The sequence below is a fragment of the Bradyrhizobium sp. CSA112 genome, from assembly GCF_029051645.1.
In the GTDB taxonomy this organism is placed as follows: domain Bacteria; phylum Pseudomonadota; class Alphaproteobacteria; order Rhizobiales; family Xanthobacteraceae; genus Bradyrhizobium.
On the sequence record NZ_JAACFS010000021.1, the window covers coordinates 57,672 to 114,681 of the forward strand.

The 57,010-nt window shown below is 62.7% G+C and carries 52 protein-coding genes (2 of these 52 only partly in view); 34 read left to right on the forward strand and 18 right to left on the reverse strand.

Annotated elements, in window-relative coordinates:
- The 3 genes from GWE18_RS27530 to GWE18_RS27540 form a co-directional block, all read right to left on the reverse strand.
- Nucleotides 1–164 carry the start of an NAD(P)-dependent oxidoreductase gene (locus tag GWE18_RS27530; RefSeq protein WP_342804301.1) on the reverse strand. The gene continues 874 nt to the left of window position 1, outside the view, so the window shows 164 of its 1,038 coding nt (coding positions 1–164); it begins with the start codon at nt 162–164; its stop codon lies off the left edge, out of view.
- Nucleotides 165–178: 14 nt separating this feature from the next.
- The gene (locus tag GWE18_RS27535) at nt 179–949 is read right to left on the reverse strand and encodes an ABC transporter permease (RefSeq protein ID WP_275188825.1); all 771 of its coding nucleotides are present in this window, start codon (nt 947–949) and stop codon (nt 179–181) included.
- 89 nt (nt 950–1,038) lie between these two features.
- Nucleotides 1,039–1,686, reverse strand: coding sequence for a TetR/AcrR family transcriptional regulator (locus tag GWE18_RS27540; RefSeq protein WP_275188826.1), 648 nt, complete (start codon nt 1,684–1,686; stop codon nt 1,039–1,041).
- A gap of 97 nt (nt 1,687–1,783) precedes the next feature.
- Between GWE18_RS27540 and GWE18_RS27545 the strand changes: the two genes are divergently transcribed.
- The gene (locus GWE18_RS27545; protein WP_275188827.1) at nt 1,784–2,788 is read left to right on the forward strand and encodes an ABC transporter substrate-binding protein; all 1,005 of its coding nucleotides are present in this window, start codon (nt 1,784–1,786) and stop codon (nt 2,786–2,788) included.
- Nucleotides 2,789–2,953: 165 nt separating this feature from the next.
- Here the strand turns inward: GWE18_RS27545 and GWE18_RS27550 are convergent, their stop codons facing one another.
- The gene (locus tag GWE18_RS27550; protein WP_275188828.1) at nt 2,954–3,181 is read right to left on the reverse strand and encodes a hypothetical protein; all 228 of its coding nucleotides are present in this window, start codon (nt 3,179–3,181) and stop codon (nt 2,954–2,956) included.
- Between the two features lie 36 nt (nt 3,182–3,217).
- On the opposite strand from GWE18_RS27550, the gene GWE18_RS27555 reads away from it, so the two are divergent.
- From GWE18_RS27555 to GWE18_RS27565, 3 genes are all read left to right on the forward strand, one after another.
- Entirely contained in the window at nt 3,218–3,646 is a 429-nt protein-coding gene (locus GWE18_RS27555; RefSeq protein ID WP_275188829.1) for a DUF1772 domain-containing protein, read from the forward strand.
- A gap of 104 nt (nt 3,647–3,750) precedes the next feature.
- A complete protein-coding gene (locus tag GWE18_RS27560; protein ID WP_275188830.1) occupies nt 3,751–3,918 on the forward strand; it encodes a hypothetical protein in 168 nt (55 codons plus the stop codon).
- Nucleotides 3,919–3,971: 53 nt separating this feature from the next.
- A complete protein-coding gene (locus GWE18_RS27565) occupies nt 3,972–5,918 on the forward strand; it encodes an alkyl sulfatase dimerization domain-containing protein (RefSeq protein WP_275188831.1) in 1,947 nt (648 codons plus the stop codon).
- 149 nt (nt 5,919–6,067) lie between these two features.
- Here the strand turns inward: GWE18_RS27565 and GWE18_RS27570 are convergent, their stop codons facing one another.
- Nucleotides 6,068–7,138, reverse strand: a complete 1,071-nt coding sequence (locus GWE18_RS27570; RefSeq protein ID WP_275188832.1) for a glycosyltransferase family 4 protein — start codon at nt 7,136–7,138, stop codon at nt 6,068–6,070.
- Nucleotides 7,139–7,444: 306 nt separating this feature from the next.
- Here GWE18_RS27570 and GWE18_RS27575 point away from each other — a divergent pair, with 306 nt between their 5' ends.
- The 4 genes from GWE18_RS27575 (at nt 7,445) to GWE18_RS27590 (ending at nt 13,408) form a co-directional block, all read left to right on the forward strand.
- Nucleotides 7,445–9,208, forward strand: a complete 1,764-nt coding sequence (locus GWE18_RS27575) for an ABC transporter ATP-binding protein (protein ID WP_275188833.1) — start codon at nt 7,445–7,447, stop codon at nt 9,206–9,208.
- 66 nt (nt 9,209–9,274) lie between these two features.
- Nucleotides 9,275–11,473, forward strand: coding sequence for an amylo-alpha-1,6-glucosidase (locus tag GWE18_RS27580; protein ID WP_275188834.1), 2,199 nt, complete (start codon nt 9,275–9,277; stop codon nt 11,471–11,473).
- Between the two features lie 42 nt (nt 11,474–11,515).
- On the forward strand, nt 11,516–12,001 hold the full coding sequence (locus GWE18_RS27585; RefSeq protein ID WP_275188835.1) for a PRC-barrel domain-containing protein: 486 nt from the start codon (nt 11,516–11,518) through the stop codon (nt 11,999–12,001).
- A gap of 81 nt (nt 12,002–12,082) precedes the next feature.
- Complete coding sequence (locus GWE18_RS27590) at nt 12,083–13,408, forward strand: MFS transporter (RefSeq protein ID WP_275188836.1); 1,326 nt, start codon at nt 12,083–12,085, stop codon at nt 13,406–13,408.
- Here GWE18_RS27590 and GWE18_RS27595 read toward each other — a convergent pair.
- The 4 genes from GWE18_RS27595 to GWE18_RS27610 form a co-directional block, all read right to left on the reverse strand.
- Nucleotides 13,371–14,600, reverse strand: a complete 1,230-nt coding sequence (locus GWE18_RS27595; protein ID WP_275188837.1) for an MFS transporter — start codon at nt 14,598–14,600, stop codon at nt 13,371–13,373. The genes GWE18_RS27590 and GWE18_RS27595 overlap by 38 nt on opposite strands.
- Before the next feature lie 109 nt (nt 14,601–14,709).
- Nucleotides 14,710–15,201, reverse strand: coding sequence for a cupin domain-containing protein (locus tag GWE18_RS27600; protein WP_275188838.1), 492 nt, complete (start codon nt 15,199–15,201; stop codon nt 14,710–14,712).
- Nucleotides 15,202–15,333: 132 nt separating this feature from the next.
- Nucleotides 15,334–16,695: an NAD(P)/FAD-dependent oxidoreductase gene (locus GWE18_RS27605; RefSeq protein ID WP_275188839.1), complete on the reverse strand. Its 1,362-nt coding sequence runs from the start codon at nt 16,693–16,695 to the stop codon at nt 15,334–15,336.
- A 91-nt stretch (nt 16,696–16,786) separates the two neighbouring features.
- The gene (locus GWE18_RS27610) at nt 16,787–17,278 is read right to left on the reverse strand and encodes a DUF302 domain-containing protein (RefSeq protein ID WP_275188840.1); all 492 of its coding nucleotides are present in this window, start codon (nt 17,276–17,278) and stop codon (nt 16,787–16,789) included.
- A 240-nt stretch (nt 17,279–17,518) separates the two neighbouring features.
- On the opposite strand from GWE18_RS27610, the gene GWE18_RS27615 reads away from it, so the two are divergent.
- Complete coding sequence (locus GWE18_RS27615) at nt 17,519–17,803, forward strand: hypothetical protein (protein ID WP_275188841.1); 285 nt, start codon at nt 17,519–17,521, stop codon at nt 17,801–17,803.
- 79 nt (nt 17,804–17,882) lie between these two features.
- Nucleotides 17,883–18,602 carry a peroxiredoxin-like family protein gene (locus tag GWE18_RS27620; protein ID WP_275188842.1) on the forward strand — a complete coding sequence of 240 codons (720 nt, stop codon included), beginning with the start codon at nt 17,883–17,885 and terminating at the stop codon, nt 18,600–18,602.
- Nucleotides 18,603–18,641: 39 nt separating this feature from the next.
- On the opposite strand, the gene GWE18_RS27625 is transcribed toward GWE18_RS27620, so the two are convergent.
- Both GWE18_RS27625 and GWE18_RS27630 read right to left on the reverse strand, forming a co-directional pair.
- Nucleotides 18,642–19,361, reverse strand: coding sequence for a DUF899 family protein (locus tag GWE18_RS27625; RefSeq protein WP_275188843.1), 720 nt, complete (start codon nt 19,359–19,361; stop codon nt 18,642–18,644).
- 170 nt (nt 19,362–19,531) lie between these two features.
- Nucleotides 19,532–20,434: a LysR family transcriptional regulator gene (locus GWE18_RS27630; RefSeq protein WP_275188844.1), complete on the reverse strand. Its 903-nt coding sequence runs from the start codon at nt 20,432–20,434 to the stop codon at nt 19,532–19,534.
- 187 nt (nt 20,435–20,621) lie between these two features.
- Between GWE18_RS27630 and GWE18_RS27635 the strand changes: the two genes are divergently transcribed.
- Together GWE18_RS27635 and GWE18_RS27640 are read left to right on the forward strand one after the other, a co-directional pair.
- Nucleotides 20,622–21,446 carry a 3-hydroxybutyrate dehydrogenase gene (locus GWE18_RS27635; RefSeq protein WP_275188845.1) on the forward strand — a complete coding sequence of 275 codons (825 nt, stop codon included), beginning with the start codon at nt 20,622–20,624 and terminating at the stop codon, nt 21,444–21,446.
- Nucleotides 21,447–21,472: 26 nt separating this feature from the next.
- On the forward strand, nt 21,473–22,636 hold the full coding sequence (locus GWE18_RS27640) for a patatin-like phospholipase family protein (RefSeq protein ID WP_275188846.1): 1,164 nt from the start codon (nt 21,473–21,475) through the stop codon (nt 22,634–22,636).
- 6 nt (nt 22,637–22,642) lie between these two features.
- Here the strand turns inward: GWE18_RS27640 and glgA are convergent, their stop codons facing one another.
- Nucleotides 22,643–24,070, reverse strand: coding sequence for a glycogen synthase GlgA (gene glgA, locus GWE18_RS27645; RefSeq protein WP_275188847.1), 1,428 nt, complete (start codon nt 24,068–24,070; stop codon nt 22,643–22,645).
- Between the two features lie 186 nt (nt 24,071–24,256).
- Here glgA and GWE18_RS27650 point away from each other — a divergent pair, with 186 nt between their 5' ends.
- The 8 genes from GWE18_RS27650 (at nt 24,257) to GWE18_RS27685 (ending at nt 33,299) form a co-directional block, all read left to right on the forward strand.
- On the forward strand, nt 24,257–25,462 hold the full coding sequence (locus tag GWE18_RS27650; RefSeq protein ID WP_275188848.1) for a CoA transferase: 1,206 nt from the start codon (nt 24,257–24,259) through the stop codon (nt 25,460–25,462).
- A gap of 148 nt (nt 25,463–25,610) precedes the next feature.
- A complete protein-coding gene (locus GWE18_RS27655) occupies nt 25,611–27,155 on the forward strand; it encodes an ABC transporter substrate-binding protein (protein ID WP_275188849.1) in 1,545 nt (514 codons plus the stop codon).
- 6 nt (nt 27,156–27,161) lie between these two features.
- Nucleotides 27,162–28,112, forward strand: a complete 951-nt coding sequence (locus tag GWE18_RS27660; RefSeq protein WP_275188850.1) for an ABC transporter permease — start codon at nt 27,162–27,164, stop codon at nt 28,110–28,112.
- Nucleotides 28,099–28,971 carry an ABC transporter permease gene (locus GWE18_RS27665; protein WP_275188851.1) on the forward strand — a complete coding sequence of 291 codons (873 nt, stop codon included), beginning with the start codon at nt 28,099–28,101 and terminating at the stop codon, nt 28,969–28,971. Before GWE18_RS27660 ends, GWE18_RS27665 begins: the two co-directional genes overlap by 14 nt.
- 11 nt (nt 28,972–28,982) lie before the next feature.
- Nucleotides 28,983–29,963, forward strand: coding sequence for an ABC transporter ATP-binding protein (locus tag GWE18_RS27670; protein ID WP_275188852.1), 981 nt, complete (start codon nt 28,983–28,985; stop codon nt 29,961–29,963).
- The gene (locus tag GWE18_RS27675; RefSeq protein WP_342804302.1) at nt 29,963–30,940 is read left to right on the forward strand and encodes an oligopeptide/dipeptide ABC transporter ATP-binding protein; all 978 of its coding nucleotides are present in this window, start codon (nt 29,963–29,965) and stop codon (nt 30,938–30,940) included. The genes GWE18_RS27670 and GWE18_RS27675 overlap by 1 nt, the downstream gene beginning before the upstream one ends.
- A gap of 99 nt (nt 30,941–31,039) precedes the next feature.
- Entirely contained in the window at nt 31,040–32,110 is a 1,071-nt protein-coding gene (locus GWE18_RS27680) for an alcohol dehydrogenase (protein WP_275188854.1), read from the forward strand.
- A gap of 106 nt (nt 32,111–32,216) precedes the next feature.
- A complete protein-coding gene (locus GWE18_RS27685; protein WP_275188855.1) occupies nt 32,217–33,299 on the forward strand; it encodes an isocitrate/isopropylmalate dehydrogenase family protein in 1,083 nt (360 codons plus the stop codon).
- Nucleotides 33,300–33,453: 154 nt separating this feature from the next.
- Here the strand turns inward: GWE18_RS27685 and GWE18_RS27690 are convergent, their stop codons facing one another.
- Nucleotides 33,454–34,275, reverse strand: coding sequence for an enoyl-CoA hydratase (locus tag GWE18_RS27690; protein ID WP_275188856.1), 822 nt, complete (start codon nt 34,273–34,275; stop codon nt 33,454–33,456).
- 367 nt (nt 34,276–34,642) lie between these two features.
- The gene (locus GWE18_RS27695) at nt 34,643–35,041 is read right to left on the reverse strand and encodes a helix-turn-helix transcriptional regulator (protein WP_141686906.1); all 399 of its coding nucleotides are present in this window, start codon (nt 35,039–35,041) and stop codon (nt 34,643–34,645) included.
- 915 nt (nt 35,042–35,956) lie between these two features.
- On the opposite strand from GWE18_RS27695, the gene GWE18_RS27700 reads away from it, so the two are divergent.
- The 3 genes from GWE18_RS27700 to GWE18_RS27710 all read left to right on the forward strand — a co-directional run bounded on the left by GWE18_RS27700 (nt 35,957) and on the right by GWE18_RS27710 (nt 38,869).
- Complete coding sequence (locus GWE18_RS27700; protein WP_275188857.1) at nt 35,957–36,955, forward strand: TRAP transporter substrate-binding protein; 999 nt, start codon at nt 35,957–35,959, stop codon at nt 36,953–36,955.
- Nucleotides 36,956–37,037: 82 nt separating this feature from the next.
- On the forward strand, nt 37,038–37,553 hold the full coding sequence (locus GWE18_RS27705) for a TRAP transporter small permease (protein ID WP_275188858.1): 516 nt from the start codon (nt 37,038–37,040) through the stop codon (nt 37,551–37,553).
- Nucleotides 37,550–38,869, forward strand: coding sequence for a TRAP transporter large permease (locus GWE18_RS27710; protein WP_275188859.1), 1,320 nt, complete (start codon nt 37,550–37,552; stop codon nt 38,867–38,869). Before GWE18_RS27705 ends, GWE18_RS27710 begins: the two co-directional genes overlap by 4 nt.
- A gap of 42 nt (nt 38,870–38,911) precedes the next feature.
- Here GWE18_RS27710 and GWE18_RS27715 read toward each other — a convergent pair whose 3' ends face one another.
- A complete protein-coding gene (locus GWE18_RS27715; RefSeq protein ID WP_275188879.1) occupies nt 38,912–40,420 on the reverse strand; it encodes a sensor histidine kinase in 1,509 nt (502 codons plus the stop codon).
- A 200-nt stretch (nt 40,421–40,620) separates the two neighbouring features.
- Nucleotides 40,621–41,889 carry a serine hydrolase domain-containing protein gene (locus GWE18_RS27720; protein ID WP_275188860.1) on the reverse strand — a complete coding sequence of 423 codons (1,269 nt, stop codon included), beginning with the start codon at nt 41,887–41,889 and terminating at the stop codon, nt 40,621–40,623.
- A 136-nt stretch (nt 41,890–42,025) separates the two neighbouring features.
- Here GWE18_RS27720 and GWE18_RS27725 point away from each other — a divergent pair, with 136 nt between their 5' ends.
- From GWE18_RS27725 to GWE18_RS27745, 5 genes are all read left to right on the forward strand, one after another.
- Entirely contained in the window at nt 42,026–42,940 is a 915-nt protein-coding gene (locus GWE18_RS27725; RefSeq protein ID WP_275188861.1) for an intradiol ring-cleavage dioxygenase, read from the forward strand.
- A 349-nt stretch (nt 42,941–43,289) separates the two neighbouring features.
- Nucleotides 43,290–44,609, forward strand: coding sequence for a CmpA/NrtA family ABC transporter substrate-binding protein (locus GWE18_RS27730; RefSeq protein ID WP_275188862.1), 1,320 nt, complete (start codon nt 43,290–43,292; stop codon nt 44,607–44,609).
- A gap of 63 nt (nt 44,610–44,672) precedes the next feature.
- Nucleotides 44,673–45,581 (forward strand): nitrate ABC transporter permease, encoded by a 909-nt coding sequence (gene ntrB / locus GWE18_RS27735; protein WP_275188863.1) that lies wholly within the window; start codon nt 44,673–44,675, stop codon nt 45,579–45,581.
- A gap of 11 nt (nt 45,582–45,592) precedes the next feature.
- A complete protein-coding gene (locus GWE18_RS27740; RefSeq protein ID WP_275188864.1) occupies nt 45,593–46,387 on the forward strand; it encodes an ABC transporter ATP-binding protein in 795 nt (264 codons plus the stop codon).
- 85 nt (nt 46,388–46,472) lie between these two features.
- Entirely contained in the window at nt 46,473–46,898 is a 426-nt protein-coding gene (locus GWE18_RS27745) for a globin family protein (RefSeq protein ID WP_275188865.1), read from the forward strand.
- A gap of 39 nt (nt 46,899–46,937) precedes the next feature.
- Here GWE18_RS27745 and GWE18_RS27750 read toward each other — a convergent pair whose 3' ends face one another.
- Both GWE18_RS27750 and GWE18_RS27755 read right to left on the reverse strand, forming a co-directional pair.
- Nucleotides 46,938–47,867 (reverse strand): response regulator transcription factor, encoded by a 930-nt coding sequence (locus GWE18_RS27750; protein ID WP_275188866.1) that lies wholly within the window; start codon nt 47,865–47,867, stop codon nt 46,938–46,940.
- Entirely contained in the window at nt 47,857–51,228 is a 3,372-nt protein-coding gene (locus GWE18_RS27755; protein ID WP_275188867.1) for an ATP-binding protein, read from the reverse strand. The genes GWE18_RS27750 and GWE18_RS27755 overlap by 11 nt, the downstream gene beginning before the upstream one ends.
- A gap of 171 nt (nt 51,229–51,399) precedes the next feature.
- Between GWE18_RS27755 and urtA the strand changes: the two genes are divergently transcribed.
- The 6 genes from urtA to fmdA all read left to right on the forward strand — a co-directional run.
- Nucleotides 51,400–52,659 (forward strand): urea ABC transporter substrate-binding protein, encoded by a 1,260-nt coding sequence (urtA, locus tag GWE18_RS27760; RefSeq protein ID WP_275188868.1) that lies wholly within the window; start codon nt 51,400–51,402, stop codon nt 52,657–52,659.
- A gap of 127 nt (nt 52,660–52,786) precedes the next feature.
- A complete protein-coding gene (gene urtB / locus GWE18_RS27765) occupies nt 52,787–53,713 on the forward strand; it encodes an urea ABC transporter permease subunit UrtB (RefSeq protein ID WP_275188869.1) in 927 nt (308 codons plus the stop codon).
- Nucleotides 53,714–53,730: 17 nt separating this feature from the next.
- On the forward strand, nt 53,731–54,876 hold the full coding sequence (urtC, locus tag GWE18_RS27770) for an urea ABC transporter permease subunit UrtC (protein WP_275188870.1): 1,146 nt from the start codon (nt 53,731–53,733) through the stop codon (nt 54,874–54,876).
- 124 nt (nt 54,877–55,000) lie between these two features.
- Nucleotides 55,001–55,756 (forward strand): urea ABC transporter ATP-binding protein UrtD, encoded by a 756-nt coding sequence (gene urtD / locus GWE18_RS27775; RefSeq protein ID WP_065730776.1) that lies wholly within the window; start codon nt 55,001–55,003, stop codon nt 55,754–55,756.
- A gap of 12 nt (nt 55,757–55,768) precedes the next feature.
- Nucleotides 55,769–56,458: an urea ABC transporter ATP-binding subunit UrtE gene (gene urtE, locus GWE18_RS27780; RefSeq protein ID WP_275188871.1), complete on the forward strand. Its 690-nt coding sequence runs from the start codon at nt 55,769–55,771 to the stop codon at nt 56,456–56,458.
- 33 nt (nt 56,459–56,491) lie between these two features.
- On the forward strand, nt 56,492–57,010 hold the beginning of the coding sequence (gene fmdA / locus GWE18_RS27785; RefSeq protein WP_275188872.1) for a formamidase. The gene runs 711 nt beyond the window's last position; only the first 519 of its 1,230 coding nucleotides appear in the window; its start codon is at nt 56,492–56,494; the stop codon falls past the right edge of the window.

The window sequence follows — 57,010 nt, forward strand, 5'->3', positions numbered from 1 at the left end:
CCCGCCAGCGTCGGCCCCATCTTGCCGGCGACGCCCAAAATCATAATGTCGCCGTCGACCTTGCGAAGATCGTCGATCAGCGCCTGGCTCGGGCGGCACAGCAGTTCGTCGAGCGCAGCGATATCGCTAATCGTCTGCGGCAGGTTTTCGCGCGTCAGCAGCATGTTCATTCCCTGTCTCATTGCAGCCGGATGTCCCGGACGACGAACATCCGCTCCAAGCCCAGCACGAGCCCGTACAGCGCCACGCCCAGCAATGTCAGGAGCACGACCGCCATCACCATCGCCGGCGTATCGAGCGAGGACTGCACCTGGATCATGAGGTAGCCGAGCCCTCGTTCGGAGGCGATGAACTCGCCGACGATGGCGCCGGCCACGGCCAGGATCGCGCCGACCTTCATCCCGGAAAACACGTAAGGCAGCGCGCCCGGCAACTGGATTTTCCGGAACAGCGTCCAGCGCGAGCCGCGCAGCGATTTTACCAGATCGAGCAGATCCGGCTCGACCTCGCTCAACCCGCGCGCAGTGGTGAGCAGGATCGGAAAGAAGCAGATGGAAAACGCGATCAGGATGTTCGGAAAGATGCCGTAGGAGAACCAGACGATGAACAGCGGGCCCAGCGCCACTTTCGGAATCATGTTCAGCGTCACGAACAGCGGCAGCAGCAACAGGCTGATCAGCGGCGACCAGGTGAACATCACCGCCAGCATGATGCCGACCACCGCGCCGAGGCAGAACCCGCCGAGAATTTCGATGGCCGTCACCGCGAGATTGGAGAGCCACGCATAGCTCGGCGAGCCCAGCGTCGCGACGGTCGCGAGCGGCGAGGGCAGGATGAATTTCGGAACCTGGAAGGCGTCGACCAAAACCTGCCAGAGGACGATCACGGCCAGGTGCACGATCAGGATGATCGCGAAAGACCGTATCGATCGTCCGTCATCGCTGAACACTGCGCACTCCCCTGGGTCCCGCGTCCGGTTCCCGGGCGCATGGCGGCAATCCTATCGCGGCCTCTTCAGGTAATCAACCATCTGGTTGATTAGGGGCGCAGTGAATGCATCACCAGATCGACGACGTGCTTGCGGCGGGCCTGCCGCGCGGCCCGGCTCGACAGATCCTTGCCGAAGATGGCCGATAGGGTCGGGGTATTCGAGAAGAAGAAGTAGCTGAGCCCGGCGATCGAGATGTAAAGGTGCACCGGGTTGATACCCTTGCGGAATATGCCGGCCTTTACGCCTTCGCCGAGAATGGTCGAGACCAGGCTGACCAGCGGCGAATGCATCGCTTCCAGTTTGCGCGAGTTCCGTACGTGACGGGCGCCGCCGCGGTTTTCGTCGTTCAGCAGCACGATGAAGTCGGGGTGCGCGGCGAGGTGGTCGAAGGAACTTTCGATCAGCTTCTTGATGGCCAGTTCGGGCGGCAATCCCTCGAGATTGAGCTTGCGCTCCTGGGCGCGGATTTCTTCGTATACCCATTCGAGCACCGCCAAATACAGCGCATCCTTGTCGCCGAAATAGTGGTAGACGAGCTGCTTGTTGACGCCCGCCCGCGCGGCGATCTCGTCGACCCGGGCGCCAGCGAGGCCGCTACTGGCGAACTCGCGCCGCGCCGCCGTCAGCAGTTTCTTGCGGGTGGCGGCCGGATCGCGCCGCTGCGGCCTGGTGATGTCAGAACGTTTTTTGGGCATTTCCAACCAAATAGTTGACAACTCGTCTCGTCCCTAGTTGCATTGGTAGCGTCACCGGCGCGCGGCGACAAGATCGGTTGCAAACGAGGAGGTTGCCATGAAGGGGTTGCGAATTGCGGGACTGGCGCTTGCGCTTGCCGTACCGGCTGTGCCCTGTGTGGCCGCCGAGTCCGTCAACCTGATCCTGAACTGGACGCCGACGGCGGATCATTCGCCGTTCTATTACGCCAAGTCGCAAGGCTGGTACGAAAAGGCCGGCATCGACCTGACGATCGAGGTCGGCAAGGGATCCGGCGTTTCCTCGCTGAAGGTCGGCTCCGGCGGCTCGCCGTTCGGTATCGCCGATCTCGCAACCATGCTGGTGGCGAAGAGCAAGGGCGCCGACGTGGTGGCGCTGATGAGCATCTACGCCAATACCGGCCAGACCTTCTACTGGCTGAAGAGCTATGGCGTGAACGGGCCCAAGGATTTCCCGAACCACAAGATCGGCAATCCGCCGGGCGATGCCTCGCGGGTGATGTGGCCGGCCTTTGCCAAGGCGGCCGGCATCGCACCTGACTCCGTGAATTTCGTCAATGTCGGACCGACCGCCAAGATCGCGGCGCTGAAAAGCCACACCGTCGATATCATCAGCGATTTCTACAATGAACACGATCTAAAGGTGATCGAATTCGGCGCCGATCTCGGCTACGTCAACTGGAAGGATATTGGGCTCAATCCGTACGGCAATTCGCTGATCGTCAACGGCGCTTACCTCGCGAAGAATCCGAAGCTGGTCGAGGAATTCGTCAAAATCAGCCAGAAGGCGTACGCCGCCTGCGTCGCCGAGGTCGCGCCCTGCCTCAAAGCGCTGCTCGACCAGGCTTCCGGTCTCGACAAGGAAAACCAGCAGCGCCAGTGGGAGCGCATCAAGTTCCTGATGACAGACGAGTTTACGACGACCAAGGCGCTGGGCTGGATCGACGCCGAGCGGATGAAGAAGGACTACGAGCTAGTGCAGACCTATCTCGGCATGGAAAAGCCGTTTGACGTGAACACCGCATTTTCGGTCAAGATGCTGGATACGTCGATCAAGATGGATGCCAGCAAGGTGAAGAAGTAGGGCGATAGCTTCCTCCACCGTCATTGCAAGGAGCGAAGCGAGGAAGCAATCCATCTTCCCGCGCGGAGAGATGGATTGCTTCGCGGGAGCCTGTCATCCGGCGGCGCTACGCGCCGACCGGGTGGCTCGCAATGACGGTGAGGCGAGGTCTGTGCCATTACCGACTCAATCGTCGTCGCGGCTCTTGCCTAATTCCTGATCGAGCCGTTCGGATAACGTCGCGAGCAGGCGGCGCGTCTTTGCGAACTCTTTGGCGTCGATACCCTTCGCCAGCGCGTTCGCCCACGGCGCCTGTAATTGGCCGGCGGAGGCAAAGGCTTCCTCTCCCCGTTTCGTCAGCGCGACGAGATGCGCGCGGATGGTGCGGATTGGGGCGCAACTCGACAAGGCCATCTTCCCGCATCTCGTTGACGATAAGTGGAGTGAATCATGTTTGCAGGACAGCTTGCGACGATTGTCGCCGCCGCGTTCGCCGGGGCCGCGTTCTACATCAATCTCGCCGAGCAGCCGGCGCGTCTCGGTCTCGATGACCGAGCCCTCTTGAAGCAGTGGAAGCCAAGCTACGACCGCGGCCTTGCGATGCAGGCGAGTGGCGCGGTCATTTCGGGCGTGCTTGGCCTGATCGCCGCCTGGGCGACTGGGGATTGGCGCTGGATTGTCGGCGCGGTGCTTATTCTCGCCAACTGGCCGTATACGCTGCTTGGCATCATGCCGACCAACCGCGCGTTGAAAGCGATTGCCGAGAACGACGCCGGGGCGCAATCACGCGCGCTGATCGTGAAATGGGGAGGCCTGCACGCGGTCAGAACGGGCCTCGGGATCGCAGCGACGCTGGCCTATCTCTGGGCACTCAATTAGCGTACGAGAGGCGGTGCTCGCGGGCGAACGGTTTCAAGGAGATCGAAGTCACCAGAGAAGGCGAGGATCGCTGGGTCGAGCTGCTGCTGACGGGCGCTGGCCGCATGATCGGCTCACCTGACTGCACGCCCGGCTACTACAACAACGAAGGACGCGAGCCGGGGCCGGCGGCCAAGCTCAATGTCGGCCATCCCGCAGGCCCGATGGCCTATTTCAAATATATCGACGGCTGGCGCAGCAGCGGCCAGTTCGAGGGGCTGCAGTTTCGCTGACACCGTTCGATTTCTCGATCTCGGCTTTTTACTGCGCAAGGGAGTACACAACAATGAGCCAACCAGCCACGATCGAACCATCGAGGGAATCCCCGAAGGAAGCTTCCGCGCCGGTCATCGCGCAGCACGCGGCGACGCTGACGGCGCTGCCGTTTTCCGATACGCGCGATTTCGATGACGCCGCGCGCGGCTTTCTCGGCACGGTGGAGAATGCGAAGATTGTTTCGCCGCAGGGCAGGGTAGTCTGGAGCCTCGAACCCTACGGCTTTCTGTCCGCGGAACAAGCGCCGCCGACCGTCGATCCCAGCCTGTGGCGGCAGTCGCGGCTCAACATGCATCACGGCCTGTTCGAGGTGCTGCCCGGCGTCTACCAGGTACGCGGGCTCGACATCGCCAACGTGACCCTGATCGAGGGCGAGAGCGGTGTCATCGTGGTGGATACGCTGACCTCGATCGAGGCCGCGCGGGCCGCCATGGAGCTCTACTTCCAGCACCGCGGCAAACGGCCGGTCGCCGCCGTCATCTTCACCCATACCCACACCGACCATTGGGGCGGCGCGCACGGCGTGCTCGACGACGAAACGCTCGCCAGCGGCCGCGTGCCGATCATCGCGCCGAATCTATTCATGGAACACGCCGTTTCGGAAAACATCATCGCCGGTCCCGCGATGCTGCGCCGCGCGCAATATCAGTTCGGGCCGTTCCTCGCCAAGGGCGTGCGCGGGCAGGTCGATTGCGGGCTTGGCAAGACCATGTCGGCGGGGGCAGTGGCGCTCGTGCGCCCGACCGATCTCATCATCGCGACCGGCGACAAGCGGACCATCGACGGGGTCGAATTCGAATTCCAGATGGCGCCGAACAGTGAGGCGCCGGCGGAAATGCATTTCTACGTCGCCCGCTACAGGCTCCTCAATCTCGCAGAAAACTGCACGCATAATTTCCACAATCTGCTGCCGTTCCGCGGCGCCGACGTGCGCGATGCGCTAGCGTGGTCGAAATATCTCGGCGAAGCCCTGCAGATGTGGGGCGGCAAGGCCGATGCGATGTGCGGCCAGCATCATTGGCCAGTCTGGGGACAGGAGCGGATCGACACCATGATCCGCCAGCAACGCGACCTCTACAAATTCGCGCATGACCAGACCATCCGCCTGATGAACCACGGGCTCACCGCGACCGAAATTGCGGAAACCATCCGCTTGCCGGCGAGCCTCGAGGGCGCCTGGCATGGCCGCGGGTACTATGGCCACATCAGGCACAATGTGAAGGCGATCTACCAAAAGTATCTCGGCTGGTACGACGCCAACCCCGTCAATCTCGATCCCCTGCCGCCGGTCGAGTCGGGCAAAAAATATGTCGAATATATGGGCGGTGCGGACGCGATCCTCGCGCGTGCACGAGAAGATTTTGCCAAGGGCGAATTCCGCTTTGTCGCGCAGGCGGTGAGCCACCTGGTGTTCGCCGATCCCGATAACCAGTCGGCGCGCGCGATGCTGGCGGACACCTTCGAGCAGCTCGGCTATGCCTCGGAGAGTTCGACGTGGCGTAACGCCTATCTGTTTGGCGCACAGGAACTTCGGCAGGGCATGCCCAAGGTGCCGCCGCGCTGGGCGATGCCGCGCGAAACGCTGGCTGCGCTGCGCACCGAACAGCTATGGGACGTGCTCGGCGTTCGCCTCAACGGTCCCAAGGCCGAAGGCAAGCGCATCGTGCTGAACTGGGGTTTCACCGATACTGGTGAGACGTTCATTCTCAACCTGGAGAACTCCGCACTGACCTATACGGCCAATGCGCAGGCCGCCGATGCCGACGCCAGCTTCACGCTGCCGCGCGGCGTGCTCGACGAAGTGATCGCCAAGCTGACGACATTCCAGGATGCGGTCGGCTCCGGCAAGATCAAGGTCAGCGGCAACCCGGTGCGGCTCGGCGAGCTGATGGCGCTGATGGACGAGTTTCCGCGGATGTTCGAGATCGTCGAGCCGAAGCGGGTGGTCGTGAGTTGAGGGAGTGCAGGGTGGGCAAAGCGCAGCGTGCCCACCATTGTTTCGCGTCGAGTGTAGACGTCGAGTGTAAACGGTGGGCACGGCGCAGATGCGCCTTTGCCCACCCTACGGTCGTCGCGCAATGACGACGGCGTGAAGCCGCGGAAATGCTACTCCGCGCTGCTGACGAGCTTGATCCGCGGCTCCGCTTCCTCCATCAGGCCGCGATAGGCGGCAAGATAATCGAGCGCCATGCGACGCGCGGTGAAGCGGGTTTCGAACCGCTTGCGGATCGCAGCCCGGTCCAGCGCGGCAAGGCGGTCGACCACGCCGACGGCACTGGTTTCGTCTTCGACAACGAAACCGGTCAAGCCGGCATCGATGATCTCCGGGACCGAACCGCGATTATAGGCGATTACGGGGGTCCCGCAGGCCATGGCCTCGATCATGACGAGCCCGAACGGCTCCGGCCAGTCGATCGGAACCAGCAGGCCGATCGCGCCGCTGAGGAAGTCGGATTTCTCGCGGTCACTGATCTCGCCGATATATTCTACCAGCGGATTGGCCTTGATGAGCGGGGAGATCAACTCGTCGTAATATTCCTGGTCGGCGCGATCGACCTTCGCCGCGATCTTGAGCGGAATGCCGCAACGGGTAGCTATCCGGATAGCGCGATCCACGCCCTTTTCCGGCGCGATCCGCCCGAGTACCGCAAGATAAGACGGCCTCACCTGCTGCGGCGTCAGCAAGTTCTCCGGCAGTCCGTGGTGAATGGTGCGCACCCAGTTGGCCTGCGGCACCGGCCGCCGCTGCGCGTTGGAAATCGATATCACCGGAATCTTGGAGAAGGTGGTGAACACCGGCTGATGCTCGGGCAGGTCGAGCCTGCCGTGCAGCGTCGTCAGGAACGGCGTCGGCTGCCGGTCGAATAGCGAGAATGGATAGTAGTCGAGATGAAAGTGGAGAAAATCGAACTCTTCATCATCGCATTTCTGCCGTACGCGCTCCAGCATCACCATATGCAGTGCGTTGGGGTCGCGGACCGAGCCGTCGAGGCGCAACGCCTTCGGCCATGCCGCGTCGAGTCTCGCCGAGGTGCGGGAATCGCCGCTGGCGAATAATGTGACGTCGTGTCCTAACACCACCAGTTCTTCGGTCAGCCAATGCACCACCCGCTCGGTGCCGCCGTACAGTTTGGGGGGGACAGCCTCCGTCAGCGGGGCGACCTGCGCGATGCGCATCTTTGCGTCTCCTGTCTGGAATGGTGGTTGAGTAGTGAAGCCCTCTGCCCGCAATCGGCACCGTCGTGCCGAAAGGTGGAACGTTCTTGCATCTGTGAAGTTCCAATGTTCAGCACATCTTGCTTCTTCCACACGGCTGTCTTGCTGATGCCATCTGACACAAACAGAGTTAGGGCTGCCTCGATGCTGCAAAATTGTTGCGCGGTGATGGCCAAGCGCGCGGAAACCCGAAGCGGCATTCTTCACGTCCTCGTGTGCGAAACGCATTAGGGATTCTCGTTCACTCTCAACAGGTTTGCGGAACTCATGGACAATCTTTCAGGATATGTGCGACGGCCGTTTCCATTTGTGCTGCGCTATTTGCGCCGGCGTCGCGCGGCCCATGTGGTCATCGTGTCTGCCGTCATTGCAGCGGTTGCCTGCTCGGTGGGCACGCAGTACGGCGTGAAGAATCTGGTCGACAGCCTGACGGCCGGTTCGTCGCACGCGAGTAGCGTATGGCTGGCATTCGCTTTTCTCATGTCGCTGATCGCCGCCGACAATCTCTTGTGGCGGGTGGCAAGCTGGACGGCGAGCTTCACCTTCGTGGGCGTCACCGGCGATCTCCGCCGCGACATGTTCCGTCATCTGACCGGTCACGCACCCAGCTATTTTTCCGACCGGCTGCCGGGCATGCTGACCAGCCGTATCACCGCGACTTCCAACGCGGTGTTCACCGTTGAAAACATGTTTGTCTGGAACGTCTTGCCGCCGTGCATCGCGACGGTTTCGGCAATACTCCTGATAGGGACCGTCAGCCTGGCGATGTCTGCCGGGCTGATCGTCATTGCAGGTATCATGCTGATGGCGATGTTCCACCTCGCCGCGGCAGGCAAGCCGCTGCATGACGATTTCGCCGACAAGGCGGCTGCGGTGGACGGCGAGATGGTCGACGTCATCAGCAATCTGCCGCTGGTCCGCGCATTCTGCGGCCTCAGCTACGAACACGACCGCTTCGACGCCACCGTCGAGCGGGAACTCGACGCCCGCGGGCGTAGCCTCCGTTATCTCGAGAAGCTGCGGCTCCTTCACGCCGTCGTGACAATCGCACTGACGATCGCCCTGCTGGCGTGGGTCATCACGCTCTGGCAGAACGGCGCGGCCACCACCGGCGACGTCGTGTTGGTTTGTACGCTGGGGCTTTCGATCCTGAGCGCGACGCGCGATCTTGCGGTGGCGCTGGTCGATGTGACCCAGCACGTCGCCCGTCTGACCGAAGCGATTGCGACCTTGTTGCTGCCGCACGAGTTGAAGGATCATCCCGAGGCCGAGCCGCTGATCCGCAGCGGCGCCGCCGTCGCCTTCAACAACGTCGCGTTCCACTATCCCGGCGGCGTTCAGGTGTTCGAGAAGTTCAACTTGCGCATTCAACCGGGACAGCGGCTCGGACTGGTCGGCCATTCCGGCGGTGGAAAATCCAGCCTGTTCGCGCTGCTGCAGCGGTTCTACGACATCCAGCGCGGCAGCATCACGATCGACGGCCAGGACATCGCGCGGGTGACGCAGCAAAGCCTGCGCGAGGCGATCTCGGTGGTGCCGCAGGACATCTCGCTGTTCCACCGCTCGATCATGGAAAACATCCGCTACGGACGGCCGAACGCGACCGACGACGAGGTGCTGCGCGCGGCGATTGCGGCGCGTTGCGATTTCATCGAAAATCTCCCCGAGGGCATGGCGACCATGGTCGGCGATCGCGGTATCAAGGTCTCCGGCGGACAGCGGCAGCGGATCGCCATCGCGCGCGCCTTCCTGAAGGACGCGCCGATCCTGTTGCTGGATGAAGCGACCGCCGCGCTCGACAGCGAATCCGAAGAGGCGATCCGCGAGGCATTGTCGCGGCTGATGCGCGGGCGTACTGTGATTGCCATCGCCCATCGTCTCGCCACCTTGCGCAATTTCGACCGCGTGGTGGTGCTGCAGGGCGGGCGGATCATCGAAGATGGACCGCCGGATATTCTCGTGCAGGGAAGGGGCCCTTACCGCGAGCTGGTGGCGCGCGAACTCGGCCGTCTCGCCACCCATGCGGCCTGATCTGCGGCAGTAGCGTTTGCGTACCGATGCGTCCATCACAACGCAAGGAAATCGCTTGAGGTCCAGATGACAGCCGAAGTCACCCAACTGGTCAGCATCGAGGCTGCCGAACACGTCGCGGAATCGTCATTCTACATCCCGATGACGGGACCGGCGACGCGGCCGCGCTGCACACTCAAGCACGACGACACCTTCATCGTGCTGGACAGCCATGGCGATATCGGCGCCTCTGCCGGCGGACCCGACGGCCTGTTCAACGCCGATACGCGTTATCTCGCCCGGCTGGAGATGGTGCTCGACGAAGTCCAGCCGCTGCTGCTCGGCACCAATCTGCGCGACGACAATTCGGCGTTGACCGTCGATCTCACCAATTCCGACGTTTACCGCAACGGCCGGCTGGCGTTGCAGAAGGACACGCTGCACATCGTGCGCTCGATTTTCCTGTGGCGCGGCACCGCCTACCAGCGCATCGCCCTGCAAAATCACGGCGACCGGCCGGCGAGCTTCGACCTGACGCTGCTGTTCGACAATGATTTCGCCGATTTGTTCGAGGTGCGCGGTGAGCGCCGGCCGCGCCGGGGAATAGGCTCCAGCCGGTTGCTCGGCCCCGCCGATGTCGTGCTGGAGTATAACGGGCTCGACGGCCAGACCCGCATTACCGCCTTGCATTTCGAGCCGCGGCCGACACGGCTCGCCGTCAACTCGGCGACCTATCATTTCGAGCTGGCGCCCAGGGAAGTGATCGCATTGTTCGTCGCGGTATCCTGCAACAAGCCGATCATGCAGAAGCCGATACCGTTCTACCGCGGTCTGTTGGCACACCGTCGCGAGATGCGGCGCTTGACGAGCGACGCGGCCAGCATCGAGACGTCGAACGATATCTTCAACGAGGTGCTGTGCCAGGCAATGGCTGACCTCAACATGCTGATGACCGAAACGCCGCAGGGGCGGTATCCCTATGCGGGCATTCCCTGGTATTCGACCACGTTCGGCCGCGACGGGTTGATCACCGCGCTGCAGATGCTGTGGGTCGATCCGCGCATTGCCCAGGGCGTGCTGCGGCGACTCGCTTTCTTCCAGGCCAAGACCACCGATCCGCTGGCCGACGCCGAGCCCGGCAAGATCCTGCACGAGATGCGCGGCGGCGAGATGGCCGCGCTACGCGAGGTGCCGTTCGCGCAGTATTACGGCAGCGTCGATTCGACCTCGCTGTTCGTTCTGCTGGCTGGTCTTTATGTCGAACGCACTGGCGACGAGGCGACGCTGGCCGAGTTGTGGCCGGCGATCGAAGCGGCGTTGCAATGGATCGACGGCCCCGGCGATCCCGACAAGGACGGATTCGTCGAATACCAGCGCGCCACCGAGCAGGGGCTTGCCAACCAGGGCTGGAAGGATTCCTTCGACGCGATCTTTCATGCCGATGGGCAACTCGCCGAAGGCTATATCGCGCTGGCGGAGGTTCAGGGATATGTCTTTGCCGGCAAGCGGCTGGCGGCGCGGTGCGCCCGGCGGCTGGGATTGATCGATCAGGCGGCGAAGCTCGAATCCGAAGCCCTGCTCCTTGCCGAGCGCTTCGAAGCGGCGTTCTGGTGCGAGGAACTCGGCACCTATGCGGTGGCGCTCGACGGCGCCAAGCGGCCGTGCCAGGTGCGAACCTCGAATGCCGGCCAGCTTCTCTTCACCGGCATCGTTCGAACCGATCGTGCGCGGCGGGTCGCGGCCGATCTGATGAGCCACAAATTCTTTTCGGGATGGGGCATCCGCACCGTTGCGCGCGGCGAAGTCCGTTACAACCCGATGTCCTATCACGATGGATCGATCTGGCCGCACGACAATGCGCTGATCGCGCTCGGTTTCGCGCGCTATGGCCTGAAGCATTCAGTGGCGCATCTGTTCAAGGCCCTGTTCGACGCTGCGAGCTACATGGACCTGCGGCGGCTGCCGGAATTGTTCTGCGGATTCCGACGCGAGAGGCGGCGCGGACCGGTGCTCTATCCGGTCGCCTGCGCGCCGCAGGCCTGGGCCAGTGCGACGCCCTTCACCCTGCTGGAAGCGGCGCTCGGTCTTGAGTTCGATGGCGCGCGCGGCGAGATCAGGCTTCGCGATCCGCGCCTGCCGGAATTCCTAAATGAGGTGCTGTTGCGCGATCTGCGGCTCGGGCCTTCCAGCGTCGACTTGAGGGTTCGCCGTCACGGCGATGAAGTATCGCTCGAGGTCGTGCGAACCCGCGGCCATATTCAGGTGTCGATCGTATTGACGCATTAGGAGCCATGTGCGGCTCATACGACTGAAAGTCAGGAGGGCCATATGCGCATCGGTATTCTCATTTTGTTTCTGGTCGCCGGACTTGCCGGCGGCCCGGCCGCGTATTCGGCGGAGGACACCGGCACGACGCAGGGTAGCCCCACCGCGCCGCAGGATGCCGCAAAAGAGCCCCCGCCGCCGCCGTCGGTCACGGTGATCGGCGCCAGGGATGCCCACGGCATTCTCGGCCGCGAAGTTCGCAGCGCGGCGAACGAAGGTATGGGGCGCATCGTCGATGTGATCGTGGACCGCGAGGGCACCGTGCGTGCCGCGGTAATCGATTTCGGCGGTTTTCTCGGCGTCGGCAGCCGGAAGATCGTCGTCGACTGGAGGGCGCTGCGTTTCTGGGGCGTTGCCAACAAGCGTGACAGCATCACGCTTGAGCTGACCAAGGCTCAGGTGGCGGCGGCGCCCGAATACAAGGAGGACGCGCCGGTCATCGTTCTCGGTGCCGCCGGCCGTTTGCAGCCGTGGGATTTCGATCACTAGAGCAAGATCCGGAAAGTGGGTACCGGCTTTCCTCGGGACAAACACGAGCGTTTGCCCGGAGATCATGCTCAAATAAGGAGGATGAGCAGCCTGGTCGCGCGTCCATCCCAATCGTTCGATCGAATCGACGGCGATCGCCACGGGCGATCCGCCGGTGAGGGCAATGTCGTGCCGCTTCCGCCGTCGTCCGGTACCAGGCAGAAGCCGTCGCGCGAAAGCCAGCGCGGTCTCGACTGGTTCATCTTCTTTCTCGCCGACGTTCAGACCGGCTTCGGTCCGTTCGTTGCGGTCTATCTGACCACGCAGAAATGGACGCAGGTCGAGATCGGCTTCGTGCTGTCGATCGGCGGCATCATCGGTCTGCTCGGGCAGATGCCGGGCGGCGCCATCGTCGATGCCGCGCGCTCCGAGCGCCTGGTAGCGGGTCTGGCGGTCGCCACCATCGGCTGCGCCGCGCTGGCCTATGCGTTATGGCCGATCTTTCCGGTGGTGACTGCAGCGGCGACGCTGCATGCGCTGGCGAGCTGCGTGCTGGGTCCGGCGATTGCGGCGATCAGTCTTGGCCTGGTCGGGCCGTTCGCAATCGGGGAGCGGCTCGGACGCAACGCCCGCTTCGCATCGCTCGGCAACGGCTCGGCGGCGGCGCTGATGGGCGCCGTCGGTTACCTGTTGTCGAGCCAGGCGGTGTTCCTCGTGACCTTCCTTCTGGCAATCCCCACATTGCTGGCGCTGTCGCGCATCCGCGGGCAGGAGATCGACGTAGCTCAAAGCCACGGCGCCGTCGTGCGCGAGGTTCCTGATAAAGAGGCCACCAGCGTTTTCCATCTGCTGCGGCAACGGCCGCTGCTGATCTTCGCCGGCGGCGTGCTGCTGTTTCAGCTCGCGAATGCGGCGATGCTGCCGCTGATGGCCGGCGTCGTCACGACGCGGTCGAGCCAATGGGCGCCGGTGCTGATTGCGGCCTGCATCATCGTGCCGCAAGCCATCGTCGCGTTGACCTCCCCGTCGGTCGGTCGCAAGGCGCAAGCATGGGGAAGGCGGCCGCTGCTGCTGCTGGCGTTCGGCGCGCTGGCGATCCGCGGCCTGCTGTTTGCTGTTGTCAGGGATCCCTATCTCTTGGTCGTCGTGCAGGTGTTCGACGGCATTACCGCGGCCGTGCTCAGCGTGATGGTGCCGCTGATCGTGGCCGATATCGCCTTCGGAAGCGGCCACTTCAATCTGGCACAAGGCGCCGTCGGGACCGCGACCGGCATCGGCGCGTCGCTCAGTACGGTGCTGGCGGGATATGTCAGCGATACTTTCGGCAGCAGCACAGCCTTCGTCGGGTTAGCTGCGATTGCAGCCCTTGGCCTGACGGTGATCTGGCTGTTCATGCCGGAGACGCGGCGGACCGAGGATCAAGCGTGAGGCGCGAGGTCAATAGCGCGGCGATAGCGAGCGACGCGCCGATGCCGGCGATGCAGGCGGTCCATCCGAAGCGGTCGAATAACTGGCCCAGCACGGCGCTGCCGACGAGGCCGCCAAGGAAATAGCCGGCAAGGTAGGTTCCGCTGGCAATGCCGCGGTTGTCGCTGGCCGCCTGCCCGACGAAGCCGGTGGCGCAGGCCTGTGCGAAGAATGTGCCGACGCCTACCAGCACCATTCCAGTCAATACCTCCAGGAGATGTGCAGACAGCATCAGCGGCAGGCCCAAAGCAGCAACCGCGAGCGCGCCCCAGATCGCCGGTCGCGTGCCAACGCGCGCCACCGCCTTGCCGGCGAACAGCGTCGTGACCACAGAGGGCGCGAAGACGAAATAAACCAAGCCGAGATCCATCGGCCCGAGCGAGAGCGGCGGGCGCACCAGCACAAAGTTGACGAAGGTGAAGGTGCCGATAAAGGCAAACAGGATGCAGAAGCCGATGGCAAAAGCCGAGCGCAGCGCCGGGTTACGCCAATGCTCGACCATCGCCGCGAACGGCGGCCGTTCCGTCGACGTCGCGCGCATCGGCTCGACCCGATGGATGGTGAAGTACACCAGCACGGCGCCGGCGAGATTGAGCAGCGCGAAGAAATGGAAGTTCGAGGCCAGCCCGAGCGTATCGACCACCGCGGCCGACACCAGCCGCCCGATCAGATTGCTCGCGACATTGCCGGTGATATAGGCCGCGAACGCGCCGCCCGCATCCATCGAACTGCATTGCTCGCCGAGATAGGCTAGCGTCAATGCAAACGCCGAGGCCATGCAGAGGCCTTGGGCGATGCGAAGCACCGTGAACGCCGTGAGATCCGGCGCGATCGCCAGCAACGTGGTGGGAATGGCCAGCAGGATCAGGCTCACGAGAATGCCGAGCCGGCGGTCGATATGCGGGCTCAGGAAGCCGATAACGAGACCGGCAACGGCCATGCCGATGGTGCTGGCATTGACCGCGAATCCCATGGCGGCCGGGGTTACATTGTAGTGCCGGGCCAGCGAGGGGAGGATCGCCTGCGTTGCGAACAAATCAACCACGGTCAGGAACGCCGTGAGGCCGATGACGAGGGATCGCAGCACGACGCCGGGCGAGTGACCATGCATTTCCACCGCTTTGGATTTCGTCGGCGCGGAGATGTCGGTCATGGCGCTTCTCAATGCTCTTGAAAAAGAAGGATGTGACGCCTGGGCGTGTGGGGCGACACGGGGGATCCCCGGCCGTCACATCCGGCAACGAGACGTCAGGTGGCGCTCCTTACATGTTGTGATCGTGCGGATCCTTGCGGACGTCGCCGACATAGAGAATGACCGTCTCCTTGCCGAGATTCTTCCACCAGTGCGAGGTGCCGGCGACTTCGGGCCTGATCTCGCCTGCCTTGTGCACGATCGGCTCTGCGCAGTTGCTGGCGTACTCGACAATCTCACCCTGCTGGACATAGATCAGCGCAGGACGGTCGTCATGGCTGTGCCATGGCACGATGCCGCCGGGCTCGATCGTCAGCTTGCGGAAGCGCAGTTCGCGATCCCTGATGTTGGCCGGCTGTTTCTCGAGGTTGATCGAGCCAAGGGTGACGTCGGTGACGCCGACCGCCTTGTAGTCGACCATCGGGCGGACGTTGGGCTGCATCTTGCCGGTCGGGCATTCGCCGGCGGTGGCGGTCGAGGTGGTTGCAACCGAACCTGCAATCATTCCGGCGAGTGCGAGACCTTGCCAGATTGTGCATGAAGCGACGTTGGATTTGGACATGTCATGGTCTCCTCTGTTTCTATCTTTGCCGCGGCCCGAACGATCTGGCCGGGTACGTCATCACCATCAAGGAAACCGCTCACGAGAGGAAATGCCGGTTGGCTCTTGACTCCATAGCGTCGCGCTATGCGCCTAACCGTGGCCGAGCAAATGCTTTATGTCGGAGGAGAACGTCGGATAGGCGTAGATGTTTTCCCGGATCTGGCCGGCGGTGATGCCGAAGCGCATCGCCAGTCCGAAGATGTTCACGAGTTCCTGTCCCGCATGCCCGACGAAATGCGCGCCGAGGATGCGGTCGGTCGATTGGTCTACGATCACCTTCGACCACGCCACGGTTTCCGCATAGGTCTTCGCGGAGAACCAGTCGAGCATATTGTTGGTGTGAACGTCGATGGCAAAGCCCGTTTGCCTGGCGGCGGCCTCTGTCAGGCCGACCGAGGCGAGCGGCGGCACGGTATAGACGGATGTCGCCATGCTGGCGTAGTCCGGGCTGTACTTCGGGCCTTCGACGATGTTGCGACCGACGATGTCGCCCTCATAGGTCGCGATCGGCGATAGTTGCGGCGAGGTCGGCGCCGCATCGCCGCAGACATAGACGTTGGTGTTGGAGGTCGACCGCAGATGGCAGTCGATCGCGATGCGGCCATTGGCGTGCTCGACCTGGCCCGCGGCGAGATCAAGCGCATCGACATTGGCGACGCGGCCGGCGCCGTTAACGACACGTTCGGCTTCGGCCGTATGCTCGGCGCCCTCGTGGGTGAAGACGACGCGCAGGCGGCTGTTGGTCTTTTCAATTCGCTTGACGCTGACGGCGGTCCTGACCCGAATGCCGATGCGCTCGCTCTCGGCCTGCAGACGCGCGACCGCGTCAGCGTCCATCGCCGGCAGCAATTGCGGAAGCGCCTCGAGAATCGTGACCGCGGCGCCAGCGCGCGCATAGACATGGCCAAACTCAAGCGAGATGACGCCACCGCCAACGAAGACCACGGAGACCGGCAGTTCGCGCTCGCTCAGCATTTCGTCGGAGGTGATCATGAACCCGGCGCCTGGGATCGGCAGCGGTCGCGGCTTCGATCCTGTCGCGATTACGATGTGTTTGGCCTCGAGCTTGCGGTCTCCGACGCGAATGGTATCCGGACCGGTGAATGCAGCACGGCCTTTGATGACCTCGACATTGCGCTTGGTCATCGATCGGGCCAGGTTCGCCGGGATGTCCTTGATCATGTCCTTCTCGCGGTCGATGAGCGCCGCCCAGTCAAGCCTGGGCTTGCCGACGGCGATATGATGGATGGAAGCGCGTTCGATTTCGTGCAGCGCGTGGCCGGCGGCGACCAGCACCTTCTTGGGCGTGCAGCCGCGGTTCGGGCAGGTGCCGCCGAGGAGATCGGCTTCGATCATCGCAACCGACATTCCGGCGCGCCGGACCGGGCCGGTAACGCCGATGCCGGCGTTGCCGCCGCCCAGAATGACCACGTCGAATTTCTCCGCTGTCATCGATTTAACCCCTCTGTTGGCGGCCATTGATGCGATCAGGCCGCGCCGGGCGGCGCAGCCTGATGATTTTGCGGTGAGCAGGCAGGCTGCGTTACCTGGTCGTGATGGTCGAGGTGATCGAGCCCACGACCTTGGTCGCCATCTCGAACTGGGCTGTGCGATCCCTGATGTTGTGGCGCCTGGCGATCCATCCGAAGTCGGTCCATACCGCCCAGACGTCGCCATTGTCGTCCTGTGTGAGCAGCAGCCGGACCGGCCAGTCGAGACCGGCATTCGGGTTTGAGGTGATGAACGGCGTCCCGAGCGGGGGATTGCCGAACACCAGCAGCGTCGAGGGACGCAGCTTGATGCCGGCGTCAGCCGCGAGCTTCGACTGATCGATCTCCATGAAGAACTTGATGCCCTTGGCGGCGATATCGGCCTTGATGCGGGTGATCGCCTCCGCCAGCGGAACCGCACTCTTGATACGAACGACACCGTCGTCGCTGTCGGCCCGCGCAGCGGAGACGACGGAAATGATCAGCAGGGCCAGCAGCAGCGAGGCGCAGAAATTCGCAAGGCGGTTCGTTAAATGACCTGTCATCGGAAATCTCCTGTCGATGGCGCATGCTTCTGCATGCCTTCGGGGACAGGATGAAAGTTCGGCCGGCCAATTTGAAATGCGCACTCGCTCTGAAGTCGATAGCGGCGGGCTATTGGCAGCACCTCAATACGTCGCGGCTATCGAACCGATTGTGCAACGGCATTTCAAAACCGGGACATGCCGCTCTCTGATGGGACAGCGCCCGATTGGCGGGCGTCACCTTCCATCGAGAGGAATCCCATGAAACCCTTTTCCAAGACCCTGATTGCCGCCGCGGCGTTTGCCGCCATCGCCACCACGGCCTTTTCGCAAGTTCCCTGGGAATTCAATCCGGGCATGGCCTACATGTATTCCGGCCCCGGGAAGATGTCGGCGATGGCCATGGCGGCGACACCCCGGAACCACGACGCGATGATGAAGAACGCCAAGAAGGTGCCTGCTAACACCGTGTTTTTCATGGACAAGGGCCAGCTCTACTCGACCTCGGGCATGCTCGACCCGACCGGCAACTTCTATCTGCCTTGAGTCTGGGTGCCGAAGCGTTTGGGCCGCCCTTGCGGGGCGGCCCGGGCCGGAAAATAATACGGATATGCCGGAGCAAGCCATGACGACAGCGCTATCGCCCGCCAACGCCGAGCGCCTCAAGGAGGCGTTCCAGCGATGCCGCGACATGGAAGGTACGTTGCGCGAGCAACTCGAAGCCTACGCCGCGGCGGGCAGGGAACTCTTTCCGGCCTATGGCGAAGCGGTCGACCGGCTTGTGGCGCGGCTCAACGCGAACGGCGGCGGCGAAAATGCTCCGCGACCCGGCGAATTGATGCCGCCGTTCCTGCTGCCGGACGAGACCGGCCGGCTGGTCAGCCTGAAATCGCTCCTCGAGCACGGCCCGGTCGCCGTGATGTTCTATCGCGGCCATTGGTGCCCTTATTGCCGGCTGAATGTGCGGGCGGTGATCCAGGCCCAGGACCGGATCAAGGCGTTGGGTGCACAAACCGTTGCGATCATGCCGGAGACGCAGGCCTATGCCGAAAAATTCAAATCCGAGGCGAACGCGCCGTTCCCCGTTCTGACCGACCTCGACAACGGCTACGCACTGTCACTCAACCTTGCGATCTGGCTGGGCAGCGAAATCCAGCGGTTGCTGTCATACCAGGACATGGCGAGCTTCCAGGGCAATGACGGCTGGGTGCTGCCGATCCCGGCGACCTTCGTGGTTGGCCGCGACGGATTGGTGACGGCACGGTTTGTCGATCCCGATTTCCGCAAGCGCATGGAGATCGACGACCTGATCGCCGCGCTGAAGAGCGCGAGCGAAGAGCGCTAACGTAGCGACGTGGCTCCGTGGTGCGCCGTCAAGGGTGGTTTAATCGTAGTTCACCTTTGGAAAGAAATCGCCCCGGCCTTCAGGTGTCATGTCGAGAAGGCCCCAGAGCGGGTCGGCGAGATCACCAGCGCGATGGTGCTGGTTGGGAGCGGATGGGGCAAAGCTCATCTCTGAGCCCCAGAAGTGCCTGATCGCCCCGTTCTTCTTTCTGAAGACGTTGAAGATTGTTTCGTCCCAGTTTTCGCCGTCCGGAACGCGATGTTGCGCGCGCATTCCCTTGGAAAATTTTGACGTGTCACCAAAGTAGTCCGCGTCGTAGCTGTTGCCCGCGGTTGAAAGTAGCGAGAGGTGTTCCCAGCCACGTTCGTGGGCCCAGGCCGCGAGACGCGCGATTGGTGATTTGGCGACGATGTGGAGCGCAGCGCGTTCGCCTATATGTCTCGCGGCGCCGTCTATCCCATCGAGCAAATGGGTGCAGCCTGGACACGGCAATTCGCGTTCCGGGCCGTACATGAAGCTGTACAGAATGAGCGTGTCGTGTGGACCGAACAGCTCGGACATCTTCACTTTCTCCGGCATGCTGGTCTTGCCGATCCACTCGAAGACGTAATCCTCGGGCACCTCACCGCCGAGCGGCAGCGCGCGACGCTTCGCTGCAACGGCCTCAATCTGCGCCCGAAGCGCAATCTCGTCATCCAGAAGCGCGTTTCGGGCGGCCCGGTATTCGGCGCTTTCATTGGGGTAGTGGATATGCTCCATGGCGGTCCTCTCAGACGCTGGGGAATCGGTTCGAGACTAAACTCGCCCCGGAAACTGGAGTTCCCTCCACGTCGAGCCGCCTGCGTGGGCGTGCTGTGGCTGAGGTCAGCTTTTGGCCGCAAGGCGGACATTTCAGCCTGTGACGCGATCGGCTGGCGGATTGACAACCCTCAGGCGCTTGCGGTCTTGCCGATCAATTGCTGCCAGTCGGCGCCGCGCAGCATGCGCATCACGGCGGATGCTACCGCCGTCCGTTCGCGCCCGGCAACGCCATAGAGGTTCACGGTGCGCCGCGCGTCCAGCCCTTCGACATTGGCGCGCTTCAGCGTCGGCGGAAGCGACGCGGTATCGGGCACCACGGCAACGCCGATATCGGCTTCCAGCAGTTCGATCAAATCGCGTTCGGAGGCGATCTCATGGCTGCGATCGACGTCAAGGCCGTGTTCGCGAAGCGAACTGTTCACCCGCGCCGCATGCTCACAGTAAGTCCGCGACAGCAACTGCTCGGCGCGAAGATCGTTGAATTCGATTTTGTCGCGCGTTGCCAGCGGGTGGTTCCTGTTGACGACGAGTTGAAAGCTTTCGGTGAATAGCGGCCAGGTATCGAGCCGGTCCCACTCCTCGCTGATTTCGGCGGCAATGCCGAGCTCAGCTTCGCCCTTCTTGAGAAACTCCGCGACTTCGCGGCTGTTGCCACGCAGAAATCGGAACTCCAACCGGTTGAACAGCCGCTTGATCTGGTCGAGATACGGAATCAACAGCGACAGGTCCACGGAATGGGTCAGCGCGATCCGGAGCGCGCCGACTTCGCCGCTCTTGAAGGAAGAGGCAAGTTCGCGCGCGCCGGTCGCTGCCTCGTAGCATTGCTTGAGCAGCGGATGCATGCGCTGGCCGAGCTCGGTCAATTGCGCCGCGGGGCGCTCGCGGCGAAACAGATCGCCGCCGAGTTCGGCTTCCAGTTGCTTGATGGCCCGCGTCAGCGACGGCTGCGTGACGTTGCACTCGTCGGCGGCACGCGTGAAGTTGAGTACGCGCGCAACCGCGAGGAAGTAGCGAACCTGATGCATCTCCATGATCGAGCCCCGGGTCTAACGTGCAGCAAAGCTACCCGATTACGCCCCCGGATGACTACCCAAACCGCCATAGCGTCAGCGTATGGTTTTGGAAGCCAAACGGCATTTCCTGGAAGGCTGCCCGCCGCGCAAATTGAAGCGGAAATGGTCTCGTTACGACGCGGACCAGCCACACGAAAGGACAGCCATGAATATCCAGCTCAAAACCCGGGACGCTTCGGCCTTGCGGCCGCTGACAGGCAAGGTCTCGCTGGTCACCGGCTCGACCAGCGGCATCGGGCTCGGGATTGCCCGTGCGCTGGCTGCGGCCGGCTCGGCCGTGGTGCTGAACGGCTTCGGCGTCGCCGCCGAGATCGCCAAAACGCGGAATCAGATCGCCGCCGATTTCGGCGTCGAGGTCAGCTATTCCGCGGCCGACATGACGAGCCCGGAGGCAATCGCCGAGATGATCGCGGCCACAGTCGCCGGGCACGGCCGGCTCGACGTGCTCGTCAACAATGCCGGCATTCAATATGTCGCACCGCTCGACCAGTTCCCGGTCGAGAAATGGAATGCGATCCTGTCGATCAATCTGTCGTCGGCGTTTCACACCACGCGGCTGGCGTTGCCGGCGATGCGGCAGAACAGGTTCGGGCGGATCATCAACATTGCTTCCGCCCACGGCCTGGTCGGATCACCCTTCAAGGCGGCCTATGTCGCGGCCAAGCATGGCATCGTCGGTCTCACCAAGGTTGCGGCGCTGGAGACGGCGGAAGACGGCATCACCTGCAACGCGATCTGTCCGGGGTACGTCTACACGCCGTTGGTCGAGGCGCAGATCGACGGCCAGGCCAAGGCGCACGGCATTTCGCGCGAGCAGGTCATTCACGATGTACTGCTGGCGCAGCAACCGAGCAAGCGTTTCGCTACCGTCGAGGAATTGGGGGCGCTGACGGTGTTTCTCGCCAGCGATGCGGCGGCGTCGATCACCGGCATCGCGCTGCCGGTCGATGGCGGCTGGACCGCGCACTAGTGCAACAACAATCCAGGGAGCGTGACATGAACGACGTCCAGGGCATCCATTCTTCGACGAATGTGAAGTCGCCGGCCAAATCCGAGCCCGGGCAGGTCGTGCTGGTGCTGCAGGGCGGCGGCGCGCTCGGCTCCTATCAAGCGGGCGTCTACCAGGCGCTCAACGAGGCCGGGATCGAGCCGGACTGGATCATCGGCACCTCGATCGGCGCCATCAACGCCAGCCTGATCGCCGGCAGCACGCCGCAGAACCGGCTGTCGCGGCTACGCGAGTTTTGGAAGAGGATGGAGCAGAATCCGCTCTGGAGCTTTCGCGACATCTTTCCGGGCTTCAACGAAAAGCTCTCTTACTGGTCGACGGTGACGCATGGCATTCCCGGCTTCTTCCGGCCCAACCCGCTGGCCCATGCCGGCGACAGCTTTCCGCTCGGCGCCAACAATGCCGGCTATTACTCGACCGAGCCGCTGGAGCGGACGCTGACGGAGCTAGTCGATTTCGATCTGGTCAATCAATGCACGCCGCGCCTGACGGTCGGCGCCGCCCATGTCCGCACCAGCCAGATGCGATATTTCGACAGCCGCGATTGCGAACTCGGCGTCAGGCACATCATGGCGTCGGGCGCGCTGCCGCCGGCATTTCCGGCGGTGCGCATCGACGGCAAGCTCTATTGGGATGGCGGCATATTGTCGAACACGCCGACGGAAGCCGTGTTCGATGACAATCCGCGCAAGAACTCGCTGATCTTCGCCGTGCATCTGTGGAATCCGTCCGGGCCTGAGCCGACCACCATGGCGGAGGTGCTGAACCGTCACAAGGATGTGCAGTATTCGAGCCGGATCGCCAGCCACATCGAACGCCAGCAGCAGGCGCATCGGCTACGCCATGTCATCAACCAGCTCACCGCGCGCCTGCCCGAAGCCGAGCGCAACAGCGAGGCGGTGAGGGAACTCGCCGCTTACGGCTGCCCGACCCGGATGCATGTCGTACGTCTGCTAGCCCCGCAGCTCAGCCGCGAGGACCATACCAAGGATATCGACTTCAGCCCGTCCGGCATCATGCAGCGCTGGGACGCCGGCTATCGCCACACCAGGGCGGTGCTGGAAAGGAAGCCCTGGGTCGGCAAGTTCGATCCGCTCTCCGGCGTCGTCCTTCACGAGCAGATGGAAGTCATGCCGGAAGCGGCGGAGTAGCCGAACTCACGCGATGATGGAGGGAGCGATCGTCTTGCGATACAGCGCGCTGTAAAGGGCGGCCGACAGATCCCAGCTAAAGGAGCGCGCCATGGCGCTGCGCCGCATCGCGTCGAGGCGATCCTTGGCGCGGAACGCATCGAACGCGCGCCTGACACCGCCGAGGAAGGACTCCGCAGACGGCTTCGGAAACAAGAATCCGGTTTCGCCGTCTTTGATGGTCTCCGCCAGCCCGCCGGTCTGGTGACCGATCGGCAGCGATCCGAACCGTTGCGCATACATCTGGCTGAGCCCGCACGGTTCGAACCGTGATGGCATCAACGTGAAATCGCTGCCGGCAAAAATTCGCCGCGCCTGGGCGTCGTTGAAGCCGATGACGACGCCGATCGCATCCGGCCTGCGGCGGTGAGCCTTGACCAGCGCCTGCTCGATCTGGGCCTCGCCGCTGCCGGTCACCACGATCTGTCCGCCGGCCTCGATGATTTCGTCGGCTGCGGACAAGACGAGGTCGACGCCTTTCTGGTGAACCAGACGGGCAACAAGGCCAAACAGCGGACCGCGAGATAACGCGAGTCCGAATTGCTTGCGGACGTAATCGGCATTCGCCTGCTTGCCTTCCCAATCGCCGGGCGCGAAGGTCTGCGCCAGTTGCGCGCACGCGCTAGGATCCCAGCTTTCGTCGATGCCGTTCAAGATGCCGGTCAGTTGCGCGGCGTTCGAGCGGCGCTGCAGCAGACCTTCGAGCCCGCAGCCGAGCTCGCGGGTCGTGATCTCCTTCGCATAGGTGGCGCTGACGGTGGTCAGATGCGAGGCGTAGACGAGGCCGCCCTTGAGGAACGACACATGATCGTAGAACTCAAGCCCGTCGATGTGGAAGGAGCTTTCGGGAGCCCCGATCCGGCGCAGCGAGTCCGGCGGGAACAGCCCCTGATAGGCGAGGTTGTGGATGGTCAGGATCGAGGGGATCTTTGAGCCTCTCCATGCCAGATAGGCCGGCGACAGCGCGGCCTGCCAGTCGTTGGCATGGATCAGGTCTGCTGCCCAATTCTTGTCCAGGCTGCCCGCGGCAAGCTCGGCCGCGGCGGAGGCAAACCGGCCGAACCTGATGTCGTTGTCCGGCCAGTCGCGTCCCGATTCGTCGCCATAGGGGTTGCCCGGCCGGTCGTACAATTGCGGGCAAAGCAGCACGTAGACCGGCAGATTATCCTTGGTCGATGCCCGCCCGAGCGAGCACGCCGGCATCTCCGCCAGAGCGTGGCATTCCCCAACGATTTCAATGTGGGTGAGCTGTTCGAGAATGTCCCGGTAACCGGGCAACATGACCCGGACGTCACTCCAGCGGCGTAGCGCCCGGGGGAGCGCGGCGGAAACGGCAGCGAGACCGCCCACCCGGACGAAGTCATCCATTTCAGTGGTTACGAACAAGACCTTCAAGGCAAACGCCCTCGTACCAGCCGAGATGAAACTGATGCAAGAATGGGTCCAATTTCCTCACCTGTTACAACGCGCGCGCCGCATGGTCGTTCCTGCGCGAACTACTTTCCTGACGACGCTGCACAATTTAGGGTCACGGCCGCCACCACAACGAAGGGCCGCAAAAGGCCGAAGGAGCTTCACGCAATGACCATAGCCGGCAATGATCAGGGGAATTTGACAGGCAGCTTCGCGGGCCTGCGGGTTCTCGATTTCTCGACTACGATTGCCGGACCTCATTGTACGCGAATGCTCGCCGATATGGGAGCTGAGGTTATCAAGATCGAGACCGAGGAAGGCGAGACGATGCGGACCCGTCCGCCCGTGCGGAATAATTGCTCGACCGCCTTCGGCCAGCTCAATGTCGGCAAGAACAGCCTGGTTCTGGATTTGAAGTCGCCGAAAGGAGTGGAGGCCGTTCGCCGGCTGGTTGCGACCGCGGACGTGCTGGTGGAGAATTTCCGCCCCGGCGTGATGCGGCGATTGAAGCTCGACTACGCCCCGCTGCACGGGCTCAACCCGAAGCTGGTCTATTGCTCGATCTCGGGATACGGCCAGACCGGGCCATCGGCGGAGCTGCCGGCCTACGCGCCGGTGATTCACGCGGCCTCGGGCTATGAGATGGCGCATCTGGCCTACCAGCCCGGGCGGAGCCGGCCGGACTATTGCGGCATCTATCATGCCGATGTGCTCACCGGAGTCTATGCGTTCGGCGCCATCTCGGCCGCGCTGTATCAACGCGCGGCAACAGGGCAAGGCCAGCATATCGACGTCTCGATGCTGGAATCCATGCTGAGCCTGACGCTGAACGAACTGCAATGGTCGCAATTCGAGGTGAAGCCGACGCAGCGGCCGATGTTCGGCCCGATCGAGACGACGGACGGCTACGTGATGATGGCGATCGCCAGCGAGAAAACTTTTCAGAGCCTGATGCAGGTGATCGGCCATCCCGAATGGGTGAGCGACCCGCGCTTTGCGAAATATTCCGACCGCCGGGAAAACTGGGCGAGCCTGATGGAAGGCGTGGAGGCATGGTCGCGCACCGTGACGACGGAGCAGTGCCTCGCCGCGCTCAATGAACACGGCGTTCCCTCATCGGCGTACCGCACCGTTGCCGAGGCGCTGCGCGACCCGCAGATCGCCCATCGCGGCGCATTGGCCGAGGTCGAGGACGGCGGCGGCACCTTCAAGGTCCTCAACCTGCCGTTCCGCATGTCCGCCGCCAAAGTGTCGGCGGCGCCGCGCATGTCGACGCTCGGCGAGCATACGCGTGCCTACCTGAAGGAGACTGGATTGTCGGAGGATGAAATCGCATCCTTTACCGGCAAGGCGCAGGTGACAGCGCGCGTCTGACAGCACGGTCCGCATAGCGAAACATGAACCTGCGGCGTTTCATCCGCGGGTTGCGAACGGCCTTGCCCGCGGCGGAGATTCCAGACAATCTTACCGCGGCGATCACGATCCGGAATACCGGACGGATGAAATAGCGGAGGGAACATTAATGAAAGCGGCGATCCGTTCGAGCGCGCTCGCGCGAATATTTCTTGTGGCGGGATTTTGCGTGGCGTTGTCGGCGATGCCCGCGAGCGCGCAGAAAGCGGGCGGCAGCATCGCCGTCGGCCTCGAAATCGATATCCCCGGTTTCGATCCGCTGAAGGTCGGCGTGTACGACGCGGCGGTGCTCACGGCGTCATCGGCAATCTTCGATACGCTCACCACTCTCGACGCCAACGGCAAGCCGCAGCCGAAGCTGGCACTGTCCTGGGAACCCTCCGAGGACTTCAAGATGTGGACCTTCAAGCTCCGTCCGGGCGTCAAGTTCCACGATGGCACGCCGTTCAACGCCGAAGCTTTCAAAGCGAATTTCGACCGGCAGAAGGATCCCGCCAACAAGTGCCGTTGCGCCTTCTATATCTCCAACGTCAACAACGTTCAGGCGCCTGACGAACTGACGTTGGTCTATAACCTCAACGACCCTTCGGTGAACTTCCCCGCGCTACAGATTTCTTACGCGAACCAGAACGGCGCGATTCACTCTCCGACTGGCTGGAAGACCAAGGGCGACGACTACAACCGAAATCCCGTCGGCACCGGTCCCTACATTCTGAAATCCTGGACGGCCGGCGATCGCATGATCCTGGAGAAAAATCCGAACTACTGGGACAAGGATAAGGTCTATTTCGATCGCATCACCCTGAAGCCGCTGCCCGACGCCCAGTCGCGCTTTGCCAGCCTGCAATCCGGCGAGGTCGACCTGATCTGGGATGACGAATTTTCCGCCGATAACATCCAGAAGGCGCAGAAGGACCCCAAGTTGACGGTGCACACCTATGCCGGTTCGGGGGCGGCGGTTTACGCCATGAACACCAAGACCCCGCCGTTCGACGACGTGCGCGTGCGCCAGGCGCTGGTAATGGCGCTCGACCGCAAGAAGATGTCGCAAGCAATTACCAATGGTCTCTCCAGACCTGCCAGCAACCCCTATGGCGATGGCTCCTGGGTCAAATGCAAGGACGACGGTGCGCTTCCCGAAGACCTTGAGAAGGCCAAGGCGCTGATCAAGGACTACGGCAAGCCGGTCGATTTCAAGATGCTCGTCACGGCGACGCCCCGTGGGCGCACAGTTGGCCAGGTGCTGCAACAATTGTGGAAGCGGGCCGGCGCCAACATGGAAATCGAGCAGGTCGATCAGGCGACCATTCCGCCGCGCGCCTTCATGCGCCAGTTCCAGCTGACGCCGTGGCGGATCGTCGATTCCGCCGATCCCGACATCCAGATGTATGCCAATTTCCACACCGGCAGCCCGGTCGCGCTCGCCAACTATTCGAATCCGGAGCTCGACAAACTGCTTAAGCAAGCGCGGGTCATCGCCGACCAGAACAAGCGCGTCGATCTCTATTGCGAGATCTCGCGGCTGATCAACAAGGAGGCGATCTGGTTCTGGACCTTCCAGAACACCTACTACGCGATATCGAGCGCGAAGGTGAAGGGACTGCCCAAGATGTACAGCGGGGTGATCGACGTATCGCGCGCCTGGAAGGAATAGCCGCTTATGGCGTTCTTCGTCGCACGCCGGCTGCTCTATCTGTTGCCGGTGCTGATTGCAGTTTCGCTGCTGACATTCTCCATCGCGTCGCTGCTGCCGGGCGATCTCGCCTATACGATCCTCGGTGACCAGGCGACGCCGGAGAACGTAGCTGCGTTGCGGGCCGACATGGGGCTGGATCATCCGATCTGGTGGCGCTATCTGGGCTGGCTCGGCAATGTGCTGCAGGGCGATTTCGGCCGTTCGTTCCGCACCGGCCAGACGGTGCTGCAGGCGGTTGCCGAGCGGTTGCCGGTCTCGATCGAGCTGATGCTGCTGGCGCAATTCGGCGCACTGGCGATCGGTGTACCCTTGGCGATTATCTGCGCAGCGCGCAGCGGCGGACCGTTCGACCGCTTCATGACCGGCACTGCTTTCGGCATGCTGTCGGTGCCGACCTTCCTGTCGGCGATTCTGCTGATCTATCTCTTCGCGGTTGAGCTGCGCTGGCTGCCGGCGACGGGCTATGTGCCGTTTGGCGAAGACCCGCTTGCCAATTTGCGCTTCTTCGTGCTGCCCGCGCTGACGCTGGCGCTGGCGGAATGGCCCACCATCATGCGCGTGCTGCGTTCCGATATGATCGCGACCTTGCAGGAAGATTACATCGCGCTCGCCAAGGCAAAAGGGCTGACGCCGGCGCGCATCTTGTTCGTGCACGCGCTAAAGCCGTCGTCACTGACGCTGGTGACGATCACCGGCATCAATATCGGCCGGTTGATCGGCGGCGCTGTCATCGTTGAGACGATTTTTGCCCTGCCGGGCATCGGCCGCCTGCTGATCGGCGCGATCCTCACGCGCGACCTGATCATCTTGCAGGGAGTCGTGCTGCTGGTCGGTGCGGGATTCGTCGTCATGAACTTCCTAGTTGACATGCTCTACGCCGTTCTCGATCCCAGGATCCGCCATGGCCACGCTTGAGCTCGAAGTTGCTGGGGAGGCTGTAACCCAGCCTGCGCGCAGGGGCCGGCGGTTTGGAATGCTGTTCTGGGGGGCGATCGGCTGGATGACTTTCGTGTTCGCAGTGGCGATTTTTGCGACCGTCTTGCCGCTGCCGAGCCCGACCGACATGGACATGCTGGAGCGGCGCGCGCCGTTCTCCGCCGAGCATTGGCTCGGCACCGATGGGCTTGGCCGCGACGAACTTTCGCGCCTGATCTACGGCGCGCGGATATCGCTGGTGGTCGGCCTGTTTGCGCCGGTGATCGGCCTCACCATTGGCGGCGCCCTCGGCATGCTCGCCGGCTATTTCCGCGGCCGGTTCGAGTCGATGGTGGTCGGCAGCATGGATGTGTTGCTGGCCTTTCCGCCGCTGGTCCTTGCGCTGGCCGTTACCGCCTATCTTGGGCAGTCCATTTTCAATCTCACCTGCATCCTCGGCGTGCTCGGAATCCCCGCCTTCATGCGGGTAGCGCGGGCGGCAACGCTGACGCTGGCGCGGCGCGAATTCGTCATCGCCGCGCAGGCGCTGGGGGCCACGCATGCGCGCATCCTGCTGCGCGAACTGCTGCCCAACGTCATCCTGCCGCTGTTTGCCTTTTTCCTGCTCGGCGTTGCCGTCACCATCGTGGTCGAGGGCTCGCTGTCATTCCTGGGCCTAGGCGTGCCGCCGCCGATATCGAGTTGGGGTAGCATGATCGGTGAGGGGCGCGAGAGCCTCGATGTGGCGCCACGACTCGCTTTCTTGCCGGCGGCGGCGATGTTCCTGACGGTACTATCCTTCAATCTCGTCGGTGACACGCTGCGTGCGCTGACCGATCCACGTCAGGGCGCGCTGTGACCGGAAATACCTTGCTTTCTGTCGAGGACGTCACCGTCGATCTGCCGACGCCACGCGGCAATCTGCGCGCGGTGGATCATGTCGACCTCACCGTCGGGGCCGGGCGCACGCTCGGCATCGTCGGCGAATCCGGCTGCGGCAAGACCATGCTGTCGCGGGCGATCCTGCAATTGCTGCCGAAGAAGGCAAAGCTCTCCGGCCGCGTGATGTTCGACGGGCAGGATCTCGTGCAGCTCGCGCCTGAGAAATTGCGCAAGCTGCGCGGCCGGTCGCTCGCGGTCGTGTTCCAGGATCCGATGACCTCGCTCAATCCGGTGCTCACGATCGGCACGCAGTTGATCGAGACGCTGCAGGAGCATCTGGAGCTCGACGACGCCACTGCCAAAAAACGCAGCGTCGAATTGCTCGCCGCCGTCGGCATTCCCGCACCCGAGCAACGGCTGGCGCAATACCCGCACCAGCTCTCCGGCGGGATGCGGCAGCGGGTGGCGATCGCGATCGCGCTGTCGTGCGAACCAAAACTCCTGATTGCCGACGAGCCGACCACCGCGCTCGACGTCACGATCCAGGCACAGATTCTCGATCTGCTGGCGCGCGAGCAGCGCCGCCGGCACATGGCGATGATCATCATCACCCATGATCTCGGCGTCGTCGCCGGCCGCACCGATGAAGTCGCGGTCATGTATGCCGGCCGCGTGGTCGAGCGCGCGCCTACGCCTGCATTATTCAAGAAGATGCGGATGCCCTATACCGAAGCGCTGCTGGCGGCGCTTCCCAAACTCGATGCCGCGCCCCACACGCCGCTGCCGGCGATCTCGGGGCGTCCGCCCGATCCGACCCGGCCGCTGCAGGGCTGCTCGTTCTCACCGCGCTGCCGCTATGCGGTGGCCCGCTGCCAGAGCGAGAAGCCGCCGCTCGAGGCGGCAGAGACGAGCGCACATCAGTTCGCCTGCTTCCACCCGATCAAAACCCATGCGGATGCCGACGCATGATGCTGCAATCCGCACCATCCGTTTCATCTGAGGCGCTGCTCGACGTCGACAATCTCGTTGTCGAATATCCTGTCGGTGCCAAGATCGTTCACGCCGTATCCGGCGTGTCCTTGCAGATCGCCCGCGGCGAGACCTTGGGCCTCGTCGGCGAATCCGGCTGCGGAAAGTCGACACTGGGCCGCGCCGTCCTGCAGTTGCGCCGTCCGACCGCTGGGCGGGTGCTGTTCGACGGGCACGACCTCACGGCGATGCAGGGCGATGCCTTGCGCCTGATGCGCCGCCGCGTGCAACTGATCTTCCAGGATCCGATCGCCTCGCTCAACCCGCGCCGCAAGATCGGCGACATCGTCGCCGAGCCCCTGGTGATTGCCGGCGTCAAGGATCCCGAGAAGCGCAAGCAGCTCGTCCATGAGGTGCTCACCGCGGTCGGGCTCGACCCGACCCTGGTCGTGGGACGGTTGCCGCATGAATTTTCCGGCGGTCAGTGCCAGCGCATCTGCATCGCGCGCGCGCTCATTCTCAACCCGGAGTTCATCGTCTGCGACGAGCCGGTCTCGGCGCTCGACGTTTCCATCCGTGCGCAGATCCTTAACCTTCTGGAAGAGATGAAGGGGCGGTTCGGGTTGACGCTATTGTTCATCGCGCACGATCTCGCGGTGGTGAAGGCGGTGAGCGACCGTGTTGCGGTGATGTATCTCGGCCGGCTCTGCGAGGTGGGCCCGTCCGAACAGCTCTTCGCCAGGCCGGCACATCCCTATACCGCACTGCTGATCGAGGCGATTCCGGTGCCCGATCCGGACGTCCGCCCCACCGAAACCGTGCCGGTGGGCGAGCCGCCATCGCCGATCGCGCCGCCGTCCGGCTGCCGGTTCCGCACCCGCTGCCCCCGTGCGGATCAGCGATGCAGCGACGAGATGCCGGAACTGCGCGTCGTGGCGCCCGGCCAGTTCGTGGCTTGCCATCACCCGCTGATCTGAATACCGGGAGAGCCGGCAGCGTTTGTCTCGACTGGGCAGACGTGGCAATGTCCGCGCAAGAAATGCCTGCCTAAGAACAAGAATGACGGGAGAGAAGCGATGAAGAGTTTTCAGGTCGCCGAGTTCAACGCACCCCTGAAAGAGGTGGATCAGGAGACGCCGCAGCCCACGGGCACGCAGGTGCTGATCAAGGTGAAGGCGGCCGGCGTCTGCCACAGCGATCTCCACATCTGGGAAGGTGGCTACGATCTCGGCCATGGCCGCAAGCCGCTGTCGCTGAAGGATCGCGGCGTGTCGCTGCCGCGCACGATGGGCCACGAGACGGTCGGCGAGGTCGTCGCGTTCGGGCCGGACGTGACGGCCGCCGACAAGGGCGACCTCAAGGTCGGTGATGTCGCGCTGGTCTATCCCTGGCTCGGCTGCGGCAAGTGCGCAACCTGTGTCGGCGGCGACGAGAACATGTGCGTCGTCAAGCCGAACTCGCTCGGCGTCTATTGCGACGGCGGCTATGCCGATCACATGACGGTGCCCAATCCGAAGTATCTGTTGAACCTGAAAGGGCTCGACCCCGTTACCGCGGCGCCCTATGCGTGCTCGGGTGTCACCACCTATAGCGCGCTGAAGAAGGTTGAATTCGCCTTCAACTCGCCGATCGTCATTTTTGGCGCCGGTGGGCTCGGCCTGATGGCGCTGTCGTTGTTGAAGGCGATGGGCGGCAAGGGCGCCATCGTCGTCGATATCGATGCGCGAAAGCGCGAGGCGGCGGAGGCCGCCGGTGCGCTTGGCACCGTCGACGGCAAGGCGCCGGACGCGCTGGAGCAGCTCGCGAAGATGGCCGGCGGACCGATCCGCGCGGTGATCGATCTCGTCGGCAACGCGCAGACCACGCAGCTCGGGTTCGACTGCCTGACAAAAGGCGGCAAGCTTGTCATCGTCGGCCTGTTCGGCGGCGGCGCGCCCTGGGCCTTGCCGCTGATCCCGATCAAGGCGATCACGATCCAGGGCAGCTACGTCGGCAATTTGCGCGAGACCCAGGAATTGCTCGAACTCGTCCGTAACAAGATGATCGCGCCCATTCCGGTGACGACGATGCCGCTCGCGAAAGCCAATGAAGCATTGACCGATCTGCAGAAGGGCAAACTGGTCGGCCGCGCGGTGCTGACGCCGTAACTTTCCGTTATTCCGGGATGGTCCGAAGGACCAGACCCGGAATCTCGAGATTCCGGGTTCGCATCTTCGATGCGCCCCGGAATGACTGCCCATGTAAGGAATCCCCATGTCCGCAAGCAACGCCCTCCACATCGCCGTGCTCGGCGGCGATGGCATCGGCCCTGAAGTGATGGCGCCGGCGCTGGAAGTCCTGCGCAAGATCGAGGCGACATCGGACCTCAAATTCCGCTTCACCGACGCGCCGGCCGGCGCCAACAATTATCTCGCGACCGGAAAGTCGATGCCGGACTCAACGGTGCGGCTGTGCGAGGAAGCGGACGCCATACTGCTCGGCGCCTGCGGCCTGCCGTCGGTGCGCTACCCCGACAATACCGAGGTCGCGCCGCAGATCGAACTGCGCTTCCATTTCGATCTCTATGCCGGCGTGCGCCCGGCGCGGCTCGTTCCGGGCGTGCCGAGCCCGATCGTCGGCGCCGATCAGCGCGGCATCGATCTCGTGCTGATCCGGGAATCCACCGAAGGCCTGTTCGCCTCGATGGGGAAGGGCGTCGTGACGGACACCGAAGCGCGCGAGACGCTCGTGATCACCCGCAAGACCTCGGAGCGGCTGTTTGAATTCTCGTTCCGCCTCGCCGAACGCCGCAAGGCGCGCGGGAAGGCGAACGGCGGCTTGACCTGCGTCGACAAGGCGAACGTGTTCAGGGCGTTCGCGTTCTTTCGCGAGATGTTCGATGAGGCCGCCAAACGCCATCCCGATGTCAAGGCCGACCGGCTCTATGTCGATGCCTGCTCGCTGATGCTGGTGAAGCGGCCCTGGGACTTCGACGTCATGGTGACCGAGAACATGTTCGGCGATATTCTCTCCGACCTCGCCGCCGGCCTGATCGGCGGGCTGGGCATGGCGCCGTCAGCCGATATCGGCGACCGCTACGCGGTATTCCAGCCGTGCCACGGCACAGCGCCCGACATCATGGGGCAGGGCAAGGCCAACCCGACCGCGATGATCCTGTCGGCGGCGATGATGCTGGACTGGCTCGCGGACAAGCACGGCCTTGAAAGTGCGGCGGAGGCCGGCGAGCGCATCGAGCGTGCGGTGGACAAGGCCTATGCCGGCGGAATCAAGCCGATGGAATTCGGCGGCAGCAACGGCACTGCCGATATTGCGAGGGCGGTGCTCGCGGCGCTGTAGGATAACCACCCGTCGTCCCGGCCTTGAGCCGGGACCCATACCCTGCGGGGCTTGTTGTTGCGGAAGGTATCGGACGCCTGCGTGTCACCGATGGGCCGCGGAGTATGGGTCCCGGCTCAAGGCCGGGACGGGGAGATTGTTGCGCCCCCCGATTTTACTGCCCCTTGAATTGCGGCTTGCGCTTTTCCATGAAGGCCGTTCGGCCCTCGCGAAAATCTTCGCTATCCATACAAGTGCGGCCGATCTGCTTGATCGCATCCATGTCGCGCTTGCTTTCGTCCTTCAGCACCTCGGCGATGGTGATCTTGGCGGCCTTGATCGCCAGCGGCGCGTTGCCGGAGATGGTGCGCGCGATTTCCATGGTGGCGTCCCATAACCCCGCGTCCGGCAGCACGCGGTCGACCAGACCGATCCGCAGGGCTTCGGCGGCCTCGATCCGCATGCCCGTGTACATGATGAGCCGCGCCCAGGACGGCCCGACCAGCGAGACCAGGTGCTTGAGGCCGTCGTAGCCATAGGCGATGCCGAGCTTTGCGGCGGGAATGCCGAACTGGCTGTTGTCGGAGGCGATACGGATGTCGGTGAACATCGCGACCTGCATGCCGCCGCCAAGGCAGAAGCCGCGGATGCAGGCAATGGTCGGCTTCGGATAGCTTGCGAGCAGCGCACGCTGCGCTTCGCTACGTTTCGAATATTCCTCCGACGCCGCCGCATTGTGGCGGGTCTTTTCGAACTGGCTGATATCGGCGCCCGAGACGAAGGCCTTGTCGCCGGCGCCGACCAGGATCACGACGCGAACGTCGGGATTGTCACGCAGCCCGATCAACGCGTGACCCAGGCCCTCCCACATCTCGAGCGACATGGCGTTGCGCTTGTCGGGATTGTTGAATGTGATGACGCCGACGCCATCGCTGACACTTTGCAGGATCTTGCCGTCGGCATGGGAGATTTCGGCGGTCTTCGGGAAATCGAGCATCGGTTGCGGCTTTCAGTCGGGAGGCTTGATCCATTGTCGGACGAGCGTCGCGCCGAGGTCAATCGCCGCATCTTGCATGGCGTCAGGACCGGAACAGATGCCGGGAGGGATTGTGAGATTGGTGGCGCAGGGCCGGGCACACGCGAGTGGTGAGGACTTTGCAGCGGCGAGGGAGCACGACTATTCGCCGGAACGTACCGCGCAGGCTTTTCGCTGCGATACGGCCGGGCTCCGCCATTTGCGATGACGGCGAACCGATCTTGTCCCGGCCAGATCAAGATCAGGCCTAGCGCAGCAACAGGCTACCCGGCGATTTCTCGCGTCGATTGATCGGGTCCGCGGTGCTGCGATCCAGGCGCGATAGTGCCTAGCCCTCGTTGGCGGCGATCGATTCCATCAAGGACACGAGTTGACGTTGTACGGTCTGGTCCTTGATCTTGCTGTAGGCACGCAACAGCCTCAGGCTGAACGCGCTGTCCAGGAACAGCAGGCTCTCGACTTCGCGCGCCTTGCCGTCGCCGTCGTAGAAAAACGTCACCGGCACGTCGAGCGCGGTAGCGATTTGCTGAAGACGAGCAGCGCCGACACGGTTGACGCCCTTCTCGTACTTCTGGACCTGCTGGAAGCTGACGCCCAGCTTGTCGCCGAGCTCCGCTTGCGAGATTTTCTGTTCCACACGCCGCAGGCGAATCCGCTTGCCCAACTCGATATCGGGTTTGCCGGCGCTGCGCTGTTTCATCTTCTTTGCTGCTGATCTGCTGTTCATTCGTCTACCGTCCTTCAATCGGGAAACCCTGGCAAAAGTAGGTCAGGGGTTCATCCATATTTGCCACATTAAAGTCAGTCTGGACCGTGTTGGTATAGGGAACCACGGGAATCCTGAGATTGCCGGATGGGGTGCCAAACGCTTGCGCGCATTGGAAGCATCCTGATACCGGCGCCGCCAACCACCTAAGGCTGTCGACGCCCGGGGTCTATTTGGCAAAAAACCCCGTCCTCTACATTTGACAAAATATTCGACAAACCACAACCACCGCGAGTTCAAAGGCCACAGATTTTGATCCGCATGATTACTGGGAAGCGGTCTGGCACCGGATTTCTACGGGTTTTCCGGCCGATAATGCGATCGCTCACAGCGCGTGTCGCTCCGACGTCGGCGTGCATCGCGTGAAATCTGATGCCTGACAAAATGCAGCAAAGTTCAGCGTCGGCTTTCTGATCGAGCTGGCGGGAAATTTCGGCAAGTTGCGCTGGCTGCGCTGCCTGCAACCTGTGGAGCGGGTCTGGCGCACCGTCGCATCGACCATTTCGAAGGCGGGCTGCTCGTGCGGCTTTGGGCAAGATCCGACATCGCGCAACATTTGCGGCGCGTCAGTTGGCCGCGCCAAAAAAAGGCGGCGTTCGGATCGATCGCGAGACTCACTTCAGCAACGCATGTCCCCGGGAGCCATGGCGAGCGCCGAAGGCTGTTGGCGCAGGGACCATCGGCTCGGCCAGCCCTCCGGCGATTGGCAAAATGATTACAACTATCGGGCCGCCTGCGGCCTATTGGTCCCCAGCTACTACTTAAATTGGCTTCCACAGCCGCGCCGTTTTGCATACGCTTTGTGTCTGCAGCCGCATTGTCGGTCAGGCCCAAAGTCCCGCTTACAAGGGACGGGCATTACAGGGGAGGAACGCTATGAAGCGAAGAACCGTACTTGCGGGCCTTGGTGCGACGGCTGCTGCCGGCGCGCTCGGCATGCCATCGATCCTCAGGGCCCAGACGCCCGTCACGCTAAATGGCGCCGTGCAGTTCAACGACGATCACGCCTTCACCAAGGCGCTGACCCGGTTCGAAGAGCTGGTGAAGAAATATTACGGCAAGCCCGTCAACTTCACGCTGCACAAGAATTCATCGCTCGGCCTCGAGAAGCAGTATTTCGAGTACATGTCGCAGGGCAAGGCGGTCGATTACGGTATCGTCTCGCCGGCGCACATGTCGACCTTCGCCAAGGCGGCTCCGTTCATCGATGCGCCCTTTGTGTTCAAGGGCGTCGAGCACATGAACAAGGTCGTCGAGAAGAATATCCTGGCGCCGGTCGCCGATGAAATCGCTGTTAAGGCCGAGGTCGTCCTGATCGGCTATGCGGGCGGCGGCATCCGCAACATCTTCGCAAACAAGCCGCTCAAGAATCTCGCTGATCTCAAGGGCCTCAAGGTGCGCGTGCAGGGCGCGCCGATCTGGTCGAAGACGTTTGCAGCCGTCGGCATGAGCCCGACGGTGATCGCCTACAACGAAGTCTACAACGCCATCCAGAACGGCGTGATCTCGGCCGGCGAAAACGAGGCCGCCGGCGTCGAGGCAATGAAGTTCTACGAAGTCGCGCCCCATCTCAACCTGACGCAGCACGCGGTATCGATCCGGCCGATCTGCTTCTCGGTGAAGACGCTGAAGACCCTGCCGAAGGATCTGCAGGACGCGATCATGAAGGCCGGCAAGGAAGCCGGCGACTACGGCCGCCAACTGGAATCGAGCGAAGAAGTCGTCAAGCTCGATACGCTGGAAAAGGCGGGCAAGCTCAAGCGCGTCCCCTTCGAGGAGCGCGACGCCATGAAGAAGCTCGCCGATCCCGTGATGGCCACTTATGCCAAGGAAATCGGCGCCGAAGCCATCTTCGAGAAGATCAACGTCGCCTGATATTTGTCGCGCCGAGCGACAGGAAGTGGGGCAAGCCATGCGGATTGCCCCACTTCCGTGATCGTTACCTTCCGGAGCCATGATGACTGAAATACCGATGCCGCCGAACCCGTCGCTATGGCGACGAGCAACGGCGGCCTATGCGAAAATACTCGAAATCCTGCTTGCCGCATGTGTCGGCATTCTGGTCGTTCCGGTCACCTTGCAGGTCATATCGCGCTACACGCCGTTCATTCCGTCCTACATCTGGACCGAGGAGATGGCGCGTTTCCTGTTCATCTGGACCATCATGATCGGTGCCATGGTCGGAATCAGGGAGGCGCAGCATTTTGAGGTCGACGTCTGGCCCACCCTGTCGCGGCGGGCGGAAGCCGCGGTGCGGATCGTCGCGCGTCTCGGCGTGCTGGCGATGGCGCTGGTATTCGTGTGGGCTGGCCTGGAATTTACGCGGTTCGCTTGGAACCGAACGTCGGAACTGGCCGATCTACCGCTCTGGATGATTCATGTCGCATGGCCCGTGGCGGGTGTGACGTGGATTGTCTTTGCAGGCGACCAGATCATCGACGAGTTGAAAATTCTGGTCGGGGCGAGCCGATGAACGGTAATGTACTTTCCGCCGGAGAGGCCGCACTGGTCCTGTTCGGCGTTTTCGTTGGCCTGCTCGTCGTGCGCGTGCCGGTAGCGTTTGCGCTGGGTCTTGCCTGCGTACCGATCCTGCTCATCGAGCCCCGCCTGTCGATGATGTCGCTCGCGCAGGAGACATTCAACGCCTACAACTCGTTCATCCTGCTCGCCGTGCCCTTCTTCCTGTTGACCGCCAACCTGATGGGCATCGGCGGCATCACCGACCGCCTGGTAGCGTTGTCGCGCTCGATGGTCGGGCATTGGCCGGGCTCGCTGGCGCAGATCAACGTTGTGCTGTCGGTGTTCTTTGCCGGCATTTCCGGCTCTTCCACCGCCGACGCCGCGAGCCAGTCCAAGATCTTTATCGATGCCCAGACCAAGGAAGGCTACGATCTCTCGTTTTCGATCGCCATCACGGCGGTATCGGCGGTGCTCGCCGTCATCATCCCGCCCTCGATCCTGATGATCGTCTGGGGCGGATTGATCTCGACCTCGATCGCAGCGATGTATCTGGCCGGCATCGTCCCCGGGCTGTTGATCGCGGGCGCCCAGATGGCGACGGTGCATGTCTACGCGGTGCGGCGCGGCTATCCGACCTACCCGAAATCGAGCTGGACCGACATAGGCTACGCCATCTGGCGATCGATACCGGCGCTGATGACGCCGTTCATCATCGTCGGCGGCATCCTGCTCGGATGGTTCACCGCTACCGAATCCGCCTGCGTTGCCGTGCTCTATTCCGTAGTGCTGTCAGCTTTCTTTTACCGGGAAACCGGCCCGCGCGAACTCTACAAGGCGCTGCTCGACACCGGGCGTCTCGCCGGCGTCGCGCTGTTCTGCATCGGCACCGCGAGCGCATTTGGCTGGCTGCTGGCCTATTACAAGATACCGCAGGAGCTCCTGGCCAACGTGTCGACCTGGGGCATGGGCGCGGTCGCGGCCGGCTTCTTCATCGCGTTCTGCTTCCTGGTCGTAGGCTGTTTCCTCGACGCCATTCCGGCGATCGTGATTGTCGGCACCGTGCTGGAGCCCTTAGCGAAGTCGGTCGACCTGCACCCCGTTCAGTTTGCGATCATTTCGATTGTGTCGCTGGCGTTCGGGCTGGTGACGCCGCCCTACGGCCTGTGTCTGCTGATTGCCTGTTCGATTGCGGGGGTGCGGCTGCGCTACGCGCTGAAGGACATGGTGATCATGCTGATACCGATGCTATTGGTGCTGGCCGCGCTCATCATCTGGCCCAGCGTTTCGCTGTTCTTGCCGCGCCTGATCGTGCCGGAGATGCTCAAATAGCATGGCGCTATTGGCTCTGATCCAAGCAGAGCCGATAAGGCTCTATTCGTCCCGGTTGAGCGCGCAGCTCACCGTATAGACCACGCCGCGCGGCAGGAAATCGACGGTTGCTTCGCCGCCGAGCTGGTCGCGCGCGCTGCGCTCGATCAGCCGCGAGCCGAAGCCGCGCTGCACCGGCGCCGTGACGGGCGGGCCGCCGGCTTCGGTCCAGATCAGCCGCAACTTGCGCCCGTCGCTTTCTTCGAGAATTTCCCAATCCACCGCGATGGTGCCGGTCTCATTCGATAGCGCGCCGTATTTGGCGGCATTGGTTGCGATCTCGTGCACGATCATCGACAGCACCACGGCGAGCCGCGGCGAAAGCGGAACCCGCGGTCCGAACATCCGCGCCCGTTCCGGATTGTTGAGCAGATAGGGCTGCAGCACCCGCGCAATCACTTCCCGCAGCTCCGCGCCCTGCCACCTCTCCTGGCTCAGAAGGTTATGCGCCTCCGCCAGCGCGCCGAGCCTTCCCTCGAACTTCTCGCGTTCTGCCCGACTCGCGCTGCGGAACGTCTGGGTGGCAATCGACTGCAGGACCGCGAGCGTGTTCTTGACGCGATGGTTGAGTTCCTCGATCAGGAGATTGTGGAGCATCTCGCCGCGGGCGATCTGGGTTGCCATCCGCACCGCAAAGGCGAGACCGACCATCAGGAGAACGGCGCCCATCACGCTCGTGATCGCGAGGTTGCGCCACAGCGGCGCGACCAGCGAGCTTTCGGCCACGCCTGCCGCGACCGTCCAGCCGGTGAGCGAAGAGCGGACAAAGCTCGTAATCAGCGGCACGCCCTCGAGCGATATCGTCGGCACGGTGGATTCGGGATTGAGGAACATCTCCGCATAGAGCGAGGGCGATGCACGCTTGCCGACGGTCTCTTGCGGATTCGGTACGCGCGCGAAGTTGATGCCTTCACTATCGAAGATCGAGATCGTCCAGTCCTTGGTCGGCCGTTGCTGCTCGACCATGGCCTGGAAGATCTCGATCGGCGGGCTGAAGGAGATGTCGTAGAGCACCTCGTCGTTGCGGATAACGGGCACCTCGACCGTCAAGATCAACCGTTTCTTGACCGATCCGAAGAACAGGTTGGAGTAGACCGGCTTCTTTTCGGCGAAGACCTTCTCGATCATGCCGAGGTTGTTGCGAAGCGGCAGGTTTGTGGTGTCCGATGTGAGCGAGGAGAACAACTGGCGGCCTTCCCGGTCCGCCACCAGCACGACGCCGCCTTCGCCATACTGGTCGAGGAAACCCTGGCAGATGCGGCGGAAGCCCTCGAAATCCCCGTCGCGCAATGCGTTTGTCAGCGACAACACCTGGAGCGCGCCGGTGATCCGCTGCATCTCTGCGTCAAGCACGAGGCGAATGCTGCGAACGGTTTCAAGGACCCGTTGCGTCGCGTTCTGGCGATCCTGCTTGTAATTGTTGTAGGTGATGCCGCCCGCGAAAATGATCAGCGGCAGCGTGGTTCCCGCAACCAGAAGGACGAGACGCACTGGCAATGAAAGTTTCGGCAACGCAAGCCCCGGGTCGGCGCCAATCGGGCGAAGCATAGGAGAAGCCGCCGAATTTCGCCAAGAATATTAGAGGGATGTAAACCCGCTCTCGGCAAAGCGCCGGGCTCCGGGACGATCGTCTTCGCGCCGCGGAACCCGGACCTTCCCGCGAGTCATGCCGGGGCGGCTCGAAGCGACGACCCCGGAATGACCCGTGTGGCTCAAAGATTACTGTCGGTGATCGCGGCGTACACCATAGTGCGCAGCTCGCGCCGCAAGGGATAGGCGGTCGACGGCAGCACCTGCGTCATGAAGATCGTGATCAGCTCTTCCGCCGGGTCTATGAAGAACGAGGTCGTTGCCGCGCCGCCCCAGTTGAACTCGCCGGGACTGCCGGCGATCAGCGTCTGCGCCGGGTTCATGGTGACGGCGAAGCCGAGGCCAAAGCCGATGCCGTTATAAGAGGCTTCCGAGAACAGCGAGCGCGACATCGCCGGCAGATCGACCCCGCCGGGAAGGTGGTTCGACGTCATCAGCTTCAAGGTCTTCGGACCCAACAGGCGGACGCCGCCGAGCTCGCCGGCATTGAGCAACACCCGGCAGAAGGTGAGATAATCGGCCGCGGTCGAGCACAGGCCGCCGCCACCGGAGATGAAGGAGGGCGGCTCCAGGAATGAACTCGTCGCTGGATCGTCCTGCAGCGTCAGCGTGCCCTTGCGCTCGGTGGCGAGCGGATTGAAGCCGCCTTGCGGATCGGCCGAATAACACGCCGCGAAACGATGCGCCTTGTCCTTCGGCACGAAGAAATCGGTATCGTTCATGCCAAGCGGATTGAGGATACGCTCCTTCAGGAACTGCTCGAACGGCTTGCCACTGATCAGACCGATGAGATAGCCGATCACGTCGGTGGCGACGGAGTAGTTCCAGGCCTCGCCCGGTGAAAATTCCAGCGGGATTTTTGCGAGGTCGTCGATCATGCCTTGCAGCGTGCCTGCCTTGACGACTTCGCCGATCTGGTTCTCGCGATAGGCGGCATCGACATTGCTGCGCTGCTGGAAGCCGTACGTAAGGCCCGACGTGTGCCGCAGCAAATCCACGATGAGCATCGGCCGCGACGGCGGGCGGGTCAGGAAGGCCGGGTGCGTGCCGGCCACGAACACGCCGAGGTTCTTCCATTCCGGAATGTATTTGTGCACGGGCTCATCCAGCGCGACGCGGCCTTCCTCGACCAGCATCATGAAGGCGACGCTCGTGAGCGGCTTGGTCATCGAATAGATGCGGAAGATCGTGTCGTCCTTGACCGGCACCTTGCGCTCGACGTCGGCAAAACCCTGCGCGGTCGAATGGACGACCTTGCCGCGGCGATAGATCAGGAGCTGCGTCCCCGGGAAGCGGCCGGCATCGACGTAGCGTTGCTTCAGGTGATTTTCGAGACGATCGAGCGCCGCCTTGGACATTCCGGCTTGCTCGGGCGAGGCGGGGGCTAACATCGGCGCTGATCTCCGGCTGGGCGATGCCGCTTTGATAGCCGAAAAGTGCGCCTTGTTCCAACCGGCCGTGCTTACCCGGCGCGGGTCGGTGGTGTAGGCTCGCGCTAGCCGTCGCCAAATCCCGCAGGACAGAAAAATGCGCCAATTCAGCGAAACCGAACTGACCGCCGCCGTGATCGGCAGTTTCGACGATACGCCGGATCCACGCGCCAAGTTCCTGCTGCAGGAACTGGTGAAATCGCTGCACGACTATGTCCGCAGGACCGACCTCACCTTCGAGGAGTGGGAGTACGCAATCGATTTTCTCACGCGGACCGGCCAGAAGTGTACCCCGATCCGGCAGGAGTTCATTCTGCTGTCCGACGTGCTCGGCGTGTCGATGCTGGTCGATGCGGTGAACCACAGGGAGCGCGAGGGCGCCACCGAGACCACGGTACTCGGCCCGTTCTATGTCGGCGAGCACAAGGTGACACCGCATGGCACCGATATCTCGGCCAGTCTGCCGGGCGAGCGAATGTTCGTGCAGAGCCGCGTCACCGATCTCCAGGGCAAGCCGCTGGCGAATGTGCCGGTGGACGTCTGGCACGCCGATGATGACGGCTTCTATGATTCCCAGAAGCCGGCCTATGCGACGGAGGGACCGTCGTCGCGGGCGCGCTTCATGACCGATGCCGATGGCAGGTTCTTCTTCCGCACGATCCTGCCTTGCAGCTACCCCATTCCGACCGACGGCCCGGTCGGCGAGATGATTGTGCAGACCGGCCGCCACGCGATGCGGCCGGCCCATGTACATTTCCTGGTGGACGCGCCCGGCTACCAGCCGCTGATCACCCACGTCTTCATGGAGGGCGACAAATATCTCGATTCCGACGTGGTGTTCGGGGTCAAGGACGAGCTTGTCGCCAAAATCGAAAAGCGCACCGATCCAACGATGCCGGACGGCAAGCCGGCGGCCACGCCTTGGCACCTGATGAGCTACGAATTCCGGATGAAGCCGGGCGAGGGAAGCGCGCCGAAACCGATGATGGCGAAGGCCGCCGAACACACGTAAGGCCGGGCGCTCGTGATCTGCTCAATCCTTGTGCGCCGCACAAAGATTGAGCGAATCGCAAGTTTGGAATGCGGTGACTGGTTCCTGACCGCTGCCGATTTTTTCAGCATATATTCGATAATTCACTGATAATAGTAAGTTTTTTTCGCTGATCGGGGCTTGGCACGGAGCTTGAATAGCTAGTGCTGACGCCATCGATGCCGTCCCTTGAGACCACTCATCCGAACTGTGACGCGCCATTCCGGGGCTTCCCTGGAACGCGCCCTCTCGCGCCTCGCGCGGCGACACCAGACGGACGGCCCCGTTTCAAACGCACCCTGACCAGAGCAGCAAAAGGACCGCGATACCCATGACGAAGCCCACCAATCCGACCTCGCGCCGCGGTTTCAGCCGCCGCCAGCTCCTGAAGGCGACTGGCGGCACGGCAGCATTGCTCGCCGCCGCCAAGCTGAATTTTCCCGCCGGCGCTTTCGCGCAAGGCGCGGGCCCTGAGGTGAAGGCGGCCAAGCTCGGCTTCATCGCGCTCAGCGATGCCGGGCCGCTGTTCGTCGCCAAGGACAAGGGCATGTTCGCCAAATACGGCATGCCCGACGTCGAAGTCGCGAAGCAGGCGTCGTGGGGCACGACGCGCGACAACCTCGTGCTCGGCTCCGAGGGCAACGGCATCGACGGCGCGCACATCCTGACCCCGATGCCTTACCTGATCTCGGCCGGCAAGGTGACGCAGAACAATCAGCCGACGCCGATGTATATCCTGGCGCGGCTCAATCTCGATAGCCAGTGCATTTCGGTCGCCAAGGAATATGCCGACCTGAAGCTCGGCGTTGACGCCACGCCCTTCAAGGCGGCCCTAGAAAAGAAGAAGGCGTCGGGCAAGGCGATCAAGGCCGCGATGACCTTCCCCGGCGGCACCCACGATCTCTGGATCCGCTATTGGCTCGCCGCCGGCGGCATCGATCCCGACAAGGACATCGAGACCATCGTTGTGCCGCCGCCGCAGATGGTGGCCAACATGAAGGTCGGCACCATGGATTGCTTCTGTGTCGGCGAGCCCTGGAATCTGCAGCTCATCAATCAGGGCATCGGCTACACCGCGGTTAACACCGGCGAGCTCTGGAACAAGCATCCTGAGAAGTCGCTCGGCATGCGAGCAGCCTGGGTCGACAAATATCCGAAAGCGGCCAAGGCGCTGCTGATGGCGGTGATGGAAGCCCAGCAATGGTCCGACAAGGCGGAGAACAAGAAGGAGCTTGCGACCATCATGGGTAAGCGGCAGTGGATGAATTGCCCGGTTGAAGACGTCTACGACCGTTCCGCCGGCAAGTTCGACTACGGCATCCCCGGCAAAGTCGTCGAAAACAGTCCGCACATCATGAAATACTGGCGCGACCACGCCTCCTATCCGTTCCAGAGCCACGATCTCTGGTTCATGACGGAGGACATCCGCTGGGGCAAATATGAAGCGGGCTTCGACAGCAAGGCGCTGATCGCCAAGGTCAACCGCGAGGATATGTGGCGCGAGGCGGCCAAGGAGATGGGTGTTCCCGCTGCCGAAATTCCGACGTCCAAGTCGCGCGGCAAGGAGACCTTCTTCGACGGCAAGGTATTCGATCCCGAGAATCCGTCGGCGTATCTGAAGTCCCTTTCGATCAAGCGTGTTGAGGTCTGATCCAAACTGGGCCGCGCGCCAGGCGCGTGCGGTCCGCCTTTTGAACACGGAGATGCATTTTCAATGTCGATGCCCGCGATCAAAGCCGAAGCCACCGCGGTGGCCATTCCAACCACCTCGCCGATTGCGGCGGCGCCGGTGGTCACGATGACGCCGAAGCAGGCGCCTCGTGCGGAGAAATACGTCAAGATGGCGAAGGAGACCGCGGCGCGCGTCGTGCCGCCGCTGGTCGTGCTCGCGCTGTTGATGCTGTTCTGGGAGCTGGTTTGCCGCCGCACCGGCTCCACGTTGCCGCCGCCCTCGCGCGTGTTCAAGGATACCAAGGAACTGATCTTCGATCCGTTCTTCGATAATGGCGGCATCGACAAGGGTCTGTTCTGGCACTTGTCCGCGTCGCTTCAGCGCGTCGCCTATGGCTATTCGATCGCCGCCATCGTCGGCATCGCGCTCGGCACACTGGTCGGGCAATCGGTGTGGGCGATGCGCGGGCTCGATCCGCTGTTCCAGGTGCTGCGCACCATTCCGCCGCTGGCGTGGTTGCCGCTGTCGCTCGCTGCGTTCCGCGACGGCCAGCCCTCGGCGATCTTCGTGATCTTCATCACCTCGGTCTGGCCGATCATCATCAACACCGCGGTCGGCATTCGCAACATCCCGCAGGACTATCGCAACGTCGCTGCCGTGGTGCAGCTCAACCCGCTGGAGTTCTTTTCCAAGATCATGATTCCGGCGGCGGCGCCTTACATCTTCACGGGTCTTCGCATCGGCATCGGCCTGTCGTGGCTGGCGATCGTTGCGGCCGAGATGCTGATCGGCGGCGTCGGAATCGGTTTCTTCATCTGGGACGCCTGGAATTCCTCGCACATCAGCGAAATCATCCTGGCGCTGTTCTATGTCGGCATCATCGGCTTCGTGCTCGACCGCCTGATCGCGGGTGTGGCGAAGATTGTGACCCGCGGCACCGCGCTGAACTGAAGGAGAACGTCATGCAGGCCTATCTGAAGCTCGACCATATCGACAAGACCTTCACCCGCGGCAACGCCACGACCGAGGTGCTGAAGGACATCAGCCTGACGATCGAGAAAGGCGAATACGTCTCGATCATCGGTCATTCCGGCTGCGGCAAGTCCACGCTGCTCAACATCGTGGCAGGTCTCACTGGCGCCACCAATGGCGGCGTGCTGCTGGAGAACCGCGAAGTCAACTCGCCGGGACCGGATCGCGCGGTGGTGTTCCAGAACCACAGCCTGCTGCCGTGGCTGACGGTCTATGAAAACGTCAAGCTCGGTGTCGACAAGGTGTTTGCCTCGCGCAAGACCCGCGCCGAGCGCGACGCCTGGGTGATGCACAATCTCAACCTGGTGCAGATGGCCCACGCCAAGGACAAGCGCCCATCCGAAATTTCCGGCGGCATGAAGCAGCGCGTCGGCATCGCGCGGGCGCTCGCCATGGAGCCGAAGGTGCTGCTGCTCGATGAGCCCTTTGGCGCGCTCGACGCGCTGACCCGCGCGCATCTCCAGGACTCGGTGATGGCGCTGCATCAGAAGCTCGGCAATACCATCCTGATGATCACCCACGACGTCGACGAAGCCGTTCTGCTGTCGGACCGCATCGTCATGATGACCAACGGCCCGAGCGCGCGGATCGGCGAGGTGCTCGAGGTGCCGCTCGCGCGCCCGCGCAAGCGGCTCGAGCTGGCAACTAACCCTGGCTACCTCAAATGTCGTCAGCGCGTGCTCGAATTTCTCTACGAGCGGCATCGCTTCGTCGAGGCGGCGTAAGCGCTTAATGCTCCGAGGTGATGATTGAACCAATGTTCCTCCGGCGAGACCAATAGGTTCTGCTTAAAACGTTAGGAGATCCGAAGTGAATTCGACGCAGGTCAGACTGGTTCAGGAGAGTTTTGCCAAGGTCGTCCCGATATCGGAGCAGGCGGCGCTGTTGTTCTACGATCGCCTGTTCGAGATCGCGCCGGTGGTGAAGGCGATGTTTCCGGCCGATATGACCGAGCAGCGCAAGAAGCTGATGATGATGCTGGCCGCCGTGGTCAACGGCCTCGGCAATCTCGAATCGATCTTACCGGCTGCGAGTGCGCTCGCCAAACGCCACGTCGGCTACGGCGCCAAGGCGGAGCACTATCCGGTGGTTGGCGCGGCACTGCTATGGACGCTGGAAAAGGGACTGGGCGCCGCTTGGACTAATGAGGTCGCCGATGCGTGGACCGCCGCCTACGGCACGCTGTCGGGCTACATGATTTCGGAAGCCTACGGTAGCGCTCAAGCTGCCGAGTGAGGATTTCCGCGTGTTGCCGTGGCGGGAGGAGCCACCAACTCATCCCTTCTGGTTCTTTGCATTCACTGCGATCGCCGCCGCGGCGGTGCGGTTCTCGACGCCGAGCTTGGAATAGATCTGCTCGAGGTGCTTGTCGACGGTGCGCGGGCTCAAGCCCAGGATTTGCGCAATGTCGCGGTTGGTTTTGCCCTTGGAGAGCCACGACAGCACTTCGCCCTCGCGCGTCGTGAGGCCCAGCTCGCTGGAGAACTCCGCCGGCGCGTCGGCGCCGGAATCCTTGGCGAGCCGCAGCAGGAATTCATTGGCGCCGAGCTTGCCCATATATTGCAGCCGAAGCGGCTCGTTGCCCGGCAGGGTGGCCATGACGACGACCTTCGATCCGGCCTTGCCCTTGCGCGCCTGGTCAAGCCATTCCGGGATCGGCTCCGGAAGCACGACATCATTGTCGCCATCGGCGGCGAGCGCATCCGACAGTAGTTTCTGCGCCTGCGGCGTCGCCCACATGATCTTGCCAAGGCTGTTGACGGCGAGCAGATAGCGGCCGGAGACGTCGAGCGCGGCGCGGGCGCTCTGGGTCAGCCGGGCGTTGGCGAGATGAACGCGGATGCGCGCCAGCATCTCCTCGACCGCGATCGGCTTTGTCACGTAGTCGACGCCGCCGGCCTCCAGGCCGCGAACGATGTGTTCGGTTTCGGCCAGCCCCGTCATGAAGATGATTGGCACGTGGTCAAGGCCGGCGTCGCGCTTCAGTCGCCTGCAGGTCTCGAAACCGTCCATGCCGGGCATGACGGCATCGAGCAGCACGATGTCGGGCGTAATCTGGTCGACGATCCGCATGGCGGAGGCGCCGTCGAGCGCGACCATCACGGTCATGCCCGCGCCGTCGAGCGCGTCGGTCAATAGCCGCAGCGTCTCCGGTGAATCGTCGACGACGAGGGCGACGTCGCGCTTTTTGGATTCAATGATCATAGCTGTGCAAGGTCTTTAAAGTCGCCATGTATTGATCAAGATCGAAGCGGTCGACCAGTGAGCGCATCTGCGAAACGAAATCGGCGTGCTCGGGGTAATCGTTGCCGATCTCGTCGAGCTTGAGCTGGATGGCGCGGATGTAACCTAATTGTCCGAGCCCGATCAGCTCTTCGACATATTTCACCGGCGGCCGCGATCCGGTCTCTGGCTTCCAGTGCGGTATGGATACTTGTTCGGCCTCATATTGCCATTCGATTTTCAGCAATTGCCGGATCGTCTCCAGCAGCTTGGGAATGTCGATCGGCTTCATCAGATAGCCGTCATGATAGGGCTGCGCCAGCGGCGCGCCATGCGCTTCCAGCGCGCTCGCCGACACCATCAGGATGCGGGCCTGATGATGGCCGTTCGCGCGCAGCGTTTCCGCCACCGTCCATCCGTCCATGCCGGCCATCGAAATATCCAGCAGGAAAAGGTCAGGCCGGCAGTGCTGCGCCAGCGCCAGACATCCGGGTCCGTCCGGCGCGCTGAGCAGGATGAAGCCGAGCGGTGTCAGAACCTCGCGCAGGAGGTCGCGGTGGGTCGGATCGTCGTCGGTGATCAGGATCGTTTTGCGCGGGCCATGATAGCCGAAGATCGGCGCCTCGACCGGCGCGATCCGGGTGGGATTGGTGACCTCCGACAGCAGGATCTTGACGCGGAAGACACTTCCGCTGCCGACCTCGCTGCTCACCCTGATATCACCGCCCATCACGCCGGCGAGCAGCCGGCTGATGGTGAGGCCGAGGCCCGTTCCGGTCTGCGGCTGCGAGACGCCGAGCGCGCCGCGCTCGAAGGGCGCGAAGATGCGTTCGAGATCGTCTGCCTGAATGCCGGGGCCGGTATCGATCACCTCGAACTCGGCGACCGGGCTGCGGTAATGCACCACGAACTGCACGCTGCCGGTTTGCGTGAACTTGATGGCATTTGAGAGCAGGTTGATCAGGATCTGGCGCAGCCGCTTTTCATCGGCATAGACCACGAGCGGCAGCACCCCCGGACGCTTGAAGACGAAGTCGATGCCCTTGGCGGCGGCCTGCAGGCGAAACATGCCGACGAGCTGGTCGAGAAAGTCGCTCAGGCGCACCTCGTCGCGTGACAAATAGAGCCGGCCCGCCTCGATCTTGGAAATGTCCAGAATGCCGTCGATCAGCCCCGACAGATGATCGGCGCTGCGGCGGACCACGCGCACCTGGTCGCGCGGCTTGGTGGCGAGGCCCGAATCCTGTTCCAGCAATTGCGCGTAGCCACTGATGGCGTTCAGCGGCGAGCGCAGTTCGTGGCTCAGGCCTACGACATAGCGGCTCTTGGCGAGGTTGGCGGATTCCGCCACTTCCTTGGCGCGCTGCAGTTCGGCATCGGTGCGCTTGTGCGCGTCGATTTCCTGGATCAGCAGCACGGTCTGGCGCCGCGTCTCGGCCTCTGCCGCGCGGCGGCTTTGCTGCGCCAGCACGAACAGCCACGCCACCACGCCGATGATGATGGTGAGCGCGAAGAAGACTTTCCACAGCACGTCGGACAGCAGGAGATTGTCGACCGGAAGCGTCGCCGACGTCTGCAGGTAAATCAGCCCGAGCGTCAGTCCGACCAGCCCTGCTGAGACCGCAAACACGCCGAGATAGTGCCCGAACTGCGAGTTGATCCGGGCGTAGATCGCCTCCGGCAACAGTTTTCCGAGCATGTCCGAGACCTGCGCCCCGGCCCGCGCATGTGGCTTGCAGAGATCATGGCAGCGCGCGTCGAGCGAGCAGCACAGCGAGCAGATTGGCCCGGCATAGGCCGGGCAGGAGGCCATGTCCTCCGGTTCGAACGAATGCTCGCAGATACAGCACTGGATCGCTTCCAGGTTTTGCCAGCTTCGTTTGGGTTTTCGCGCGATATAATATTTGCCGTCGGTCGCCCACGCGATCAGGGGCGCCGTGACGAAGGCGACCGCGAGTGCGACGAAGGCGGACAGCGCCTTGGCCGTCGGCCCGAACAGGCCGTAGAACGCGCTGATCGAGACGATGGTTGCGATCGTCATGGCGCCGACGCCGACCGGATTGATGTCGTAGAGATGCGCGCGCTTGAATTCGATATGTTGCGGACGCAAGCCCAGCGGCTTGTTGACGACGAGGTCGGCGACCAGCGCGCCGACCCAGGCGATCGCCACGTTGGAATATAGCGCGAGCGTCTGCTCCAGCGCCTTGTAGACGCCGATTTCCATCAACAGCAGCGCCACTACTACGTTGAACACGAGCCAGACCACGCGGCCGGGATGGCTGTGGGTCAGGCGCGAGAAGAAGTTCGACCAGGCGATCGAGCCGGCATAGGCGTTGGTGACGTTGATCTTGATCTGCGAAAGAATGACGAAGGTGCCGGTCAGCGCCAGCGCCAAATCGGGCTGCGACAGCACGTAGCGAAACGCTTCCAGGTACATATGCGCGGGCTCGGCGGCGTGCTCGCTGGAGACGCCGTGGCTGAGCGCGAAGAAGGCGAGGAACGAGCCCAGCAGCAGTTTGAGCGCGCCAAAGATGATCCAGCCGGGGCCGGCGCTGAGCAGGGCGATCCACCATGAGGTACGGGAGGTTCGGCGGTCGCGCGGCAGAAACCGCAGGAAGTCGACCTGCTCGCCGATCTGCGCAACAAGCGAAAACACCACCGAGGCCGCGGTGCCGAACAGCAGCAGATCGAGATGGCCACCGGCGTCGCCATGCTCGCCGGCAAATTTCCGCCACTCCGTGAACGAATGCGGGTTGGCATAGGCGATCGCCACGAAGGGCAGGATGTGAAGGACGATCCAGATCGGCTGCGTCCACAGTTGGAAGCGGCTGATAAGGGTGATGCCGTAGGTCACCAGCGGAATGATGACGACGGCGCTGATGAGATAGCCGATCGGGCGCGGGATGCCGAAGCAGATCTCGAGCGCCGACGCGAGAATGACCGCCTCGATCGCGAAGAAGATGAAAGTGAAGGAGGCGTAGATCAGCGAGGTGATGGTCGAGCCGATATAGCCGAAGCCGGCGCCGCGGGTCAGCAGATCAATATCGATGCCGCATTTGGCGGCATGATAGGCAATCGGCAGGCCGCAGAAGAAAATGATGACGCTGACCACCAGGATGGCTGATGTGGCGTTTGTCACGCCGTAATTCAGCGTAATGGTGCCGCCGATCGCCTCCAGGGCCAGAAAAGAGATGGCCCCGAGGGCGGTATTGGCGACCCGGGCCGCCGACCACCGCCGCGCGCTCTTGGCGGTGAAGCGCAGCGCGTAGTCTTCCAGCGTCTGGTTGGCAACCCATTGATTATATTGGCGCCTGACGCGGTCTATCCGCTGCCGCCCTGCCACTTGCTGCTCCTGACCCGATTCCACTGACCCCCGGTTAGCCAGCAAACCCCGTACCAAAATCTACGTCGCTATTTTGCGGTGCAATATACGCAATCCCACGTATCTGTGCAGTGCACAAAGCTGGGCATCCTCGTCTGACCAAAGCGCGTTCACGACAAAAATGGGGTGCTCATGTCAGACGAACCAAACAGGGGCCTGCAGTCTCCGCTTCGCCGCAAACTGCTGATGGGCGCGGCAGCGTTGCCGCTCGTTTCGATTCTTCCCCGACCCTCGTTCGGGGCCGGTCCCGCAACCGCCACTGTCAACACGACGGGCCTTGCGGTAACCGATACCGAAGTCACCGTCGGTATCCTGCATTCGGCCACCGGCACGATGGCGATCTCGGAAACCGGCTCGATCCAGGCCGAAAAGCTCGCGATCGAACAGATCAACGCCGCCGGCGGCGTGCTCGGCCGCAAGATCAAGTTCATCCAGGAAGACGGCGCCAGCGATTGGCCGACGTTTGCCGAAAAAGCCAAGAAGCTTCTGGTCAACGACAAGGTCGCGGCGATCATGGGCTGCTGGACCTCGGCATCCCGCAAGGCGGTGCTGCCGGTCATGGAGCAGTACAACGGCATGCTCTATTACCCGACCTTCTATGAAGGTCTCGAGCAGTCCAAGAACGTCATCTACACCGGCCAGGAAGCAACCCAGCAGATTCTCGCCGGCCTGAACTGGATCGCCAAGGAGAAGGGCGCCAAATCGTTCTTCTTCATCGGCTCGGACTACATCTGGCCGCGCACGTCGAACAAGATCGCGCGCAAGCACGTCGAGAACGTGCTGAAGGGCAAGGTCGTCGGCGAAGAATACTACGCGCTCGGCAGCACCCAGTTCAATTCGGTGATCAACAAGATCAAGCTGACCAAGCCCGACGTCATCTTCACCGACGTCGTCGGCGGTTCGAACGTCGCCTTCTACAAGCAGCTCAAGGCGGCCGGCGTCGACTTGTCGAAGCAGGCGCTGCTGACGATCTCGGTGACCGAAGACGAAATCGACGGCATCGGCGGCGAGAACATCGCAGGCGCCTATGCCTGCATGAAGTACTTCCAGTCGCTCGACAATGCCAACAACAAGACGTTCGTGCCCGCCTTCAAGAAGCTGTGGGGCGAGAAGACCGTGATCGGCGACGTGACGCAGGCCGCCTATCTCGGTCCGTGGCTGTGGAAGTTGACCGTCGAGAAGGCCGGCAGCTTCGACATCGACAAGATCGCAGCCGCCTCAGCCGGCGTCGAATTCAAGGACGCGCCCGAAGGCTACGTGCGCATCCATCAAAACCATCACCTCTGGTCGAAGACCCGGGTCGGGCGCGCCAAGCTCGATGGCCAGTTCGAACTGATCTTCGAGACCGCCGATCTGATCGAGCCCGATCCGTTCCCGAAGGGCTACCAGTAAGCGCGCGGAGTTCCTGCAGTTTTCTCCGAGCAACCAGCTCCCTGGCGTGGACCGTCAATCCGCGCTTGACGACCCCGCGTCGCGAATCTTCTCGCGGCGCGGGACCCTTTCCCGGCGGAGAAGTCAGATGTTTGGCGACTATTCGATTGGCGATCTGGGCTCCATCTTCGTCATGCAGGGTTTTGCGGGCCTGATCCTGTTTTCCGTCTACGTTCTGATGGCGCTCGGTCTTGCGATCATTTTCGGCCAGATGGGCGTCATCAACATGGCGCATGGCGAGTTCATGATCCTGGGGGCCTACGTCACCTGGATGACGTCGAATGCGTTTCAGCACTATTTGCCGTCACTGTTCTCCGGGTATTTCTTCCTCGCGATGCTGCTGGCGTTCCTGGTCTCGGGGGCTCTCGGCATGCTGGTCGAATGGGTGCTGATCCGCCATCTCTACAAGCGCCCGCTCGATACGCTGCTCGCCACTTGGGGCCTCAGCCTCATCCTCCAGCAGACCTATCGTTCGGTATTCGGCGCCCGCGAAGTCGGCGTCGAACTGCCGCAATGGATGCTGGGCTCGCTCAAGGTCACCGACAGCATCGAGGTCCCGATCAACGGCGTGTTCGTGATGGGTCTGACCGTGCTGATCACCGTCGTGGTCTCCTATGTCCTGTACAAGTCGCGCTGGGGCCGCCAGGTCCGCGCCGTCGTGCAGAACCGTATCATGGCCGGCGCCGTCGGCATCAATACAGAGAAGGTCGATCGCTACACCTTCGGACTCGGCTGCGGCATCGCCGGCGTCGCCGGAAGCGCGTTCACCATGATCGGTTCGACCGGACCGACGTCGGGCCAGCTCTATATCGTCGACACCTTCCTGGTGGTCGTGTTCGGCGGCGCAGCCAGCCTGCTCGGCACCATCGCTTCCGCCTTTTCAATCTCGCAGACCCAGTCAACGCTGGAGTTCTTCACGTCGGGGTCGATGGCCAAGGTGCTCACGCTTCTTGCCGTCGTCGGAATTCTGATGCTGCGGCCGCAGGGGCTGTTCGCCCTCAAGGTCCGCAAATAACGAAAGCAGGCACGGTCATGATCATCAACTCGCGCTTCTTCAATCGATCCGAGCTCATTGGCTTCGTTGCGCTGGCCCTGGTCCTGCTCGTGATCCTGCCGCTGTCACTGGATGTGTTCCGTCTCAATCTGGTCGCGAAATATCTGACCTACGCCTTTGTCGCGATCGGCCTCGTGCTGTGTTGGGGATATGGCGGCATCCTGAGCCTGGGGCAGGGCGTGTTCTTCGGCCTCGGCGGGTACTGCATGGCGATGTTCCTCAAGCTGGAAGCATCCAGTGTCGAGAACACCAAGATCCAGTCCACGCCCGGTATCCCGGATTTCATGGACTGGAACCAGATCACCGCGCTGCCCCTGTTCTGGCAGCCGTTCCACAGTCTCACCTTCACCGTTCTCGCCATCATCCTGGTCCCGGGCCTTTTCGCTCTGATCATCGGCACCGCAATGTTCAAGCGCCGTGTCGGCGGCACTTATTTCGCGATCATCACCCAGGCCGTCGCTGCCATCCTGACCATTCTGATCGTCGGGCAGCAGGGCTACACCGGCGGCATCAACGGCATGACCGACCTGCGTACGCTGAAGGGATGGGACATCAGGCCGGACCACGCCAAGATCGTCCTTTACTTCTTTGAAGTGTTCCTGCTGTTCGGCTGCATCTTCATCGCGCAATTCATCAGGCTGACAAAGCTTGGCCGCATCCTCGTGGCGATGCGTGAACAGGAAGATCGCGTTCGCTTCTCCGGCTACAGCGTCGCCAACTTCAAGATCTTTGCCTTCTGCATGGCTGCGATCTTCGCCGCGATAGGAGGCGCCATGTTTGCGCTGAATGTGGGTTTCATGTCGCCGTCCTTTGTCGGCATCGTGCCGTCGATCGAAATGGTGATCTACACCGCGGTCGGCGGGCGGATGTCGATCTTCGGCGCGGTGTGGGGGGCGCTGCTGGTCAATTTTGCCAAGACCGGCCTTTCGGAATCCTTCCCGCAGCTCTGGCTGTTCGGCCTCGGCGCGTTGTTCATCGCGGTCGTCCTGGCCTTCCCGAACGGCCTGTCGGGAATCTGGGCTGATTACGTTCAGCCGCGGATCGACCGGCTGCTGGCATCGCGCAAATCAAAGTCGGGCGCGTGGGCCGACAATTCGGTCGCCGACGGCGCGCCGGCGGAGTGAGGAGGCAAGCATGCTCATCGGTCACCTCGGTCGCCGATGCCACACTGGCGGAATGAGGAAATAGTTCATGCTCATCGGTCACCTCGGTCGCCGATGCCACATTGGCGGAATGAGGAAATAGTTCATGCTCATCGGTCACCAACCCAAACCCTTCCTGCTCGCGGTCGAGGCGCTCACGGTGTCATTCGACGGATTCAAGGCCGTGAACAACCTCTCGTTCTATGTCGAGGAGAACGAGATCCGCGTCATCATCGGTCCCAACGGCGCCGGCAAGACCACGGTGCTCGACCTGATCTGCGGAAAGACCAAGGCGACCTCGGGCTCGATCCAGTTTCGCGGCAAGGAGCTGACGAAGCTGAAGGAGAACCAGATCGTGCAGACCGGCGTCGGCCGCAAGTTCCAGACGCCGTCGGTGTTCGAGGATCTGACCGTGTTCGAAAACCTGGAGATTTCTTATCCGCGCGGCCGCACCGTGTTCGGCTCGCTCGCCTTCCAGCGCGATGATGCCGTCAAGCAGCGCGTCGAGGAGGTCGCCGAGATGATCTTCCTGAAGGATCGCCTCGATACCTATGCCGATCAGCTCAGCCACGGCCAGAAGCAATGGCTCGAGATCGGCATGCTGCTGATCCAGGACCCGGAGCTTCTGATGCTCGACGAGCCCGTCGCCGGCATGAGCGTGAGCGAGCGCGCCAAGACCGCCGAACTGCTCAATCGCATCATCAAGGATCGCTCGGTGCTGGTTATCGAGCACGACATGAAGTTCGTCGAGGACATCGCCCACAAGGTGACGGTGCTGCATCAGGGCCAGATCCTTTCGGAGGGCACGATGGAGAAGGTCAAGAACGATCCAAAGGTGATCGAAGTTTATCTGGGGCATTAAGGGAGTAGGGGCATGCTTGCTATTTCGGATCTCCACGTCGCCTACGGCCAAAGCGAGGTGCTGCACGGCCTCAACGTCTCCGTCGCGCCCAACGAGATCGTCGCGATCATGGGCCGCAACGGCATGGGCAAGACCACGCTGATGAAGTCGCTGATGGGCATCCTGCCGGCCAAGAGCGGCTCTGTCAGTATGGACGGCGCCGAGCTCAGCGCGCTGCCGAGCTACGAGCGCGTCGGCAAGGGGCTCGCCTATGTGCCGCAGGGCCGCATGATCTTCTCGACCATGACGGTGAAGGAAAACATCGAAACCGGCCTTGTGGTGTCGGGCGGGTCCGAGGTGCCGGAAGACATCTATGACCTGTTTCCGGTGCTGCTGGAAATGAAAGGCCGCCGCGGCGGCAACCTTTCCGGCGGACAGCAACAACAGCTCGCGATCGCTCGCGCGCTCGCCACCAAGCCGAAGGTGCTGCTGCTGGACGAGCCGACCGAGGGCATCCAGCCATCGATCATCAAGGACATGGCGCGCACTTTGAAGCGGATCCGCGACGAGCGCGGGCTGTCGATCGTCGTCTCCGAGCAGGTCCTAAGCTTCGCGCTCGATATCGCCGACCGCGTGCTCGTGATCGAGAACGGCGAGATCGTCCGCGACGATCCGCGCGACAGCGTCGATGCCGCGCAGGTCTCGAAATATCTGTCCGTCTGAACCTTAGCCTGTGTTTAAAAAGGGGAGCTATCGATGCCAGAGACACTGATCAAGGTCGATCTTTCGAAGTCGGCCTACGACAACGACATGATCCACAACCGCTGGCATCCCGACATTCCAATGGTGGCGTGGGTCAATCCGGGCGATGATTTCATCATCGAGACCTATGACTGGACCGGCGGCTTCATCAAGAACAACGATTCCGCCGACGACGTGCGCGACATCGACCTTTCGATCGTGCACTTTCTGTCCGGCCCGATCGGCGTCAAGGGCGCCGAGCCCGGCGATTTGCTCGTGGTCGATCTGCTCGATGTCGGTCCGCTCAAGGAAAGCCTCTGGGGTTTTAACGGCTTCTTCTCCAAACAAAATGGTGGCGGCTTCCTGACCGACCATTTCCCGCTGGCGCAGAAATCGATCTGGGACATCAAGGGCCTCTACACCTCGTCGCGCCATGTGCCGGGCGTGAACTTTGCCGGCCTGATCCATCCCGGCCTGATCGGCTGTCTGCCCGATCCGAAACTGCTGGCGACATGGAATGAGCGCGAGACCGCC

What these genes read in the sequence shown, in the direction of transcription:
- GWE18_RS27540 (WP_275188826.1), bottom strand. Translation starts at nt 1,686, where the DNA reads ATGCCCAAAAAACGTTCTGACATCACCAGGCCGCAGCGGCGCGATCCG.
- GWE18_RS27545 (WP_275188827.1), top strand. Translation starts at nt 1,784, where the DNA reads ATGAAGGGGTTGCGAATTGCGGGACTGGCGCTTGCGCTTGCCGTACCG.
- GWE18_RS27550 (WP_275188828.1), bottom strand. Translation starts at nt 3,181, where the DNA reads ATGGCCTTGTCGAGTTGCGCCCCAATCCGCACCATCCGCGCGCATCTC.
- GWE18_RS27555 (WP_275188829.1), top strand. Translation starts at nt 3,218, where the DNA reads ATGTTTGCAGGACAGCTTGCGACGATTGTCGCCGCCGCGTTCGCCGGG.
- GWE18_RS27560 (WP_275188830.1), top strand. Translation starts at nt 3,751, where the DNA reads ATGATCGGCTCACCTGACTGCACGCCCGGCTACTACAACAACGAAGGA.
- GWE18_RS27565 (WP_275188831.1), top strand. Translation starts at nt 3,972, where the DNA reads ATGAGCCAACCAGCCACGATCGAACCATCGAGGGAATCCCCGAAGGAA.
- GWE18_RS27570 (WP_275188832.1), bottom strand. Translation starts at nt 7,138, where the DNA reads ATGCGCATCGCGCAGGTCGCCCCGCTGACGGAGGCTGTCCCCCCCAAA.
- GWE18_RS27575 (WP_275188833.1), top strand. Translation starts at nt 7,445, where the DNA reads ATGGACAATCTTTCAGGATATGTGCGACGGCCGTTTCCATTTGTGCTG.
- GWE18_RS27580 (WP_275188834.1), top strand. Translation starts at nt 9,275, where the DNA reads ATGACAGCCGAAGTCACCCAACTGGTCAGCATCGAGGCTGCCGAACAC.
- GWE18_RS27585 (WP_275188835.1), top strand. Translation starts at nt 11,516, where the DNA reads ATGCGCATCGGTATTCTCATTTTGTTTCTGGTCGCCGGACTTGCCGGC.
- GWE18_RS27590 (WP_275188836.1), top strand. Translation starts at nt 12,083, where the DNA reads ATGAGCAGCCTGGTCGCGCGTCCATCCCAATCGTTCGATCGAATCGAC.
- GWE18_RS27595 (WP_275188837.1), bottom strand. Translation starts at nt 14,600, where the DNA reads ATGACCGACATCTCCGCGCCGACGAAATCCAAAGCGGTGGAAATGCAT.
- GWE18_RS27600 (WP_275188838.1), bottom strand. Translation starts at nt 15,201, where the DNA reads ATGTCCAAATCCAACGTCGCTTCATGCACAATCTGGCAAGGTCTCGCA.
- GWE18_RS27605 (WP_275188839.1), bottom strand. Translation starts at nt 16,695, where the DNA reads ATGACAGCGGAGAAATTCGACGTGGTCATTCTGGGCGGCGGCAACGCC.
- GWE18_RS27610 (WP_275188840.1), bottom strand. Translation starts at nt 17,278, where the DNA reads ATGACAGGTCATTTAACGAACCGCCTTGCGAATTTCTGCGCCTCGCTG.
- GWE18_RS27615 (WP_275188841.1), top strand. Translation starts at nt 17,519, where the DNA reads ATGAAACCCTTTTCCAAGACCCTGATTGCCGCCGCGGCGTTTGCCGCC.
- GWE18_RS27620 (WP_275188842.1), top strand. Translation starts at nt 17,883, where the DNA reads ATGACGACAGCGCTATCGCCCGCCAACGCCGAGCGCCTCAAGGAGGCG.
- GWE18_RS27625 (WP_275188843.1), bottom strand. Translation starts at nt 19,361, where the DNA reads ATGGAGCATATCCACTACCCCAATGAAAGCGCCGAATACCGGGCCGCC.
- GWE18_RS27630 (WP_275188844.1), bottom strand. Translation starts at nt 20,434, where the DNA reads ATGGAGATGCATCAGGTTCGCTACTTCCTCGCGGTTGCGCGCGTACTC.
- GWE18_RS27635 (WP_275188845.1), top strand. Translation starts at nt 20,622, where the DNA reads ATGAATATCCAGCTCAAAACCCGGGACGCTTCGGCCTTGCGGCCGCTG.
- GWE18_RS27640 (WP_275188846.1), top strand. Translation starts at nt 21,473, where the DNA reads ATGAACGACGTCCAGGGCATCCATTCTTCGACGAATGTGAAGTCGCCG.
- GWE18_RS27650 (WP_275188848.1), top strand. Translation starts at nt 24,257, where the DNA reads ATGACCATAGCCGGCAATGATCAGGGGAATTTGACAGGCAGCTTCGCG.
- GWE18_RS27655 (WP_275188849.1), top strand. Translation starts at nt 25,611, where the DNA reads ATGAAAGCGGCGATCCGTTCGAGCGCGCTCGCGCGAATATTTCTTGTG.
- GWE18_RS27660 (WP_275188850.1), top strand. Translation starts at nt 27,162, where the DNA reads ATGGCGTTCTTCGTCGCACGCCGGCTGCTCTATCTGTTGCCGGTGCTG.
- GWE18_RS27665 (WP_275188851.1), top strand. Translation starts at nt 28,099, where the DNA reads ATGGCCACGCTTGAGCTCGAAGTTGCTGGGGAGGCTGTAACCCAGCCT.
- GWE18_RS27675 (WP_342804302.1), top strand. Translation starts at nt 29,963, where the DNA reads ATGCTGCAATCCGCACCATCCGTTTCATCTGAGGCGCTGCTCGACGTC.
- GWE18_RS27680 (WP_275188854.1), top strand. Translation starts at nt 31,040, where the DNA reads ATGAAGAGTTTTCAGGTCGCCGAGTTCAACGCACCCCTGAAAGAGGTG.
- GWE18_RS27685 (WP_275188855.1), top strand. Translation starts at nt 32,217, where the DNA reads ATGTCCGCAAGCAACGCCCTCCACATCGCCGTGCTCGGCGGCGATGGC.
- GWE18_RS27690 (WP_275188856.1), bottom strand. Translation starts at nt 34,275, where the DNA reads ATGCTCGATTTCCCGAAGACCGCCGAAATCTCCCATGCCGACGGCAAG.
- GWE18_RS27695 (WP_141686906.1), bottom strand. Translation starts at nt 35,041, where the DNA reads ATGAACAGCAGATCAGCAGCAAAGAAGATGAAACAGCGCAGCGCCGGC.
- GWE18_RS27700 (WP_275188857.1), top strand. Translation starts at nt 35,957, where the DNA reads ATGAAGCGAAGAACCGTACTTGCGGGCCTTGGTGCGACGGCTGCTGCC.
- GWE18_RS27705 (WP_275188858.1), top strand. Translation starts at nt 37,038, where the DNA reads ATGACTGAAATACCGATGCCGCCGAACCCGTCGCTATGGCGACGAGCA.
- GWE18_RS27710 (WP_275188859.1), top strand. Translation starts at nt 37,550, where the DNA reads ATGAACGGTAATGTACTTTCCGCCGGAGAGGCCGCACTGGTCCTGTTC.
- GWE18_RS27720 (WP_275188860.1), bottom strand. Translation starts at nt 41,889, where the DNA reads ATGTTAGCCCCCGCCTCGCCCGAGCAAGCCGGAATGTCCAAGGCGGCG.
- GWE18_RS27725 (WP_275188861.1), top strand. Translation starts at nt 42,026, where the DNA reads ATGCGCCAATTCAGCGAAACCGAACTGACCGCCGCCGTGATCGGCAGT.
- GWE18_RS27730 (WP_275188862.1), top strand. Translation starts at nt 43,290, where the DNA reads ATGACGAAGCCCACCAATCCGACCTCGCGCCGCGGTTTCAGCCGCCGC.
- ntrB (WP_275188863.1), top strand. Translation starts at nt 44,673, where the DNA reads ATGTCGATGCCCGCGATCAAAGCCGAAGCCACCGCGGTGGCCATTCCA.
- GWE18_RS27740 (WP_275188864.1), top strand. Translation starts at nt 45,593, where the DNA reads ATGCAGGCCTATCTGAAGCTCGACCATATCGACAAGACCTTCACCCGC.
- GWE18_RS27750 (WP_275188866.1), bottom strand. Translation starts at nt 47,867, where the DNA reads ATGATCATTGAATCCAAAAAGCGCGACGTCGCCCTCGTCGTCGACGAT.
- urtA (WP_275188868.1), top strand. Translation starts at nt 51,400, where the DNA reads ATGTCAGACGAACCAAACAGGGGCCTGCAGTCTCCGCTTCGCCGCAAA.
- urtB (WP_275188869.1), top strand. Translation starts at nt 52,787, where the DNA reads ATGTTTGGCGACTATTCGATTGGCGATCTGGGCTCCATCTTCGTCATG.
- urtC (WP_275188870.1), top strand. Translation starts at nt 53,731, where the DNA reads ATGATCATCAACTCGCGCTTCTTCAATCGATCCGAGCTCATTGGCTTC.
- urtD (WP_065730776.1), top strand. Translation starts at nt 55,001, where the DNA reads ATGCTCATCGGTCACCAACCCAAACCCTTCCTGCTCGCGGTCGAGGCG.
- urtE (WP_275188871.1), top strand. Translation starts at nt 55,769, where the DNA reads ATGCTTGCTATTTCGGATCTCCACGTCGCCTACGGCCAAAGCGAGGTG.